57 protein-coding genes, 2 pseudogenes and 1 riboswitch (1 of these 60 running past the window's edge) are annotated in these 54,971 nt (G+C 71.5%); of the genes and pseudogenes, 28 read left to right on the forward strand and 31 right to left on the reverse strand.

Annotated elements, in window-relative coordinates; genetic code table 11:
• The coding region (locus ABZ725_RS45895) for an IS5 family transposase (protein WP_358808326.1) at nucleotides 1–722 on the forward strand (722 nt) is incomplete at its 5' end.
• A 42-nt stretch (nucleotides 723–764) separates the two neighbouring features.
• Here the strand turns inward: ABZ725_RS45895 and ABZ725_RS45900 are convergent.
• Nucleotides 765–887, reverse strand: a pseudogene (locus ABZ725_RS45900) (transposase); the annotation flags it as partial.
• 52 nt (nucleotides 888–939) lie between these two features.
• Between ABZ725_RS45900 and ABZ725_RS45905 the strand changes: the two are divergent.
• The 8 genes and pseudogenes from ABZ725_RS45905 to ABZ725_RS45940 all read left to right on the forward strand — a co-directional run bounded on the left by ABZ725_RS45905 (nucleotide 940) and on the right by ABZ725_RS45940 (nucleotide 6,705).
• The gene (locus ABZ725_RS45905; RefSeq protein WP_358808327.1) at nucleotides 940–1,749 is read left to right on the forward strand and encodes a hypothetical protein; all 810 of its coding nucleotides are present in this window, start codon (nucleotides 940–942) and stop codon (nucleotides 1,747–1,749) included.
• Nucleotides 1,746–2,270, forward strand: coding sequence for a hypothetical protein (locus ABZ725_RS45910; RefSeq protein ID WP_358808328.1), 525 nt, complete (start codon nucleotides 1,746–1,748; stop codon nucleotides 2,268–2,270). The genes ABZ725_RS45905 and ABZ725_RS45910 overlap by 4 nt, the downstream gene beginning before the upstream one ends.
• An 86-nt stretch (nucleotides 2,271–2,356) precedes the next feature.
• Nucleotides 2,357–2,554: a hypothetical protein gene (locus tag ABZ725_RS45915; protein WP_358808329.1), complete on the forward strand. Its 198-nt coding sequence runs from the start codon at nucleotides 2,357–2,359 to the stop codon at nucleotides 2,552–2,554.
• A 38-nt stretch (nucleotides 2,555–2,592) separates the two neighbouring features.
• The gene (locus tag ABZ725_RS45920; RefSeq protein WP_358808330.1) at nucleotides 2,593–3,567 is read left to right on the forward strand and encodes a hypothetical protein; all 975 of its coding nucleotides are present in this window, start codon (nucleotides 2,593–2,595) and stop codon (nucleotides 3,565–3,567) included.
• A 287-nt stretch (nucleotides 3,568–3,854) separates the two neighbouring features.
• Nucleotides 3,855–4,142: pseudogene (locus ABZ725_RS45925) on the forward strand (aldo/keto reductase); the annotation flags it as partial.
• 118 nt (nucleotides 4,143–4,260) lie between these two features.
• Nucleotides 4,261–4,785 carry a hypothetical protein gene (locus ABZ725_RS45930; RefSeq protein WP_358808431.1) on the forward strand — a complete coding sequence of 175 codons (525 nt, stop codon included), beginning with the start codon at nucleotides 4,261–4,263 and terminating at the stop codon, nucleotides 4,783–4,785.
• A 105-nt stretch (nucleotides 4,786–4,890) separates the two neighbouring features.
• Nucleotides 4,891–5,139, forward strand: a complete 249-nt coding sequence (locus tag ABZ725_RS45935) for a hypothetical protein (protein ID WP_358808331.1) — start codon at nucleotides 4,891–4,893, stop codon at nucleotides 5,137–5,139.
• A 258-nt stretch (nucleotides 5,140–5,397) separates the two neighbouring features.
• Complete coding sequence (locus tag ABZ725_RS45940) at nucleotides 5,398–6,705, forward strand: M1 family metallopeptidase (protein ID WP_358808432.1); 1,308 nt, start codon at nucleotides 5,398–5,400, stop codon at nucleotides 6,703–6,705.
• 40 nt (nucleotides 6,706–6,745) lie between these two features.
• Here the strand turns inward: ABZ725_RS45940 and ABZ725_RS45945 are convergent, their stop codons facing one another.
• From ABZ725_RS45945 to ABZ725_RS45970, 6 genes are all read right to left on the reverse strand, one after another.
• Nucleotides 6,746–7,600: an SGNH/GDSL hydrolase family protein gene (locus ABZ725_RS45945; protein WP_358808332.1), complete on the reverse strand. Its 855-nt coding sequence runs from the start codon at nucleotides 7,598–7,600 to the stop codon at nucleotides 6,746–6,748.
• Nucleotides 7,601–7,702: 102 nt separating this feature from the next.
• Nucleotides 7,703–8,716 (reverse strand): hemolysin family protein, encoded by a 1,014-nt coding sequence (locus ABZ725_RS45950; protein WP_358808333.1) that lies wholly within the window; start codon nucleotides 8,714–8,716, stop codon nucleotides 7,703–7,705.
• Nucleotides 8,713–10,050 (reverse strand): hemolysin family protein, encoded by a 1,338-nt coding sequence (locus ABZ725_RS45955; RefSeq protein ID WP_358808334.1) that lies wholly within the window; start codon nucleotides 10,048–10,050, stop codon nucleotides 8,713–8,715. The genes ABZ725_RS45950 and ABZ725_RS45955 overlap by 4 nt, the downstream gene beginning before the upstream one ends.
• 198 nt (nucleotides 10,051–10,248) lie before the next feature.
• A complete protein-coding gene (locus ABZ725_RS45960; protein WP_358808335.1) occupies nucleotides 10,249–10,686 on the reverse strand; it encodes a GNAT family N-acetyltransferase in 438 nt (145 codons plus the stop codon).
• A 117-nt stretch (nucleotides 10,687–10,803) separates the two neighbouring features.
• Nucleotides 10,804–13,395 carry an ABC transporter permease gene (locus ABZ725_RS45965; protein ID WP_358808336.1) on the reverse strand — a complete coding sequence of 864 codons (2,592 nt, stop codon included), beginning with the start codon at nucleotides 13,393–13,395 and terminating at the stop codon, nucleotides 10,804–10,806.
• A gap of 4 nt (nucleotides 13,396–13,399) precedes the next feature.
• Nucleotides 13,400–14,176, reverse strand: a complete 777-nt coding sequence (locus ABZ725_RS45970) for an ABC transporter ATP-binding protein (protein WP_358808337.1) — start codon at nucleotides 14,174–14,176, stop codon at nucleotides 13,400–13,402.
• A gap of 120 nt (nucleotides 14,177–14,296) precedes the next feature.
• Here ABZ725_RS45970 and ABZ725_RS45975 point away from each other — a divergent pair, with 120 nt between their 5' ends.
• Both ABZ725_RS45975 and ABZ725_RS45980 read left to right on the forward strand, forming a co-directional pair.
• A complete protein-coding gene (locus ABZ725_RS45975) occupies nucleotides 14,297–14,539 on the forward strand; it encodes a toxin-antitoxin system HicB family antitoxin (RefSeq protein ID WP_351910595.1) in 243 nt (80 codons plus the stop codon).
• 4 nt (nucleotides 14,540–14,543) lie between these two features.
• Nucleotides 14,544–14,918 (forward strand): fic family toxin-antitoxin system, toxin component, encoded by a 375-nt coding sequence (locus ABZ725_RS45980; RefSeq protein ID WP_351910593.1) that lies wholly within the window; start codon nucleotides 14,544–14,546, stop codon nucleotides 14,916–14,918.
• Nucleotides 14,919–14,939: 21 nt separating this feature from the next.
• On the opposite strand, the gene ABZ725_RS45985 is transcribed toward ABZ725_RS45980, so the two are convergent.
• Both ABZ725_RS45985 and ABZ725_RS45990 read right to left on the reverse strand, forming a co-directional pair.
• Nucleotides 14,940–15,635: a class I SAM-dependent methyltransferase gene (locus tag ABZ725_RS45985; RefSeq protein ID WP_358808338.1), complete on the reverse strand. Its 696-nt coding sequence runs from the start codon at nucleotides 15,633–15,635 to the stop codon at nucleotides 14,940–14,942.
• Between the two features lie 117 nt (nucleotides 15,636–15,752).
• The gene (locus ABZ725_RS45990; RefSeq protein ID WP_351910589.1) at nucleotides 15,753–16,439 is read right to left on the reverse strand and encodes an alpha/beta fold hydrolase; all 687 of its coding nucleotides are present in this window, start codon (nucleotides 16,437–16,439) and stop codon (nucleotides 15,753–15,755) included.
• A 216-nt stretch (nucleotides 16,440–16,655) separates the two neighbouring features.
• Between ABZ725_RS45990 and ABZ725_RS45995 the strand changes: the two genes are divergently transcribed.
• Nucleotides 16,656–18,794, forward strand: a complete 2,139-nt coding sequence (locus ABZ725_RS45995; RefSeq protein ID WP_358808339.1) for a helix-turn-helix transcriptional regulator — start codon at nucleotides 16,656–16,658, stop codon at nucleotides 18,792–18,794.
• 138 nt (nucleotides 18,795–18,932) lie between these two features.
• On the opposite strand, the gene bioD is transcribed toward ABZ725_RS45995, so the two are convergent.
• From bioD to bioB, 3 genes are read right to left on the reverse strand one after another with little or no spacing between them, the layout of a single operon-like run.
• Nucleotides 18,933–19,649 carry a dethiobiotin synthase gene (gene bioD / locus ABZ725_RS46000; protein WP_358808433.1) on the reverse strand — a complete coding sequence of 239 codons (717 nt, stop codon included), beginning with the start codon at nucleotides 19,647–19,649 and terminating at the stop codon, nucleotides 18,933–18,935.
• Nucleotides 19,650–19,651: 2 nt separating this feature from the next.
• Nucleotides 19,652–20,941, reverse strand: a complete 1,290-nt coding sequence (locus tag ABZ725_RS46005) for an adenosylmethionine--8-amino-7-oxononanoate transaminase (protein ID WP_351910585.1) — start codon at nucleotides 20,939–20,941, stop codon at nucleotides 19,652–19,654.
• Nucleotides 20,934–22,154: a biotin synthase BioB gene (gene bioB, locus ABZ725_RS46010; protein ID WP_358808340.1), complete on the reverse strand. Its 1,221-nt coding sequence runs from the start codon at nucleotides 22,152–22,154 to the stop codon at nucleotides 20,934–20,936. Before bioB ends, ABZ725_RS46005 begins: the two co-directional genes overlap by 8 nt.
• Before the next feature lie 148 nt (nucleotides 22,155–22,302).
• Between bioB and ABZ725_RS46015 the strand changes: the two genes are divergently transcribed.
• The gene (locus tag ABZ725_RS46015; protein WP_358808341.1) at nucleotides 22,303–23,430 is read left to right on the forward strand and encodes an 8-amino-7-oxononanoate synthase; all 1,128 of its coding nucleotides are present in this window, start codon (nucleotides 22,303–22,305) and stop codon (nucleotides 23,428–23,430) included.
• Nucleotides 23,431–23,510: 80 nt separating this feature from the next.
• Here the strand turns inward: ABZ725_RS46015 and ABZ725_RS46020 are convergent, their stop codons facing one another.
• Together ABZ725_RS46020 and ABZ725_RS46025 are read right to left on the reverse strand one after the other, a co-directional pair.
• Nucleotides 23,511–23,744 carry a DUF397 domain-containing protein gene (locus ABZ725_RS46020; RefSeq protein ID WP_358808342.1) on the reverse strand — a complete coding sequence of 78 codons (234 nt, stop codon included), beginning with the start codon at nucleotides 23,742–23,744 and terminating at the stop codon, nucleotides 23,511–23,513.
• Nucleotides 23,745–23,753: 9 nt separating this feature from the next.
• A complete protein-coding gene (locus ABZ725_RS46025; RefSeq protein WP_358808343.1) occupies nucleotides 23,754–24,614 on the reverse strand; it encodes a helix-turn-helix transcriptional regulator in 861 nt (286 codons plus the stop codon).
• Between the two features lie 213 nt (nucleotides 24,615–24,827).
• Between ABZ725_RS46025 and ABZ725_RS46030 the strand changes: the two genes are divergently transcribed.
• Nucleotides 24,828–25,319: an ATP-binding protein gene (locus ABZ725_RS46030; RefSeq protein ID WP_358808344.1), complete on the forward strand. Its 492-nt coding sequence runs from the start codon at nucleotides 24,828–24,830 to the stop codon at nucleotides 25,317–25,319.
• Nucleotides 25,320–25,371: 52 nt separating this feature from the next.
• On the opposite strand, the gene ABZ725_RS46035 is transcribed toward ABZ725_RS46030, so the two are convergent.
• The 3 genes from ABZ725_RS46035 to ABZ725_RS46045 all read right to left on the reverse strand — a co-directional run bounded on the left by ABZ725_RS46035 (nucleotide 25,372) and on the right by ABZ725_RS46045 (nucleotide 27,372).
• A complete protein-coding gene (locus ABZ725_RS46035; RefSeq protein WP_358808345.1) occupies nucleotides 25,372–25,845 on the reverse strand; it encodes a C40 family peptidase in 474 nt (157 codons plus the stop codon).
• A 3-nt stretch (nucleotides 25,846–25,848) separates the two neighbouring features.
• Nucleotides 25,849–26,044: riboswitch (cyclic di-AMP (ydaO/yuaA leader) on the reverse strand.
• A gap of 379 nt (nucleotides 26,045–26,423) precedes the next feature.
• Nucleotides 26,424–26,729, reverse strand: coding sequence for a hypothetical protein (locus ABZ725_RS46040; RefSeq protein ID WP_358808346.1), 306 nt, complete (start codon nucleotides 26,727–26,729; stop codon nucleotides 26,424–26,426).
• Nucleotides 26,730–26,736: 7 nt separating this feature from the next.
• Nucleotides 26,737–27,372 (reverse strand): ATP-dependent Clp protease proteolytic subunit, encoded by a 636-nt coding sequence (locus ABZ725_RS46045; RefSeq protein WP_358808347.1) that lies wholly within the window; start codon nucleotides 27,370–27,372, stop codon nucleotides 26,737–26,739.
• A 123-nt stretch (nucleotides 27,373–27,495) separates the two neighbouring features.
• On the opposite strand from ABZ725_RS46045, the gene ABZ725_RS46050 reads away from it, so the two are divergent.
• From ABZ725_RS46050 to ABZ725_RS46085, 8 genes are all read left to right on the forward strand, one after another.
• Nucleotides 27,496–27,774 (forward strand): type II toxin-antitoxin system Phd/YefM family antitoxin, encoded by a 279-nt coding sequence (locus ABZ725_RS46050; RefSeq protein WP_358808348.1) that lies wholly within the window; start codon nucleotides 27,496–27,498, stop codon nucleotides 27,772–27,774.
• 228 nt (nucleotides 27,775–28,002) lie between these two features.
• The gene (locus tag ABZ725_RS46055; RefSeq protein ID WP_168506700.1) at nucleotides 28,003–28,305 is read left to right on the forward strand and encodes an urease subunit gamma; all 303 of its coding nucleotides are present in this window, start codon (nucleotides 28,003–28,005) and stop codon (nucleotides 28,303–28,305) included.
• A gap of 10 nt (nucleotides 28,306–28,315) precedes the next feature.
• A complete protein-coding gene (locus ABZ725_RS46060; RefSeq protein WP_358808349.1) occupies nucleotides 28,316–28,627 on the forward strand; it encodes an urease subunit beta in 312 nt (103 codons plus the stop codon).
• Entirely contained in the window at nucleotides 28,620–30,341 is a 1,722-nt protein-coding gene (locus ABZ725_RS46065; protein WP_358808350.1) for an urease subunit alpha, read from the forward strand. Before ABZ725_RS46060 ends, ABZ725_RS46065 begins: the two co-directional genes overlap by 8 nt.
• A gap of 28 nt (nucleotides 30,342–30,369) precedes the next feature.
• Complete coding sequence (locus ABZ725_RS46070; protein ID WP_358808351.1) at nucleotides 30,370–31,044, forward strand: urease accessory UreF family protein; 675 nt, start codon at nucleotides 30,370–30,372, stop codon at nucleotides 31,042–31,044.
• 127 nt (nucleotides 31,045–31,171) lie between these two features.
• Nucleotides 31,172–31,849: an urease accessory protein UreG gene (gene ureG / locus ABZ725_RS46075; protein ID WP_358808352.1), complete on the forward strand. Its 678-nt coding sequence runs from the start codon at nucleotides 31,172–31,174 to the stop codon at nucleotides 31,847–31,849.
• A 1-nt stretch (nucleotide 31,850) separates the two neighbouring features.
• Complete coding sequence (locus ABZ725_RS46080; protein ID WP_358808353.1) at nucleotides 31,851–32,609, forward strand: urease accessory protein UreD; 759 nt, start codon at nucleotides 31,851–31,853, stop codon at nucleotides 32,607–32,609.
• Between the two features lie 129 nt (nucleotides 32,610–32,738).
• Nucleotides 32,739–34,340: an alpha/beta hydrolase gene (locus tag ABZ725_RS46085; RefSeq protein WP_358808354.1), complete on the forward strand. Its 1,602-nt coding sequence runs from the start codon at nucleotides 32,739–32,741 to the stop codon at nucleotides 34,338–34,340.
• Between the two features lie 77 nt (nucleotides 34,341–34,417).
• Here the strand turns inward: ABZ725_RS46085 and ABZ725_RS46090 are convergent, their stop codons facing one another.
• The 6 genes from ABZ725_RS46090 to ABZ725_RS46115 all read right to left on the reverse strand — a co-directional run bounded on the left by ABZ725_RS46090 (nucleotide 34,418) and on the right by ABZ725_RS46115 (nucleotide 41,910).
• Nucleotides 34,418–35,167 (reverse strand): lysophospholipid acyltransferase family protein, encoded by a 750-nt coding sequence (locus ABZ725_RS46090; RefSeq protein WP_358808355.1) that lies wholly within the window; start codon nucleotides 35,165–35,167, stop codon nucleotides 34,418–34,420.
• A gap of 149 nt (nucleotides 35,168–35,316) precedes the next feature.
• Nucleotides 35,317–36,570: a SpoIIE family protein phosphatase gene (locus ABZ725_RS46095; protein WP_358808356.1), complete on the reverse strand. Its 1,254-nt coding sequence runs from the start codon at nucleotides 36,568–36,570 to the stop codon at nucleotides 35,317–35,319.
• Between the two features lie 67 nt (nucleotides 36,571–36,637).
• Nucleotides 36,638–39,085, reverse strand: coding sequence for a SpoIIE family protein phosphatase (locus ABZ725_RS46100; RefSeq protein WP_358808357.1), 2,448 nt, complete (start codon nucleotides 39,083–39,085; stop codon nucleotides 36,638–36,640).
• 146 nt (nucleotides 39,086–39,231) lie between these two features.
• A complete protein-coding gene (rocD, locus tag ABZ725_RS46105; RefSeq protein ID WP_358808358.1) occupies nucleotides 39,232–40,485 on the reverse strand; it encodes an ornithine--oxo-acid transaminase in 1,254 nt (417 codons plus the stop codon).
• Nucleotides 40,482–41,294 carry a dimethylargininase gene (ddaH, locus tag ABZ725_RS46110; protein WP_358808359.1) on the reverse strand — a complete coding sequence of 271 codons (813 nt, stop codon included), beginning with the start codon at nucleotides 41,292–41,294 and terminating at the stop codon, nucleotides 40,482–40,484. Before ddaH ends, rocD begins: the two co-directional genes overlap by 4 nt.
• 124 nt (nucleotides 41,295–41,418) lie before the next feature.
• Complete coding sequence (locus ABZ725_RS46115; protein ID WP_351910542.1) at nucleotides 41,419–41,910, reverse strand: Lrp/AsnC family transcriptional regulator; 492 nt, start codon at nucleotides 41,908–41,910, stop codon at nucleotides 41,419–41,421.
• Between the two features lie 78 nt (nucleotides 41,911–41,988).
• On the opposite strand from ABZ725_RS46115, the gene ABZ725_RS46120 reads away from it, so the two are divergent.
• The 4 genes from ABZ725_RS46120 to ABZ725_RS46135 are packed head-to-tail and all read left to right on the forward strand — an operon-like array spanning nucleotide 41,989 to nucleotide 46,046.
• A complete protein-coding gene (locus tag ABZ725_RS46120; RefSeq protein WP_351910540.1) occupies nucleotides 41,989–42,738 on the forward strand; it encodes a LytTR family transcriptional regulator DNA-binding domain-containing protein in 750 nt (249 codons plus the stop codon).
• 5 nt (nucleotides 42,739–42,743) lie between these two features.
• On the forward strand, nucleotides 42,744–43,106 hold the full coding sequence (locus ABZ725_RS46125; protein WP_351910538.1) for a hypothetical protein: 363 nt from the start codon (nucleotides 42,744–42,746) through the stop codon (nucleotides 43,104–43,106).
• A 10-nt stretch (nucleotides 43,107–43,116) separates the two neighbouring features.
• The gene (locus tag ABZ725_RS46130) at nucleotides 43,117–44,847 is read left to right on the forward strand and encodes a cation acetate symporter (protein WP_358808360.1); all 1,731 of its coding nucleotides are present in this window, start codon (nucleotides 43,117–43,119) and stop codon (nucleotides 44,845–44,847) included.
• Complete coding sequence (locus ABZ725_RS46135; RefSeq protein ID WP_351910534.1) at nucleotides 44,844–46,046, forward strand: histidine kinase; 1,203 nt, start codon at nucleotides 44,844–44,846, stop codon at nucleotides 46,044–46,046. Before ABZ725_RS46130 ends, ABZ725_RS46135 begins: the two co-directional genes overlap by 4 nt.
• 11 nt (nucleotides 46,047–46,057) lie before the next feature.
• Here ABZ725_RS46135 and ABZ725_RS46140 read toward each other — a convergent pair whose 3' ends face one another.
• From ABZ725_RS46140 to ABZ725_RS46160, 5 genes are all read right to left on the reverse strand, one after another.
• Entirely contained in the window at nucleotides 46,058–46,231 is a 174-nt protein-coding gene (locus ABZ725_RS46140; protein ID WP_351910532.1) for a hypothetical protein, read from the reverse strand.
• A 60-nt stretch (nucleotides 46,232–46,291) separates the two neighbouring features.
• The gene (locus ABZ725_RS46145) at nucleotides 46,292–47,242 is read right to left on the reverse strand and encodes a cytochrome c oxidase assembly protein (RefSeq protein ID WP_358808361.1); all 951 of its coding nucleotides are present in this window, start codon (nucleotides 47,240–47,242) and stop codon (nucleotides 46,292–46,294) included.
• Nucleotides 47,243–47,402: 160 nt separating this feature from the next.
• Entirely contained in the window at nucleotides 47,403–48,428 is a 1,026-nt protein-coding gene (locus ABZ725_RS46150; RefSeq protein WP_358808362.1) for a 6-phosphofructokinase, read from the reverse strand.
• Nucleotides 48,429–48,621: 193 nt separating this feature from the next.
• Nucleotides 48,622–49,350 (reverse strand): glutamine amidotransferase, encoded by a 729-nt coding sequence (locus ABZ725_RS46155; protein ID WP_358808363.1) that lies wholly within the window; start codon nucleotides 49,348–49,350, stop codon nucleotides 48,622–48,624.
• Nucleotides 49,351–49,370: 20 nt separating this feature from the next.
• Nucleotides 49,371–50,609, reverse strand: a complete 1,239-nt coding sequence (locus ABZ725_RS46160) for a MurT ligase domain-containing protein (protein WP_351910524.1) — start codon at nucleotides 50,607–50,609, stop codon at nucleotides 49,371–49,373.
• A 158-nt stretch (nucleotides 50,610–50,767) separates the two neighbouring features.
• Between ABZ725_RS46160 and def the strand changes: the two genes are divergently transcribed.
• Nucleotides 50,768–51,322 (forward strand): peptide deformylase, encoded by a 555-nt coding sequence (gene def, locus ABZ725_RS46165; RefSeq protein WP_358808364.1) that lies wholly within the window; start codon nucleotides 50,768–50,770, stop codon nucleotides 51,320–51,322.
• 113 nt (nucleotides 51,323–51,435) lie between these two features.
• Here the strand turns inward: def and ABZ725_RS46170 are convergent, their stop codons facing one another.
• Nucleotides 51,436–52,077, reverse strand: a complete 642-nt coding sequence (locus tag ABZ725_RS46170; protein ID WP_351910520.1) for a TetR family transcriptional regulator — start codon at nucleotides 52,075–52,077, stop codon at nucleotides 51,436–51,438.
• Between the two features lie 178 nt (nucleotides 52,078–52,255).
• Here ABZ725_RS46170 and ABZ725_RS46175 point away from each other — a divergent pair, with 178 nt between their 5' ends.
• Entirely contained in the window at nucleotides 52,256–53,482 is a 1,227-nt protein-coding gene (locus tag ABZ725_RS46175) for an acyl-CoA dehydrogenase family protein (RefSeq protein ID WP_358808365.1), read from the forward strand.
• 96 nt (nucleotides 53,483–53,578) lie between these two features.
• Here the strand turns inward: ABZ725_RS46175 and ABZ725_RS46180 are convergent, their stop codons facing one another.
• Nucleotides 53,579–53,815 (reverse strand): DUF6213 family protein, encoded by a 237-nt coding sequence (locus ABZ725_RS46180; protein WP_054240463.1) that lies wholly within the window; start codon nucleotides 53,813–53,815, stop codon nucleotides 53,579–53,581.
• 25 nt (nucleotides 53,816–53,840) lie between these two features.
• On the reverse strand, nucleotides 53,841–54,971 hold the 3' portion of the coding sequence (locus ABZ725_RS46185; protein ID WP_358808366.1) for an NADP-dependent succinic semialdehyde dehydrogenase. Its footprint extends 255 nt past the window's final position; 1,131 of the gene's 1,386 nt are visible here — the last part of the coding sequence; its start codon lies off the right edge, out of view — the gene reads right to left on this strand; the stop codon is at nucleotides 53,841–53,843.

The following is a 54,971-nucleotide window of genomic DNA, read 5'->3' on the forward strand; positions in this document are numbered from 1 at the left end:
CCGAGCTCGACCTGCGCGAGATCATGAACGCGATCTTGTACGTGGACCGAACCGGGGTGCAGTGGCGCTACCTGCCGCACGACTTCCCCCACTGGAACTCCGTCTACGGCTATTTCGCCAAGTGGCAGAAGGACGGCATCCTCGCCCAGCTCAGCGGCCTGTTACGGGAGTTGGTCCGCGAGCAGGGGGGCCGCAACACTGAGCCCTCGGCCTGCGTGATCGACGCACAGAGCGTGAAGACCTCCACCAGCGTCCCCGCCGCGAGCCAGGGCACGGACAACGCCAAGAAGATCGTGGGCCGCAAGCGGAGCATCGTGACCGACACACTCGGCCTCCTGCTCGCGGTCCTGGTCACCGCGGCCAGCGTCCAGGACTCCAACGCCGGCACCCGCCTGCTCGACCAGGTCGCCGCCGACCACCCCACGATCCGCAAGACCTGGGTGGACGGCGGCTACCGCAAGCACTTCGTCGAGCACGCCGCCACCCTCGGCATCGACATGGAGATCAGCGCCCGCACCCCCGGGACCAGGGGATTCACCCCGTTACCCAAACGCTGGGCCGTTGAGCGCACCTATGGCTGGCTGATGCTCCACCGCCGCCTGGCCCGCGACTACGAGACCCTCCCGGCCCGCTCCGAAGCCATGATCCACCTCGCCATGACCGACCTCATGGCCCGCCGCCTCACCGGCGAAGCCACCATCTCCTGGCGCGACCCGGCATAACAGGATCAAGTACACATCCAGGGGTAAAACAATGGGAGAAAACGACCTCTTAGCCAGGCCCCGGTAGCGGGATCTGCGCAGGCCGTGGGCGAGGACGCCTTGGGAGAAGACGCCTTCGACCCCGGCACGGATCTTGTAGCGGGCCTTCCACTCGTCGGACTTCTGAAGAACATCGCCGGCCACCGGCTGCGCCCCCGCCTTCTACGATCAGGCACTGGTGGCGGTCGGCGCGCCCGAGCACACGTACCCGGACTCGGAGAGGTACGACGAGAACCTGAAGGTCGGGGAGCTGGCCACGACGGTCGCCTCGCGCCGGGACGAGATCACGAAGGCGCTCAACAAGGACTTCCGCGACAAGGACAGCTGCACTGACTTCAAGCTGATGGTCGGATCGTTCGGTCGGCACGCCGCGATAAAGGACGTGTCCGACCTCGACATGATCTTCATCCTTCCGTCCAGGATCCGGTCGAGCTACGACGGGGACACCGGCCCGCGGAGGATTCTCGAGAGGGTTCGCGACGACCTCAAGGCGCGGTACAAGAACACGGAGATCCGCGTCGACCAGTGCGTCGTCCGGGTGCGGTTCACGTCCAACGCCTTCAAGTTCGAGGTCCAGCCGGCATTCGAGAACGCCGATGGCAGCTTCGACTACCCGGACACGAAGGCTGAGGGCTGGAAGGTCACCAAGCCGCGCGAGGAGATCGCCGCGACCAAGGAGTGCAACGACCGCATCTCGACGAACGTGCGCCACTTCGCCCGGATGGCACGGGCATGGAAGAACGCGAACGGCGTAAACATGGGCGGCCTGCTCATCGACACCCTCGTCTACAACTTCTTCGACCAGACCGACGACTACGACGCAGCGGGCACAGGCTCGTTCGACCTCATGGCCCGCGACTTCTTCGAATTCCTCAAAGATCAAGCAGAGGAGGAGTACTACCTGGCGCTGGGCAGCCGGCAGCGGGTCACGTCAAGGCACAGTTCCAGCCGAAGGCGAAGAAGGCGTACAACCGATGCCTCGAGGTGATCGCGGACGAAGGCAAGGCGTCCGCCAACAAGAAGTGGCGCGAGGTCTTCGGCACGTCGGTGCCGCTGGCACAGAGCGCGAGCGAGTCGTCCCGGTCGTTCAGGGACACCGAGGAGTTCATCGAGGACGAATTCCCGGTCGACGTGTCCGAGACCGTGTCCCTCGATTGCGAGGTCACGCAGGCCGGATGGCGTCCGACCTGGCTCCGTGCGATGTGTCGCGGCGGGATCCTGCTCAAGGCCGACAAGAGCTTGAGGTTCGTGGTCACCAGCTGCTCGGTCGGGGAGCCCTGCACGCTGAAGTGGAAGGTGCTCAATCGTGGTCCGGAAGCCGAGCGACGGGACAAGATTCGCGGCCAGATCGTCGACTCGAGCAAGCGGGGAGTCCGCATCGAGCACTCGGACTTCAAGGGCGAGCACGTCGTCGAGTGCTACGTCCTCAAGGACGGGGTCGTCGTCGCTCGGGACCGGATCGACGTGCCGGTCAGCAACACGAGCGTCAAGACGGCGAACGTCTCGTAGGGAACGGATCCTCGGAGCGCGACGAGGCCCCGCCGAATCTGCCGGGGTCTCGTCGTATCAGGCGCATCCGCCCGTAGGGTTGAAGCATGAGCAGTTCTCTCGCTGCCGTGTCCGAGTCCCGGCTCAACGCTGAGATGGCCTTCGCGGGCAAGCGGTACGGCGTTCGCTGCGCTGCTGAGCTGCGTTCCGAGGATCCGAGCAGGTTCGCAGAGCAGATCGTCGGCCTGCTCCGCGACGAAGCAGATGCTGCGGCGGAGTTCCGGCGGCTTCGAGACCTCGGCTGAGGCTGGTTCTCCGTCGGATGCTTCCGGAGAATGGTTCCGTGGAACGGCGGATTGACTTCTGGCGCGAGCGGCAGATGCTCTGTGGGCGCTGCGATCATCGGTGGCGCGTCGATCTGGACTGGATCGATCGGTGGAAGCAGGTGAAGGAGACCTGCCCCGGCTGCGACATGACCTGCGAGCACGAGGATTCGCCTCGGGTGACGCTCGACTCCGGCGACCCGGCGCTCGACGACGACAGGGTCGCGCAGTTCTCCTGGTACCACACGAGCACGCAGCCGGACTGGCCGACGCGGGACTTCGACCCGGCAGCCGTCTTGACTCCCGAGACCCGCAGGATGATGGGCGGAGAGCAGCGGGTTTCCGCGTGGGCCGCGCGCCAGCGGGCGAAGGCTCTCCACGTCGGCACGTACGAGGCCGCTGTCCACAATATGCTGCGTCGGATCCGCGACCAGGCCGACCAGCGCAGCCAGTTCTATCTGTATCGGGTCCGTCTGAAGCCATCCGTCGTGGTGCGGGAAGGGTGGCTCGTCGACCCCAGCAACTTTGTCGGCGACGTCGTGCTCGACGAGGTCTGCCCGCCAGGCGTCGACGTCGCCCGCTACCTGAACTACCACGAGGATCCGGGAGGGCTCTCGCTCGCGCTGGGGAGGGACGCGATCGCCGGTGTTCGGCGGATCGCTGTTCCGCTCCCCGACACCTGGGGTGGCGGCTGGGTGCGTGATGCCGTCGCGGCTGTCGAGGGCGTGAGCGGCACCGCCGTCCCGGCGACCGGCAAGCCGGCCCGGTTCAGGCGGCCGTCATCGTCGCGAGCCGTCCTGGGCCGAGAGCTCGGTGCGTCCCTGGCTGGCAGACTGCCGGTCAACCTCCAGGTCCAGTTCGCGTCGGCCGCGGCGTTCGCGGAGGGAGGGGATCCAGAGCAGTGGGCGCGACGGACCAGCGGCCTGTTCGATCTGATCGACGATCCGACTCGCGTGCTGGCTGCCCTCGACCGGCAAGATCCCCGGGAGGTCTGAGAACGGCATGTCCGCTCCTCAGGGGCAGGAAGCCCGGAGGTCGCGTCGGTCTGCCAGGTTGGCGTCGCCCTGCGTCGGGAGAGCGGTACTGCCCCGCGACCGGGGGATCTGTCAGGCACTCCCAGTCTCCGGGATCGGCGCGCTGGATTGGTCTGGGCGTCCACGGCTCTCAGCCGTCTCGATGCCTCTGACGCTCCGTTCGAAAGGGAAAGACCATGACCATCCTCGAAGAGACCTACACGCTGTCCGACGGGCACTCGATCCCGAAACTGGGCCTGGGCACCTGGATGATCGAGGACGACGTCGTCGCGCAGGCCGTCCGAGACGCAGTCTCCCTCAGCTACCGGCACGTCGACACGGCGGAGGGCTACGGCAACGAGCGCGGCGTCGGCGAGGGCGTGCGGACCTCCGGCGTGCCGCGCGAGGAGCTGTTCGTGACCACGAAGCTGGAGGCCGACTTCAAGACCTGCGACGAGGCGAAGACGGCGATCCAGGAGTCGCTGGACCTACTCGGCATCGCCTGGATCGACCTGATGATCATCCACAGCCCATGGCCCTGGGCCGAGTTCCACGGCGAGGACCGGCACTTCGCCGGAAACCTCGAGGCGTGTCGGGCGCTGAAGGAGGCCCGAGCGGCCGGGGCAGATCCGACCGATCGGGGTCTCGAACTTCGAGCCGCAGGACCTGCGGAACATCCTCGAGCACGGCACCGTGGAGCCCGCAGTGAACCAGGTCCTCGCCCAAGTCGGGAACACTTCGTTCGAGACGTTCGACTTCTGCCGGAAGCACGGCATCGTCGTCGAGGCGTACTCGCCGATGGGCCACGGCGAGCTGCTGGGCGACACGACCGTGGTCGCGATTTTCGATCTTCCAGTGCCCTCTGATCCAGGCGGCGATCTGGGCGCCGGTCGCCGTGCCGGGCGGCAGGCTGGTGATCAGGTAGGCGCGTTCGATGGTGAGCTTGCCGGTGGTGAAGTCCTTTCTCCAGCGGACGATTTGGAGGGCCTGGCGGGCGTCGGGGTAGTCGAGGTGGGCGAAGGCGGCGGTCTTCAGCCGTCTGATCTCCAGGCGGTGGTGGGCTCGGGTGGCCCGACCGCCACTGTGTTCTCCACTCGCTCCGACCCCCGCACGACGGACTACGTGGGGGGCCGCTTCGGCTGGCGGGTTCCGGCGAATCGGAAGCCGAGCAACACATGTCGTGGCAGGACCGAGCCGTGAAGCGCTCCGACCGCGCGCGCGTCTCGTTCTCCTGGAACCCTTGAGACGGCCGCCTGCCGAGCACCTCGTTCGACGGCGTAGGAGCCGTAGCTCGGAACACTCCGGATGGCCGAGGTGTCACCCGTCCTAGCCGGCGCCGTCTGGCCAGTCGTAGACCGCCTCAGCCACATCCTTGCCGCCGGGGCCGGGCACACCAATGCGGCGTTCACCAAGCGGAAGTACGTGCACGTGGACGTCGAGGACATGAGGGCTGCAGCGACCGCGTGGGACACCTTCCACGGAGGCGGCATACCGAGCGGTAGGGAGAAAGATGTGAGAAACGATCTCTCCCGCACTCCAGTAATAGGCCTATGAGCTGCATTGATGTGGAAGCTCGTAGAATCTGCCACGGATTCTACTGGCGATTAGTGCAGGCCAGCGCCACAGTCCCGTTCGGCGGAACCTACGAGACCGGCGTCACCCCACCGGGTCCCGGGCACCCGTTACTGCGTCCAATGACGGTGTGATGTGGCAGTATCCGCTGGCATGTCACCGTCATCCATAGGGTTACCCAGGTCCGGTCGTCGTCTGTTCATCGTGTTGTTCATGCTGTTCACGGCACTGGGCGGCGGTATGAGTGATGCGGGCGCGGCGCCCGGACAGGGATTGTCCACGGCCGCCGCGACGCCCGATCGCGCTCGTTACGACGTGGTCCTGCGATCCGACGCCGACGGCAGCCACTGGACGGGGCGGCAGCGGGTGTCGTTCCGGAACGGGTCCGATCAGCCTCTGCGCGAGGTGTACCTACGTCTGTGGGGCAACGGCGAGGACAAGTGCGGCACGCCCGCTGCGCCTTCGCCCATCACGGTGACGAAGGTACGCGGTGGCACACCGGACCCTCTCGGTGTGAACTGCACGGCTCTGCGTGTAGCACTGCCGAGGCCGCTCGCGCGCAATATGCGGACGTCCATCGCCTTCGACGTCTCGATCACCGTGCCGGACCGTAACGCCCGCTTCGGCCACGACGGCGCCTACCGCTTCCTCGGCAACGCGCTTCCGGTGCTCGCCGTGCATGACGCGAAGGGCTGGCATCTCGACCCTTACGTGTCGGTCGGCGAGAGCTTCTACGCCCTGACCGGCGACTTCCGTGTCCGACTCGACCACCCGTCGTCCCTGAAGGTGCCGACGACCGGCCACACCCGAACGTTCCCCGGTCGCGCCGGCCGTACGGTCACGCTCGGCGTCGCGGAGCGAGTGCGGGACTTCGCGTGGGCGGCGGGCCCGTTTCGCACGGCGACCGACACCACGGCCGGGGGTGTGCTCGTGAAGTCGTACTGGGCGCCCGACACCCCTGCCACGGGCGTGCGCGCCAACCGCGTGGATGCGGTCGCCGCGATCGACCGGTTCGGCCGGGAGTTCGGCCGCTACCCGTACGACGAGATCGACCTCGTGATGACCAGCGGGTTCGGCGGCGGCATGGAGTATCCCGGCCTCGTCCTCCTCGGCACCACCGAAGAAGGCGGCGCTGCCGTCCACGAGGTGGCGCACCAGTGGTGGTACGGCGTCGTCGGCAACGACGAGTACTCCGCACCGTGGCTGGACGAAAGCTTCGCTCAGTACGCCAACGCCCGCTTCTACGGCTGGGACACCCGTGACTGCTGGTCGGACGTCTACTGGCCCGACGACGACATCTCGCTGACCGGCTCCATGGCCTACTGGTCGCAACACCCCGGCACATATCACCTGGTCTACACAGCCGGGCCCTGCGCCCTGGCCGATCTGGAACGCACGCTCGGTTCCGGCACCATGGCGCGACTGCTCAAGGGGTACGCCCAGGATCACTGGTACGGCGTCTCCACCACCGCTGACTTCAAGAAGGCCGCCCAGTCCATGACGGACCAGGACCTGGCCCCCTTCTGGGAGGCACACCACATCTGGTGACGGAGTGCTGCCTGCTCGCGCGGCGTAAGGCGCCTCCGGGTCAGGGCTCCACCCGTCGCCAGTCCGTCACCGGGCCGGGGTCTGTGCGGTCCGCAGGGGTGACCCAGAAGGCTCTGCCGAGCTCAGCGCTGAACTGGGCGCCTGTCCGGCCGTCGCCCGAGGAGCGGCCGGTCAGGCGGCGGCCTATCCAGGGCAGCAGGTACTGCCGGGTGAACCGGGCGTCCGCGACGCGCCGGGCGGTCCAGCCCGGGGGCGGCGTCGCCGGCATCGGGGTGCGCCACTCGGTGTCCTCGGCGTCGTGGCCGAGGGTCTGCCAGACGGCCTCGGCGACCCGGCGGTGGCCCTCCGCCGTCAGGTGCAGCCGGTCGACGTCCCACATCCGCGGATCGCCGAGCGACTCGGCGCCGTACAGGTCGACGACGAGCGCGCCGTGCCGCTCCGCCAGCTCCTCCACGCACCCGAACAGCTCCTCCATGCGAGGCCGGAACCGCTCCAGGACGGGCCCCTGCCGACCCGGGCTGCGCATCAGCACCAGCTGTTTGCAGGACGGGGCCAGCTGCTCCACGGCCTCCGTCAGCAGGTCCTTCACCCGGACCATGTCGCACTTGGGGCGCAGGGTGTCGTTGAGTCCGCCGACCAGCGTGATCACGTCGGCGCCCATGGCGGCGGCGACCGGCACCTGTTCCTCGACGATCTGCGAGATCAGCTTGCCGCGCACCGCCAGGTTCGCGTACCGGAAACCGGGGGTGCGGGCGGCCATCCGGCCTGCGAGGAGGTCGGCCCAGCCGCGGTAGGAGCCGTCGGACAGCAGGTCCGACATGCCCTCGGTGAAGGAGTCGCCGACCGCGACCAGGCTGGTGTGCGTCGGGTTCGTGTGCGTGGAGTTCGTCTGCATGGCGACACAGATGGTAGCCCGAGTCCCATACCCGACGGTCGGTCGGCCTCCGCCCCGGCAGCGGACTCCGCCCCGGCGGAGAGCCCCCGCCGGGGCGGCGGGCTACGCCCGCCGGCCGAACAGCTCCTGCAGGACGTCCTCCATGGTCACCACTCCGGCCAGTCGGCCGTCGGAGCCGAGCACGGCCGCCAGGTGCGTCCGGCTGCCGCGCATCGCGGTGAGGACGTCGTCCAGCGGCGTCGCCTCCCGCACGCGCGCGATGGGCCGCATGTCCCGCACCGGGAACGGCATGTCCCGCGGCGAGGCGTCCAGCGCGTCCTTCACATGCAGGTAGCCGACGATCCGGCGGCCGTCGTCCACCACGGGGAAGCGGGAGAACCCGGACTCGGCCGCCAGCTGCTCCAGCTCCTCAGGAGTGACGCCCACGCGCGCGTAGACGACCTGTTCCAGCGGCAGGACGACGTCCCGCACCGGGCGGCGGCCCAGCTCCAGGGCGTCGTGCAGCCGCTCCTGGGCGCGGTCGTCGATGAGGCCGGCCTCGCCGGCGTCCCGGACGATCTGCGCGAGCTCGGCGTCCGAGAAGGTGGCCGTGACCTCGTCCTTGGTCTCGATCCGCATGAGTTTCAGCAGCCCGTTCGCGAAGGCGTTGACCGTGAAGATCACCGGGCGCAGTCCCCGGGCCAGCGTGACCAGCGGCGGGCCCAGCAGCAGGGCGCTGCGCACCGGCTCCGCGAGCGCGATGTTCTTCGGGACCATCTCGCCGAGCAGCATGTGCAGATAGGTGGCGAGGACCAGCGCGATGACGAAGGAGACCGCGTGGCCGGCGCCCTCGGGCACGCCCACCGCGTGGAACACCGGCTCCAGCAGGTGTGCGATGGCCGGTTCGGCGACCACGCCGAGGATCAGCGTGCACAGGGTGATGCCGAGCTGTGCGGCCGCCATCAGCGCGGACACATGCTGCAGACCCCACAGCACGCTGTCGGCGCGCCGGTCGCCGCGCTCGGCGTGCGGCTCGATCTGGGAGCGGCGCACGGAGATCAGCGCGAACTCGGCGCCGACGAAGAACGCGTTGACGACGAGGGTCGCCAGTGCGACGAGCAACTGGACGGCGATCAACGGTCCGCCCCTTCCACGTGGTTGTCGGAGGTGGGCGGCGCGTGCAGCAGCACGCGCGCGGCGCGGCGGCCGGAGGCGTCGACGACGTCCATCCGCCACCCGCCCACCTCGACGGTGTCGCCCGCGGCCGGTATCCGGCCCAGCTCGGTGGCGACCAGGCCGGCGAGCGTCTCGTACGGCCCCTCGGGGGCGTGCAGGCCCACGCGCGCGAGCTGGTCGGTGCGGGCGGCGCCGTCGGCCGAGTACAGGGCGCGGCCGTCGTCGTCCGTGCCCGCGGGCGCCAGGTCGGGCGTCTCGTGCGGGTCGTGCTCGTCGCGGACCTCGCCGACGACCTCCTCGACGATGTCCTCCAGCGTCGCCACGCCCGCGGTGCCGCCGTACTCGTCGATGATCACGGCCATGGTCCGCTTGCCGGACAGCCGGTCGAGCAGCCGGTCCACGGTGAGCGACTCGGGTACGAGGAGCGGTTCGCGCAGGATCTCCGAGACGGGCACGCGCGCGCGTCGCTCGGCGGGGATCGCCAGCGCGTCCTTGATGTGCGCGGTGCCGACCACCGAGTCGAGGTTGCCGCGGTACACGGGGAAGCGGGACAGGCCGCTCGCCCGGGTCGCGTTCGCCACGTCCTCACAGGTCGCCGAGGCGTCCAGGGCCATGACCTGCACGCGCGGGGTCATCACGTTCTCCGCGGTCAGATCGGCCAGGTTCAGGGTGCGCACGAACAGCTCGGCGGTGTCCGCCTCCAGGGCGCCCGCCTTCGCGGAGTGCCGGGCCAGCGCCGCGAGCTCCTGCGGGCCGCGCGCCGCCGCGAGCTCCTCGGTGGGCTCCACGCCGAAGCGGCGCACGATGTGGTTGGCGGTGCTGTTGAGATGGCTGATGAACGGGCGGAAGGCGGCGCTGAACCAGCGCTGCGCGTTGCCCACGCCCTTGGCCACCGTGAGCGGGGAGGAGATCGCCCAGTTCTTGGGCACGAGCTCGCCGACGACCATCAGGAACACGGTCGACAGGGCCGTGCCCAGCACCAGCGCGACGGAACGGGACGTGCTGCTCGACAGACCGAGCGACTCCAGCGGCCCGGCGATCAGCTTGGCGATCGACGGCTCGGACAGCATGCCGACCACCAGATTAGTGACGGTGATGCCGAGCTGGGCGCCGGAGAGCTGGAAGGTCAGGTTCCGTACCGCCTTGAGGGCCCCGGACGCGCCGCGCTCGCCGCGCTCCACCGCCCGTTCCAGTTCGCTGCGCTCGACCGTGGTCAACGAGAACTCGGCGGCGACGAAGGCGCCGCACGCGAACGACAGCAGGATCGCCACCAGGAGCAGCAGTACTTCGGTCATCGGGTCACCTCCGTCCCAGGATCGGGCAGGGCGGGAAGGAGCGCGCGATGTCGCGTACGGGTACTGGGAGGCTCGCCCATGGGCGGACGCTCACACCTTTCATGAAGTCATGGAGGGGCTGTGTGGATGATCCACACAGCCCCCCAATGGTAAAGGATCGGCAAAAGTGCCGTCGACCGGCTCCGGGCCGGTCGGTGATCAGTCGGTGAGCGGCTTCACCCAGCGCCGCCACTTCTCCTCCGGCGCGTACCCCGCCGCGCGCCAGGCATGGTGCGCCGTCTCGTTGCGGGTGAGCACCATCGCGTCGCCGCGGCGCCCGCCCAGCCGCACGAACCGCTCCTCCGCGGCGGCCAGCAGCGCCGACCCGATGCCCTGGCGGCGGCGCTCCGGGTGCACCGCCAGCCGGTACAGATGACACCGCCACCCGTCGAACCCGGCGATCACCGTCCCGACCAGCTCACCGCCGTGCTCGCCGTCGCGCTCGGCCAGGATCAGCGCCTCGGGGTCCCGGGCGACGAGCCGCTCCACTCCGCCGCGGTCGTCGCTGATGCTCGTGCCCTCGGCGGCGGTCTTCCAGAAGGCGAGGACGGTGTCCAGGTCGTCGGGCGTCGCGGCCCGTATCCGCAGATCAGACATGCGGCGATCCCATCACGGACGGCGCGCCCGGACCCGGGATTCCACCATCCGGACGACCACCGGCCGCGCGGCCCGGCGACGACCGGAACGGACGCGTCACGGACCCTCCGGGCTTCCTCACTCGTGCGCGATGGCCGCCAGCACGTTCATCCGGGACGCCCGCAGCGCCGGCAGCAGCGCCGCGACGACGCCGACGACCGCGGAGCCCACGACGACCCCGACGAGCGTGCCCCACGGCACGGCGAGGGCCTTCATGCCCTGCAACGCCAGCACCTGCTGTATGCACACGCCCCACACCAGGCCGAGCGCCAGCCCCAGCACCGCGCCGAACACCGCGATCACCACCGACTCCAGCCGGATCATCCGGCGCAACTGCCGCCGGGCCAGCCCGATGGCGCGCAGCAGCCCGATCTCCCGGGTCCGCTCCACCACCGACAGCGCCAGGGTGTTGACCACGCCGAGCACCGCGATGACGATCGCGAGTCCGAGCAGCGCGTACACCAGGTACAGCAGGACGGCGATCTGGTCGTGCACCAGTTTCTTGTAGTCGGCCTGGTCACGGGCCTGCACCTGCGGATACGCGTCGAGCGTCCGGTCGAGCCGGGGGCGCAGCCGGTCGGCCGTCGTGCCGGAGGCCGCGTTCACGTACAGCGCGGAGTCCTGACCGCCCGGCACGTACTTCTCGACGGTCGCGATCCCGAAGAACATCCCGCCCTGGGTGCCGAAGCCGTCGGCCGAGTCCTGGTCGGAGAGCGCGCCGACCTTCAGCGACGTCGTCCGGCCGCCGGGAAACTCCACCGGGAGCACACTGCCGAGCCCGACCCCGTGGTCCTTCGCGAAGTCGACGTCCATGCCCATGGCGCCCGCGGCCAGCGCCGCCGCCGTGTCGCCCTCGGCGTACGTGACGTGCGCGACGTCGTCGACCTGGTCGTCGTAGCCGGTGGCGGTCGTCTCGACGCGCTTGCCGTCGGGCAGCCGTACGGCGATCGGCGCGAACCGTTGGCGGACGACGAGGCCGACGCCCTCGGTGTCGCGCACCGCATTCGTGACCTCCGCGGAGAACGGGGTGAAGTTGGCGTTCTGGACGACGAAGTCGGCGCCCAGCGTTTTGTCGATCTGCTCGTCGAACGACTTGGACATCGAGGCGCTGGCCACCGACATCCCGCCCACCAGGGCGAGGCCCACCATCAACGCGGCCGCCGTGGCGCCCGTACGGCGCGGGTTGCGCAGGGCGTTGCGCTGGCTCATCCGGCCGACCGGCCCGAACAACGCGGGGAACGCGCCGCCGAGGACGCGGATCACCGGGCGGACCAGGATCGGGCCCGCGATGACGGTGGCGATGAGCGTGAGCACCACGCCCAGGCCCAGCAGGGAGGCCGCGGACGCCGTCTTCGACGAACTCACGCAGCCGACGAGGGCGGCCGCGCCGAGCGCCCCGACGACCGTGCCCACCACGGCGCGCACCCTCAGCGGCCGGCCCACCCCGGCGATGTCCGCGTCCGCGAGGGCCGCCATCGGCGACACGGTCGCCGCGCGCCGGGCCGGGAGGTAGGCCGCCACGAAGGTGACGCCGACGCCCACGACGTAGGACGCCACCGGGGTCCCCCAGCCGACGACCATCTCCGTGGTCTTCAGGTTCATGCCGAACGCGCTCATCAGCTTGATCAGCCCGGCCGCGAGACCGATGCCGGCGGCGAGACCCAGCGTGGAGCCGACCAGCCCGAGCAGCACGGCCTCGGTGAGCACCGAGCGGCGCACCTGGCGGCGGTCGGCGCCCAGGGCACGCAGCAGCCCCAGCTCACGGGTGCGCTGGGCGATCAGCATCGAGAACGTGTTGACGATCAGGAAGACGCCGACCAGCACGGCGATCCCGGCGAAGCCGAGCATCACGTACTTGATCACGTCGAGGAACCCGCCCAGGGCCTCCGCCGACGACTTCGCCTGCTCGTCGGCCGTCTTCACCTCGTACCCGCCGGAGGACCCGCCGGAGGACGTGCCGGAGCCGAGGGCGGCGGCGACGCGCTGCTTGAGCACGGCGTCGCTCACCCCCTGCGCCGCGTCGACGGAGATGGCCGTGGCCTTCTCCGCCGAACCCAGGAGCTGGGCGGCGGCGGTCCTGGGGTCCAGGAAGACCAGGGCCGCGCCCGGGTTGGTGGTGGTGAAGGTCGCGATGCCGACGATCTCCACCTTGAACGAGCCCGGCTGGGCCATCACGGTGAGGGCGTCGCCGATCTTCACATGCTTCTTGTCGGCGGTGTCGGCGTCGAGCATGGCCTCGCCGGCGCTGCGCGGGGCGTGGCCGGAGGTCAGCTTCACCGGGCTGCGGTCGGTGACGTACCAGTCCGTGGCGATGGTGGGCGCACCCGTGGTCGGCCCGACGGACTTGTTCTCGCCGTCGACGACCGTGATGTTCTCCACGCTCACGTCCGCGTGGGCCGACGCGACCCCGTCCACCCGGGCCAGTTGCCCGGCGAGGGAGGCGGGGAGGGTCTGGACCGCGCCGGACGGCACGGACGAGCTCAGGTCGTCCCTGGGCTCGACCGTCACGTCCGCCGACGTGGACGCGAAGAGCCGGTCGAAGGTGCGCGTCACCGTGTCCGAGAAGATCAGGCTGCCCGCGACGAACGCCACCGACAGGACGACCGCGAGCGCGGACAGCAGCAGCCGCCCCTTGTGGGCGAGGAAACTCCTGAGCGTGGCTTTCAGCACCGGGTCAGTTCTCCTCGGGGGCCGTGCCGTCGACCGGTGCGCGGGTGACGTCGAAACGCTTCATGCGTTCGAGTACCGCCTCTGGCGTAGGGCGCTCGATCTCGTCCACTATCCGGCCGTCCGCCAGAAAGAGGACCAGATCGGAGTGGGCGGCGGCCCCCGGGTCGTGGGTGACCATGACCACCGTCTGGCCCAGGTTGTCGACGGCCTCGCGCAGGAACGCGAGGACCTCGAGCCCGGCGCGCGAGTCCAGGTTGCCGGTCGGCTCGTCCGCGAAGATCAGCTCGGGGCGGGAGGCGAGCGCCCGGGCGCAGGCCACGCGCTGCTGCTGGCCGCCGGACAGCTGCGACGGCCGGTGCTTGAGCCGGTCCCGCAGGCCCAGGGTGTCGATCACCTGGTCGAGCCACTTCTGGTCGGGCTTCTGACCTGCGATGTCCATCGGCAGGGTGATGTTCTCGGCCGCGTTCAGCGTCGGGATCAGGTTGAACGACTGGAACATGAACCCGATCCGGTCCCGTCGCAGCCGGGTCAGCTCCCGGTCCTTCAGCCCCGTGATCTCCGTGTCGCCGAGCCACACCTGACCGGCCGAGACGCTGTCGAGACCGGCCAGACAGTGCATCAGCGTGGACTTCCCGGAGCCCGAGGGCCCCATGACCGCCGTGAAGCGGCCGCGCGCGATGCTCACATCCACCGAGTCCAGGGCCAGCACCGTGGTCTCGCCGGAGCCGTACGCCTTGGTCAGGCCATGGGCGCGGGCCGCGATCCCGTCGGGTGTGGACAAGGCTGCCTCCTCCGTCGCGTCGACGTGCCGAGAGTAGTGTGATCCGGCCCACAGGCGGTATCACTTTTCGATTGCGGCGCGCCCTTGCCGCTGCTAGCACCTCGGCGCTAGCGTCGAGGTATGGCGAAGACCCAGCTGAACGTACGCGTCGACGAGGGCACGGCCCAGGTCGCCCGTGAGCGCGCCACGGCCCGTGGCATGAGCGTCAACCGCTATATAGAAGAACTGGTCAGACAGGACGCCGGGGAAATCGGACACACGTTCGTCGAGGCGGCCAGTGACTTCATGAAGCAGTACGAGACGGTCTTCGTCGAGGAGTTCGGCGCGGAACGCGAGGGCAGCATGCGCGAAGGTCGCCGCTGATCCCTTGAGCGACCTTCGTATCGACCTCGCCTGGCTGCTCATGCTCGCCGAACAGAACACACCCGGAGACCCTCAGGTCACCGACTGGGGCGCGCTGGTCGCGGCGGTGGCACGCCACCAGGCCGAGATATTCGACGTCCCCGTATACGACGACCCGCAGGCCCGCGCCGCCTCGCTGCTCCAACTGCTCATCCACGTCCCGGCGTTGGAGCGCTCCAACGCCCTGTTCGCCTGCGCTGTCGCATACGCCTATCTCGTCGCCAGCGGCCTGAAGATCACCACCTCGCCCGAACAGGTCCGCGACCTGGCCCGGCTGGTGAAGACCGGGGAGGCGTCGGTGGCCGACATCGCGCGCGAACTGCGCCGGTGGAGCGTGTGAACCGCGCCCGGCCGTGAGCCCTCAGTCGGCCGCCTCGGACGGCCGCCGGGCGGTCCCCGTCACACAGTAGGAGAACGGCAGCCGCGGCCCCTTCTCCGGCAGCAGCATCCGCCGGTACGGGCCCGGTTCGAACCCGGCCTCGCGCAGCGCGCCGACCGCGTCCCTGCTGAGCCGGCAGCCGCCCGCCAGATACGGCCACACCGTGCGGTCCAGCGCACGCTGGGTGAACCGCATCGCCCGCCCGCCACCCGGGCCGTGTTCGAGGAACCGCACCTCGCCCCCGGGCCGCAGCACCCGCCGCAGCTCGGCCAGCGCACGCGGCACGTCCCGCACGCTGCACAGCACCAGACAGACCACCGCGGCGTCGAACGCCTCGCTCTTGACCGGCAGCGCCTCCGCCACTCCCGGCACGACGTCGACGGGCACCTCGGCGCGCAGAGCCGCCTCCAGCGCCAACTGCCGCATCAGACGGTCCGGTTCGATCGCGACGACCTCCGAGACGGCGGCCGGGTAGTGCGCGAAGTTCAGTCCATTGCCCGCGCCGATCTCGATGACCCGCCCGGAGAGCCCGGCGAGCAGCCGGTCCCGCACCCCGGAGAGGCCCGCCCGGGTCTCCGCGGCCGCACCGAGCCGGGCGTAGCAACGGGCGAAGAGGGGATGGCAGACGGGGTCACCGGGTACCTTGCCGGACCCGGAGCCGGTGGAACGTAGCGGCATGGCGACCTCCCGGGCAGAACGGGCCTACCGGGATTCTCCCCCGCGCAGGCCCGTCGCACCCTCCGTCGCACACTCCGCCGGCCGTGCCGGCCCCGCAGGGCCCGCCCCGGCCGCGCCTCACTGGATGAAGTCGCGCACCTGCTCGTAGACGCCGTAGTCGTTGTTCATGTCGTTGTGCGAGATGCACCCGACACCGACGTTCGTGGCCCCGCTCAGCAGCGCCGAGGAGTCCGGATCGATGGCCGCGTCGCAGTTCGACCAGTAGGTCGCGTAGTTCACGCTGCCGGGCGTCTCGTCACCGGAGTTGAGCGAGGTGAGGAACGAGCTTCCGGTGACCATCTCGGCGCAGGAGGTGTAGAGCCAACTGCACCACGAGGCCACCGACGTCCCGTGGTTGGTGCCCGCGACGGAGACGAAGTCGTCCACGTAGGCGGTCCCGCCGAGGTTCTTGAGGTAGTAGCGGGAGCTGAGCGCCCCCATGGAGTGGACGACCACGTCGACCTTGCTCGCGCCGGTTCTCGCCAGCACGTTCTTGATCTCGGTGTTCAGCTGGGCGGCGGTGGTGGCGTTGGACTGGGACCAGCTGTACGTCCACGCGTCCAGCTCGGCGGCCGTGTAGCCGTCGGCCTTGAAGTCGGCGACCCAGTCGTCCCAGCTGCTGGAGGAACTGCTGAGACCGTGCACGAAGACGATCGGGTCATGGGTCGCGGCTCGGGCTGTGGGGGCCGAGAACGACAGTGACAGAAGGAGCGAAGAGGCCACGGCCGAGACAGCCGCGGCGATGCGACGCTTGGAGCGCTGCATGATGCCTCCTGAAACGTATGGGGTTGCCAGGAGTGTCCGGCGGGTCTACGCGCGCCGCATCGGTGAAATCGCCGGTCTTTACGGCTCAATTAACTCGCCAGTAACGTCAGTCGTGTGGTGACACCGGTGAACCCCCCACGTCTTGACCGCACTTCGCCACCGAGGCCCCCGGACGCGTTCCGGCGCCCGGTCGCCGCGCTGCCCGAAGGCGTCCGCGTGCGCGTGCTGCGCCTTGTGCACGGCGACCCGCGCGCCGCCGTCGAACTCGCGGCGCGGCTGACCGACCGTCAGACGGTCGGCCTCGACCCGCTGCCGGCCGAACCCGTCGACCTCGCCCCCGAGATCCTGCGCGCCCACCGCCGGGAGGTCCGGGCCCTGCCCGACGACACCCGGCTGCTGCTCCTGCTGGCGGCCGCCGACCAGTACCCGGTGGCCACCCACGCCTTCCTGCGGGCCGTCGCCGCCGCCCGCCTCGACACCCGGCCCCTGGAGGCGGCCGAGGCGGCGGGCATCGCCTACGCCACGGCCGGAGGGGTCGGCTTCCGGGACGCCTGGACCCGGATCGCCGCCTACGAGACGGCCGTCCCCGCCGACCGGCGCGACGCGCACCGGCTGCTCGCCCGCGTCCTGCACGGCCCGGCGGAGACGCCCCGGCGGTCCTGGCACCGCAGTGCGGGCGCGCTCGGCCCCAGCGGGCGGCTCGCCGCGGAGTTGACGGCGGCCGCCGCCCAGGCCCGCGCCGCCGACGACCCGGCGCTGTCGGGCGCCCTCGCCGAACGGGCCGCCGCGCTCTGCACGGACCCCCGCGAACAGTCCCGCCGCCACGCCGAGGCGGCGGCCGACGCCTGGCACTCCGGCGACGGCGACCGGTCCCGCGCCCTGGCGGCCCGCACCGACGCAGACGCCCTCACCGGCCTCCTCGCCCTACGGACCGGGCACGCGGGGGAGGCGTTCGACGCGCTGCTGGCAGGGGCGACACGGGCGGCGCAGACGCAGGACGCGGGCGGCGCCGATGCCGCCGCCGCCCGGGTCCTGGCCCGGGCGGCCGAACCCGCGGCCCCCGTCGGCCACCTCCTCGCCCGCGCCGCGGAAGCCGCCGTCTACACCGGTGACCTGCGTCGATGTCGTGAGGCGGCGATCCTCGCCCGGCAGTCGGGCATCGACCCACCGGGTGTGCTGGGCGCGATGGCGGCGGCCGTCGACGGGCGCTACGAGGACGCGCGCGACCTGCTGGAGGCGACCGCCGGGCGGTGCGGACCGGGCGGTGACCCCACCCTCCTCGTGCACGCGGGCATCGCCGCCCTCATGCTCGGCGACCACACCCGCGCCGCCACCGCCACCGTCCGCGCGGCCGCCGCCGCCCGCGCCCGGGGCGTCACCCCCGCCGTGTCCCAGGCCCTGGAGTTCCGGGCCTACGCCGACTTCTGGACCGGTCGCCCGCGCGCCGCCGAGGCGGCCGCGCTGGACGCCCTGCGCCAGGCGTACGCCACCGGACAGGACAACGGGGCCTGCCATCTGCAGGCGGCCCTGGCGATGTTCGCCGCGCTCACCGGCGAGGCCGAGCTGTGCCGGGAGCGGGCTGCGGCCGCCCGCTCGTACGCCGTCGCCCACGGCCTGGGGCTGCCCGCCGCGCTGGCGCAGTGGGCGCTGGCCTTCCTCGACCTGGGCTTCGGCCGCTACGACGCCGCCGCGACCCGGCTCCGCGCGCTGGCCAACTCCGGCCCCGGCCACGGCCACCGGGCCATCCGCCATCTGGCCACCCCGCACTACGTCGAGGCCGCCGCCCGCACCGGCGACACCCGCATCGCCCGCGCCGCGCACGCCGACTACGACCGCTGGGCCCGCGCCGTCGACAGCCCCGACGACCTGGCCCTCAGCGCCCGCTGCCGGGCCCTGCTCACCCCGGGCGAAGACTCCCTCGCCCACTACCGCACCGCCCTCGACCTGCACGCCGACGGCACGCGTGCCTTCGAACGCGCCCGCACGGAACTGCTGTTCGGCAGCGCACTGCGCAGACTGCGTCGGCGCACGGAGGCCCGCGACCGGCTGCACAGCGCCCTGGAGGCGTTCGAGTCGTTCGACGCCCCGCACTGCGTCGAGGGCGCCCGCGCCGAGCTCCGCGCGCTCGGCGCCCCCGCCGCCTCCACCCGCGCCGGCGAACGCCCGACGACCCATCTGACCGCCCAGCAGCTCCTGGTCGCGCGCCTCGCCGCCGACGGCGCCACGAACCGCGAGATCGCCGCCCGCCTGGCCCTGAGCCCCCGCACCATCGACCACCACCTGCGAGGCGTCTTCACCCGCCTGGGCATCCGCTCCCGCATCGAACTCGTACGCCTGCTGGCCGAGGGGGACTGAGCGCTCCGCTGACCGTGTCGATATGCGGCTCCGCCGCGGGGCCGCGATGTGCCGTCGTTCCGCTGCCGCGCCCGCGCGGCGGAGCCGCAGATGTCAGCGCCCCGCGCCCCTTCTGGGCGCTGCCGACTTCGCCCGGCCCTAACGCGTCGCCCTCGCGCGGAACGCTTCCGCCTCCCACGTTCCGTCCAGCCGCGGCGCCAGCCAACTCGGGGCCGCGGTGCGGAAGTCGGCGGGCGGGAGGGCGCCGACCCCCGTGGGCAGCGCCCCCAGCAGCGGCGCTCCGGCCACCTCCGGCAGGTCCGCGACATTGCAACGGGACGCCAGGTCGGGGGAGTCGGGCCAGCCGCCGATGACGACACCGAACAACTCCACGCCCCGCGACCGCAGTTCACGGGCCGTCAGTTCCGTCGTGTTCAGCGTGCCCAGCCCCGCCGAAGCCACGAGCAGCACCGGCGCCCGCAGCGACTGCGCCGCGTCGGCCAGCGTCCCGCCCGTCTCGTCGAACCGCACGAGCAGCCCGCCGGCCCCCTCGACGAGCACCAGGTCGTGCTCCGCGGCCAGCTTCTGGGCCGCCTCCGCCACCTCGTACGGACGCACCGGCGCCAGGCCCGCCCGCCGGGCCGCCGTCGCCGGAGCCAACGGCTCGGGATAGCGGGCGAGTTCGGCCGTGGTGAGCGCGCCCGCGAGCCGCGCGACCTCCTCGGCGTCCCCGGGCTCGTCCGGCCGTACGCCGGTCTGCGCGGGCTTCAGCACCGCCACCGACCGGCCCGCCGCCAGCGCCGACGCGGCGACCGCGGCCGTCGCGACGGTCTTGCCGACCTCCGTGCCCGTTCCCGTGATCACCAGGATCGGCATGCTCATCCCTCCCGCGCCGCGGCGCACACCGCGCGCGCGATCCGTGCCACATCCGCGTCACCGGTGACATACGGCGGCATCGTGTATACGAGATCGCGGAACGGCCGCAGCCAGACGCCCTCGCGCACGGCGGCCTCCGTGGCCGCCTTCATGTCCACTTCATGGTCGAGCTGGACGACCCCGATCGCGCCCAGGACCCGGACGTCCCGCACCCCGGGGAGCTCCAGGGCGGGCGCCAGGCCGTCCCGCAGGCCCGCCTCGATCCGCTTGACCTCGGCGAGCCAGTCCTGCCCGAGCAGCAGCTCGATCGAGGCGCAGGCGACGGCCGCGGCGAGCGGGTTGCCCATGAACGTCGGGCCGTGCGCCAGCACCGGCACCTCGCCCCGCGAGATCCCGTCGGCCACCCGGGACGTGCACAGGGCCGCCGCCATGGTGAGATAGCCGCCGGTCAGCGCCTTGCCGACGCACATCACGTCCGGCGTCACCGCGGCGTGCTCCGCCGCGAACAGCGCGCCCGTGCGGCCGAACCCGGTCGCGATCTCGTCGAACACCAGCAGCACGTCGTGCGCGTCGCACGCCTCGCGCAGCACCCGCAGATAGGCGGGGGAGTGGAACCGCATCCCGCCGGCGCCCTGCACCACCGGCTCCACGATGACCGCGGCCAGCTCGTCGGCGTGCCGCTCGATCGCCGCCCGCAGCAGATCGGCGTACGCCTCCTCGTACTCGACCGGAGGCGGGTCCACGAAGACCTGCCGGGGCAGCACCCCGGTCCACAGGTCGTGCATCCCGCCCTCGGGGTCGCACACGGACATCGGCTGCCAGGTGTCGCCGTGGTAGCCGCCGCGCCAGGTCAGCAGCCGCTGCTTGGCCGGGCGGCCCAGCGAACGCCAGTACTGCAGGCACATCTTCACTGCGACCTCGACCGACACCGACCCCGAGTCGGCCAGGAAGACATGCTCCAGACCCTCGGGCGACATGTCGACAAGGAGCTTCGCCAGCCGTACGGCGGGCTCGTGGGTGAGCCCGCCGAACATCACATGACTCATCCGGCCCAACTGCTCGCGCACGGCCTCGTCGAGCACCGGGTGGCGGTAGCCGTGGATCGCCGACCACCACGACGACATGCCGTCGACCAGCTCGCCCGAGCCGTCCGCCAACCGCAGCCGGACCCCGCTCGCCGACTCCACGACGAGCGGGTCCACCCGGCCGGGCATCGGCCCGTACGGATGCCAGACGTGCCGCCGGTCGAGCTCCAGCAGCTCGGGGACGTCGAACGAGGGCAGCTCAGGCATTGGGCGCGAGGTCGGTGCCGGCGCCCCGACGGCGTACGGCGACCAGGTCCGTACGGGGCTCGCTCGCGGCCGGCGCGGCAGCGGCCGTCCCGCAGACACCGCCGCCCTCGTGCGATCCGCAGCCGCCCCCTTCGTGCGACCCGCACCCGCCGCCGGCGTGCGACCCGCAGCCGCCGCCCTCGTGGGACCCGCAGCTCGCGTCCGCCGCCACCCGGTGCTCCGGCAGCGTGACCTGCGCGGAGCCCTCCACCTCGAACCCGGCGTCCGCGATCATCTCCAGGTCGGCCTTGCCGGCCTGGCCCTCGGTCGTGAGGTAGTCGCCCAGGAAGATCGAGTTGGCCAGGTGCAGGGCGAGCGGCTGCATCGTGCGCAGATGGACCTCGCGGCCGCCCGCGATGCGCACCTCGACGTCCGGGCACACGAACCGCACCATCGCCAGGATCCGCAGACACCGCTGCGGGGTGAGGTTCCACTCCTTGGCCAGCGGGGTGCCGTCGACCGGGATGAGGAAGTTGACCGGCACCGAGTCCGGGTCCAGCTCGCGCAGCGAGAAGACGACGTCCACCAGGTCCTCGTCCGACTCGCCCATGCCGGCGATCAGACCCGAGCACGCCGACAGCCCGGCCGCGTGCGCCTTCTGGACCGTGTCCACCCGATCGGCGTAGGTGTGGGTGGTGGTGATCTCGCCGTAGGTCGACTCGGAGGTGTTCAGGTTGTGGTTGTAGGCGTCGGCGCCCGCCTCGCGCAGCCGCTCGGCCTGGCCGTCGGAGAGCAGCCCCAGACAGGCGCACACCTCGACGCCCTCGTTCTGGTCCTTGATCGCCTTGATGGTGCCCGCGACCCGGTCCACGTCCCGGTCCGTCGGCCCGCGCCCGGACGCCACCAGACAGACCCGCTTGGCCCCGCCCGCGAGTCCCGCCGCCGCGGCCTTGGAGGCCTCGTCGGGCTTGAGCCAGGTGTACTTGAGGATCCCGGCCGTCGAGCCGAGCCGCTGGGAGCAGTAGGAGCAGTCCTCGGGGCACAGCCCCGACTTGAGGTTGACGAGGTAGTTGAGCTTCACCCGGCGCCCGAACCACTGCCGGCGCACCCGGCCGGCCGCGGCCACCACGTCCAGCACGTCGTCGTCGGAAGTGGCCAGCACGGCCAGCGCTTCCTCGCGGGTCGGCAGCTCGCGCCGAAGCCCCTTGTCCACCAGCGTGTTCAGCAGGTCCATGAGAGCCGATCCTGTCCTACGGACCTCCTCCGGGCCAAGGTAGGGATCGCACAACACACCCGGTTCGACGTGTGGGTATTGCCACACCGTGGGTGGGCGGCCGGGCCGCTAGGGTCTGTCCGCTACCTACAAAATCCCCGGAGGACCCATGGCGTTCGGCTGGATCGACGAGCAGGCGGAGCTGCGCCGCCGGGCCGGACTCGTACGGACGTTGCGGCCCCGCCCGGCCGACTCGCCGCTCCTCGATCTCGCGAGCAACGACTACCTGGGCCTGGCCCGCCATCCCGAGGTCGTCGAGGGGGCCGCGGCGGCCGCCCGGGCCTGGGGCGGCGGCTCGACCGGCTCCCGGCTCGTCACCGGCACCACGGAGCTGCACGGCGAGCTGGAGCGGGAGCTCGCGGAGCACTGCGGGTTCGAGGCGGCGCTGGTCTTCTCCTCCGGGTACGCGGCCAACCTCGCCGCGGTCACCGTGCTGGCCCCGCACGGCTCGCTGATCGTCTCCGACGCGGGCAACCACGCCTCGCTCATCGACGGCTGCCGGCTGGCCCGCGGCGCCACCCAGGTCGTCGGGCACGCCGACCCGGACGCGGTGCGCAAGGCCCTCGCCACCCACGAGGGACCGGCCGTGGCCGTCTCCGACACCGTCTTCTCGGTCGACGGCGACGCCGCCCCGCTGGCCGCCCTCGCGGCCGTCTGCCGGGAGCACGGCGCCGGACTGGTCGTCGACGACGCCCACGGCCTCGGCGTGCTCGGGGACGGCGGACAGGGCGCTCCCTACGCGGCGGGTCTCGCGGGCGCCGACGACGTCGTCGTCACGGTCACGCTGTCCAAGTCGCTCGGCAGCCAGGGCGGCGCCGTGCTGGGTCCCGCGCGCGTGATCGACCACCTGGTGAACGCGGCCCGCACGTTCATCTTCGACACGGGACTGGTGCCGGCGGCGGCGGGCGCGGCCCTGGCGGCGCTCCGGCTGCTGCGCAGGGAGCCGCAGCGGGCGCCACGCGCACGTGCGGTGGCGGGCGAGCTGCACGCGCGCCTGACGGCCGCGGGCCTGGAAGCGGTGCGTCCGGACGCCGCGGTCGTCTCCGTGCGTGCACCGTCCCCGGAGGAGGCCGTGCAGTGGGCGGCGGACTGCCGGTCGGCAGGCCTGGCCGTCGGTTGCTTCCGACCTCCCTCCGTGCCCGACGGCATCTCACGCCTCAGGCTGACCGCCCGGGCGAATCTCTCCGGGGCCGAGCTGGAACGCGCTGTACGGGTGATCGGCGAGACGCGACCATGAGTCGGCGTGACACGGCCGTGGGTCGCCGCTGACTGGTGGGTCGGTCACCGCTGACTGGTGCGCCGACTACTGCGGTGCGGTCAGTGCAACGCGGCTGTGAAACCCGTCCAGCTCTCGGGGGAGAAGAGCAGGGCGGGTCCGGCCGGGTCCTTGGAGTCGCGTACGGCGAGCAGACCGGCCCAGGGGCCTGCGGCCGGCCGGGCCGTCTCGACGCAGTTGTTCGCTCCCGTGCTGTAGCTGCTGCGCAGCCACCGCACATCCGGGAGACGGTCGGGATCGGTGCTGGAAGGTACGTTCCGCGGTACTGCGGACATGGTGCCTCCTTACGCGCCGCCTGCTATCGCGGCGATGTATTCCGATGAGTCCCCGGGCGAAAGGGCATACGCCCGAAGGGCGTTGAAGGCCTCGGTGTAGGCCTCGAGGTGTTCTTTCCGTTCGAGATAGAGGCTACTCGTCAAGTGGTCGAGAACAACCACATCCAGATCAGAAGTGCGCGAAAATGAGAAGATAACGAAAGGCCCGGTTACGCCGATATGCGCCCCGGCGGCGAACGGAAGAACCTGCAGCCGCACTTGGGGCAGTCGGGCGGCCTCCACGAGCCGACCGAGCTGCTGCGCCATCACCTCGGGCCCGCCCACCTCCCGCCGCAGCACCGCCTCGTCCAGCACCGCGCTCAGCTCCAGCGGCGGCTGCGCGCGCAGCACGTCCTGCCGGGCCAGTCGCACCTCGACCAGTGTGTCGAGCTGGTCCTCCGTGACGCCCTCCACCGCGGCCCTGGTCACCGCACGGGCGTACTCGGGCGTCTGCAGCAGCCCCGGTACCACACTCGTCTCCAGTGTGCGCATCGCGCTCGCCTGGGACTCCAGGCTGATGAAGTCCCGGTAGGTGGGCGGCAGCACCCCGCGGTAGGCGTGCCACCAGTGGTCCCGGCCGCCGCTGCCGTCGGTGCCGGCCAATGCCAGCATCAGCTCCCGCAGTTGCGGATCGGCCACCCCGTAGGCGTCGAGGAGTAACCGCACATCGGCCGGTTTTGACCCACTGGTGCCTGTCTCGATACGGCTCACCTTGGACTGGTGCCAGCCCACGAGCCGGGCGGCCTCACCACTGGTGAGGCCCGCCTGGGCGCGCAGATTGCGCAGTTCGGCGCCCAGCTTCCGGCGGCGCACCGCGGGTCCGTGCTGCATGGGCTCCTCCTTACTCCTTACGGGCCGTCCAAATACGCTCTGCCGTCGCAGAGTTCACCGCATTGAGCGACAGATATATGCATATCTTGGTGGATCGCCACCCGTGACCGGTGCGGTAATGGCAGTCTGGCGAAGAAGCACCAGTCCGGGACCGTACTCGAACCATCCGCTCCGTGTCGGACCCCGGTCCCGTGGGAAAGGGACGACGTCGCCATGGCAGATCACCTGGAAGCATCCGTCACTCTGCCGAGCGATCCCGCCTCGGTCTCCACAGCCCGCGGTTTCGTGGCCGGCACCCTCGGAGAATGGGGTCTGCCGGCGGACACGGAGGCGGCCGACACCATCCGGCTGATCGTCTCGGAACTCACCACCAACGCCGTACAGCACACCTTCGGGCAGTCACCCACCTTCAGGGTGGACCTCGTCCTCGACCGTGACGAACACTTGCGCATCGGTGTCACCGACAGCCACCCGCGCTTCCCCAAACGACTGCCGGCCGCCGTCCAGCAGGACAACGGCCGAGGCATGGTGATCATTCGCTGGCTGACCGCGGAGTGCGGCGGCAGGCTCAGAGTGCGGCCCACCCGGGAGGGCGGCAAGACGGTCACCGTCGAGCTCCCGTGGACGGCCGCGGCGACGGAACCGGTGGCCGGAGCCCTGGCGGCCCAGGCGGCCCCGGCGGAGGGCGAGACCCCGGGGCGATGACGGCGCGTCAGGACGCCGGCACCGCCCCGGGAGGCTCAGCGGGCCCGATGGCTCAACGGACCCGGCCGTACCAGACGCTCTTGGTCCAGATCTTCTGCAGCTTCACCACGTCTCCGGTCTTCGGCGAGTGCCAGATCTTGCCGTTACCCGCGTAGATCCCGACGTGGTACACGTTCGAACCCGAGTGGAAGAAGACCAGGTCGCCTGCCTTGCGGCTCGACGCCGAGATGTGCTTGGTCTTGTTGTACTGCTGGGCCGCCGTACGGGGCAGGCTCTTGCCCGCCTTCTTGTACGAGTACAGCGTCAGCCCCGAGCAGTCGAACCTCTTCGGCCCGATCGCCCCGTACTTGTACGGTGCACCCTTCTTGGAGGCCGCGATCTGGAGCGCCTTCGTCGCCGGTGTGGCGGCCGCGGCGTCCGAGGCGAGCCCCGGGACCACGACCGTGCCGCCCACGGCGGCGATGGCGAACGCCGAGGCCGTACCGGCCCGGGCCATGAGCGACGGGACACGATTGAGCGCAGTCATGCGCAACCCTTCGTCAGCCGCCTGTGAAGGATGACCTGTCGGATTCGGGCTGACAAAGTTGCCCGGCCGCGACTGCGGCTTCACCCCAAGGGCTGCTCGACCCGGCCATGGCGTGACCGTTCCGGCGACCCGTCGTGCTTGGGTCCTCCACTCCTGCCGATGCACTTCTGTCGACCGGGCATCCGGGCGGCGGCAGGACTCGGCGTCCGCCCGGACCGCCCCGCCGCTTGTGGCGGGGGCTTGTCGTCAGTCAGGGATCTTGGCTCACTCATGTCCGAAAATCCCAACGGAACCGGGGATTTGTGGGGTTACTCACCACTCACCCGTTCAGGTGGACACCCTGATGGTCGATCAGGTGTCAAGGATGCCAAAGGGCCCCGGACCAGCACCGGAGCCTTTTCCTCCGCCCGAAAAGAGCGCTTTCGCGCAACTTCGGCGAGCGGGAAAAGAAGTGGTCGCTACGCCGAACGGAGGTAACCCGTCTGGTCCGTTTCAACTCCGGTCCGGACGCCGCGTTCGGGGCGCGCGCCGCCCGGACCGGAGCGCGGTCCGCGTCGGCCGTCGGGTCGAGGGCCGGGTCAACTGTCGGAGAGCGGAGGCACCGTGACGCGCGCCGTTCGACGCTCCCCGTCCAGGACGCGCAGCGCCCGCGCGAGCGTCGGCGCGTGGAACTCGCTCTCGCCCCGCTGGTGCATCAGCGTCAGCGCGTCGCGCAGTGCGGTCGCCTTGGCCACCAGCGCCTGGGCCGCGCGCAGTCCGCGGTAGGTGTCCCCGTGGTGGGCGGGGTTGATCCGGCCGAGCAGGTCGACCACGTCCAGATAACCGTCGATCAACTCGGCCTCGGCGCGCGTCAGGGCGGGCAGCGGCGGCAGTTCGGGAACCATCGGCGACTCACCTCCCGCCCTGTGTGCCGGCCGAGGCCTTGCGGCTGGGGATGATCCCGTCCACCAGGCCGTACTCCAGGGCCTCCTGGGCGGTGAGGGTCCTGTCCCGCTCGATGTCCGCGGTCACCTGCTCCGGCGTCCGCCCGGTGTGCCGTGCGAGCATCTCCTCCAGGCTCGCCCGGGTGCGGGCCAGTTCCTCCGCCTGGATCGCGAGATCGTCGGCCTGGCCCTCGACGGGCCCGGGCAGCGACGGCTGGCGGATCGTCATCCGCGCCCCCGGCAGCGCGAACCTCTTGCCCGGCGTGCCGGCCGCGAGCAGCACCGCGGCGGACGAGTCCGCCCGGCCCAGGCAGGTCGTCTCCACATCGCAGGCGACGAAGCGGATCGTGTCGTAGAGGGCCGTCATCGCGCTGAACGAGCCGCCGGGGGAGTTGATGTACAGCGCGATGTCCCGGTCGGGGTCCTTGTGCTCCAGGTACATGAACTGGGCCGTCACGTCGTTCGCCGAGATGTCGTCGATCGGCGTCCCGAGAAAGACGATCCGCTCCTCCAGCAGCTTCGAGTACGGATCCATCGTCCGGTGCCCGAAGCTCGTGCGCTCGGTGAACTCGGGCAGGACATGGCGGGCGGACGGTCGGTTCATCGTGCCCCCTCCTTCGATGTCTGACGGTGTCCGTCGGTATCTGTCGGTGTCTGTCGGTGTCTGTCGACGTCTGCCGACGTCTGTAAAAAATGTACAGGACGTACGTGACGTTACAATGGGGTCATGGCCTACGAGATTCCGGTGACGCAAGCCAGGGCTGAGCTCGCCGACCTGATCAACCGCGTGGTGTACGGCGGTGAGCGCGTCGTCGTGACACGGCACGGCAAGCCCCTCGTCGCCCTCGTCTCCGCTTCCGACCTGGAGCGACTCGACGATCTGGACCGGCCCGCCGAGGAGCCGGTGATCAGCTCGGTCTCCGCCGTCCGCGAGGTCGCGTCCGCTCCTCGCGAACAGCAGCGGTTCGGGATCGCCGCGGAACACCGGGGCCCGAACCCGAGGTGACACCCGAGGCGGCAACCGGCGCGGCCCCAGAGGCGACCTCCGGGACGGCCTTCGGGACGGCATCCGAGGCGGCCTTCGGGACGGCCCTCGTGCCGTATACATCACAGCTCGGTTAACTTGTTCGAAATGCGGTCCAACTAGCCTGCCCGTCCATGCCACCAGGGGCTTTTCCCCGTGGCCGCGGCAACCGGGCCCCGCACGGTCCGGAGCGAGGATGTGAGGTGGGACGTGCAACTGACCCCGCACGAGCAGGAGAGGCTGCTGATCCACGTGGCGGCCGACGTCGCCGAGAAGCGCCGGGCCCGTGGACTCAAGCTCAACCACCCGGAGGCCGTGGCCCTCATCACGTCGCACATCCTCGAAGGCGCGCGTGACGGCCGTACGGTCGCCGAGCTGATGTCCTCCGGCCGCAAGATCCTCACCCGCGACGACGTCATGGACGGCATCCCCGAGATGATCCACGACGTGCAGGTCGAGGCCACCTTCCCGGACGGCACCAAGCTCGTCACCGTCCATGACCCGATCGTCTGAGGGGGCCGCGATGATTCCCGGAGAGATCCTGTTCGCGGACGAGCCGGTCGTCTACAACGAGGGCCGTGAGGTCACCCGGCTCACCGTGCTCAACGCCGCCGACCGGCCGGTCCAGGTCGGCTCCCACTACCACTTCGCCGAGGCCAACCCGGGCCTGGAGTTCGACCGCGCCGCCGCGCGCGGCAAACGGCTGAACGTCGCCGCCGGCACCGCCGTGCGCTTCGAGCCCGGGCTCCCCGTCGACGTCGAACTCGTCCCCCTCGCCGGCGCCCGTGTCGTGCCCGGTCTGCGCGGGGAGACCGGAGGTGCCCTCGATGCCTGAGATCTCGCGTGCCGCGTACGCCGACCTGTTCGGCCCGACGACCGGCGACCGCATCCGGCTCGCCGACACCGACCTGCTGATCGAGATCGAGGAGGACCGCTGCGGCGGCCCCGGTCTGGCCGGCGAGGAGGCGGTCTTCGGCGGCGGCAAGGTCATCCGTGAGTCGATGGGACAGTCCCGCGCTACGCGCGCAGACGGCACGCCCGACACCGTCATCACGGGCGCGGTCGTCGTCGACCACTGGGGTGTGGTGAAGGCCGACGTCGGCATCCGCGACGGGCGGATCACCGGCATCGGCAAGGCGGGCAACCCCGACACGATGGACGGCGTCCACCCGGACCTGGTGATCGGCCCGGAGACCGAGATCATCGCCGGCAACGGGCGGATCCTGACGGCTGGCGCGGTCGACGCGCACGTCCACTTCATCTGCCCCCAGATCGCCGACGAGGCGCTGTCCGCGGGCGTCACGACGCTGGTCGGCGGCGGCACCGGGCCCGCCGAGGGCTCGAAGGCGACCACCGTGACGCCCGGCCCGTGGCACCTCGCCCGGATGCTGGAGGCGATGGAGCAGTACCCGCTGAACATCGGCTTCCTCGGCAAGGGCAACACCGTCTCGCACGAGGCGATGCTGTCGCAGATCCGGGGCGGGGCGCTGGGCCTGAAGCTGCACGAGGACTGGGGCTCGACCCCGGCCGTCATCGACGCCTCGCTGACCGTCGCCGACCGGACGGGCATCCAGGTCGCCATCCACACGGACACCCTCAACGAGGCCGGGTTCGTGGGCGACACGCTCGGCGCGATCGCAGGACGCGGCATCCACGCGTACCACACCGAGGGCGCGGGCGGCGGACACGCGCCGGACATCATGACCGTCGTCTCCGAGCCGCATGTGCTGCCGAGCTCGACCAACCCGACGCGGCCGTACACGGTGAACACCGCCGAGGAACACCTCGACATGCTGATGGTGTGCCACCACCTCAACCCGGCGGTCCCGGAGGACCTCGCCTTCGCCGAGTCCCGGATCCGCCCCTCGACGATCGGGGCGGAGGACATACTCCACGACCTCGGCGCGATCTCGATCATCTCCTCCGACGCCCAGGCCATGGGCCGGGTCGGTGAGGTCATCCTGCGGACCTGGCAGACCGCGCACGTGATGAAGCGGCGCAGGGGCGCGCTGCCGGGCGACGGCCGGGCGGACAACCACCGCGTACGCCGCTACATCGCCAAGTACACGATCAACCCGGCGCTCGCACAGGGGCTGGCCCGCGAGATCGGCTCGATCGAGGGCGGCAAGCTCGCCGACCTGGTGCTGTGGGAGCCGGCGTTCTTCGGCGTCAAGCCGCACCTCGTCATCAAGGGCGGACAGATCGCCTACGCGCAGATGGGCGACGCCAACGCGTCGATCCCGACCCCGCAGCCGATCCTGCCGCGCCCGATGTTCGGCGCGATCGGCCGCGCCCCGGCCGCCAACTCGTTCAACTTCGTGGCACCGCTGGCGATCGAGGACGGGCTGCCGGAGCGGCTGCAGCTGGGCAAGAGGTTCGTCGCCATCGAGTCCACGCGCGCGGTGACCAAGGCGGACATGCGGGAGAACGACGCCCGGCCGCGCGTCCAGGTCGACCCCGACAGCTTCGCCGTGCACATCGACGGCGAACTGGTCGAGGCGACTCCGGCGGCCGAACTCCCCATGGCCCAGCGCTACTTCCTGTTCTGAGGGTTGTGACGGCTGTGAAGGCATCGATGTGACAAGGGCAGCACTTCTCGTCCTGGCCGACGGCCGCTTCCCCGCCGGAGGGCATGCGCACTCCGGCGGGGCGGAGGCGGCGGTGAAGGCGGGCCGGATCACCGGCGCGGTCGACCTGGCGGCCTTCTGCCGGGGGCGGTTGCACACGGCGGGACTGGTGGCGGCGGCGCTGGCCGCGGCGGCGGCCGCCGGGGCGGACCCGGCGGAGCTGGACGCGGCGGCGGACGCCCGCACGCCGTCCCCGGCGCTGCGGGCGGCCGCACGGAAACTGGGCCGGCAGCTGATGCGGGCCGCCCGGGCGACCTGGCCGAGCGCCGAACTCGACGCCGTGGCACGGGAGTTCCCCAAAGGGGCGCATCAGCCGGTGGTGTTGGGGCTGACGGCGCGGGCGGCCGGCCTCGGCGCTGAGGACGCGGCGTACTGCGCGGTCTACGAGAGCGTGAGCGGACCGGCCACGGCCGTGGTGCGGTTGCTGAGCCTCGACCCGTTCGAGGCGACCGCGGTACTGGCCCGGCTGGCGCCGGAGCTGGACCGGGTGGTCGACCGGGCGGTGTCCGCGGGGGCGGCCGTCCCGGCCGCCGGGGTCGATGCTCTGCCTGCGGCGTCGGCGCCCTTGCTGGAGATCGGCGCGGAGGTGCACGCCGCCTGGCCGGTGCGGCTGTTCGCCTCGTGAGTTTTCTCGCCCCCGCCGCCCCTTCCCTTCCCGACCCTGGGGGCTCTGCCCCCAGACCCCCGTTCGGCCCCGAAAGGGCCTCGTCCTCAAACGCCGGACGGGCTGAAAGAGTTAGGAGCCGTTAGCCATGCATCTCGACCACACCCACGACGGTCCCGCCGCCGTCAGCGCCGACGCCCGTCGTCCCGACGGCAGTCGCCGTGCTCTGCGGATCGGGCTCGGTGGGCCCGTCGGGTCCGGGAAGACCGCGACCGTGGCCGCGCTCTGCCGCGCGCTGCGGGACGAGCTGTCGCTCGCCGTCGTCACGAACGACATCTACACACGGGAGGACGCCGAGTTCCTGCTGCGGGAGGCCGTGCTGCCGCCCGAGCGGATCACGGCCGTCGAGACGGGCGCCTGCCCGCACACCGCGATCCGGGACGACATCTCCGCGAACCTCGAAGCGGTGGAGGACCTGGAGGACGAGGTCGGGCCGCTGGACCTGATCCTCGTCGAGTCCGGCGGGGACAACCTCACCGCCACCTTCTCCAAGGGGCTCGTCGACGCGCAGATCTTCGTGATCGACGTCGCCGGCGGGGACGACATCCCGCGCAAGGGCGGCCCCGGCGTCACCACCGCCGATCTGCTCGTCGTCAACAAGACCGACCTCGCGCCGTACGTCGGCTCCGACCTCGCCCGGATGGCCGCCGACGCCAAGGCCCAGCGTGCCGAACTGCCGGTCGTCTTCCAGTCGTTGCGGAGCGAGGGCGGGGTCGCGGACGTCGCCGCGTGGGTGCGGGCGCAGTTCGCCGGCTGGACGGCGTGACATGAGCGGCGTGCACGCCACCGCGCGGATCGGGGCGAGGCGCGACGGGCGTGGGGGGACCGCCCTCCCGGTGCTCGAGAGCGACGGGCCGCTCGCGCTGCGGCGCACCCGGGGAACGGACGGCGAGGCACGGGTCATGCTCGTCGGGGCGATGAGCGGACCCCTCGGCGGTGACCGGTTCGCCGTCGAGGCGGACGTCGAGAGCGGCGCCCGGCTGCGGGTGGGCTCGGCCGCCGCCACCATCGCGCTCCCCGGTCAGATGAAGGAGGAGGCCCACTACGACGTACGCCTCACCGTCGCCGACGGCGGCGAACTGCACTGGCTGCCCGAGCCGTTGATCTCGGCGCAGGGCAGCGACCTGTTCCTCACCACCCGGGCGGACCTGGCCGCCGGCGCCCGGCTGGTGCTGCGCGAGGAGCAGGTCCTCGGGCGGGTGGGGGAGGAGCCCGGCAGGCTCACCGGCCGGCTGGTCGTGCGGGTCGCCGGGCGGGTCGTGCTCGACCAGGAACTGGCCTGCGGACCGGGCGCGCCCGGCGGCTGGGACGGGCCGGCGGTGCTCGCGGGACACCGTGCCGTGGGACAAGTCGTCGTCGTGCGGCCGGAATTCGCCGAACAGCCGGTGACCGCCCAGGTCTTCGGGGAGCACGCCTGCGTCATGCCGTTGGCCGGGCCCGCCGCCCTCGTCACGGCTGTCGCGGCCGACGGGCTGCGGTTGCGGCGCGTACTGGACGAAACGCTCATCGCGCTCGATATCCGGTGAGCGGTATCCCCCTCTCCGGTTATCGGATTGGCAAAGAAGGTCAACGACACCTGTTCTCAGGCGGCTCACAGCCGAAAGGATCCCCCTGCTGACATGACCAGGCAGTAACCAGGCAGGGGGAGGGCCCACTTGAGGGACATACGACCGAACAAGCGCACCGCCGCGCTCGGCTCGGCAGGCGTACTCGTCACCGCCGCGCTGATCGCCGGCGCCGTCGCGGCGCCCACGGCGAGCGCGACCAGCGGCCGTTCGGGACAGGACCGCGAGGCTCGGGGCGCCGCCATCGCCGCCGAGCGCGCCGCGAAGGCGGGCATCGACTGGCAGGACTGCCCGGCCGACTGGGGCCTGGAGAAGCCGATCCAGTGCGGCTGGGTCACCGTGCCGCTCGACTACGCCAAGCCCAACGGCAGGCAGATCAAGCTCGCCGTCGACCGCATCGGCAACACGGGCACGCCCGCGGAGCGCCAGGGCGCGCTCGTCTACAACCCCGGCGGCCCCGGCGGCTCCGGGCTGCGCTTCCCGCGCCGGGTCGTCACCAAGGCCCCCGTCTGGGCCAACGTGGCCAAGGCCTACGACTTCGTGGGCTTCGACCCGCGCGGTGTCGGCCACTCCGCGCCCATCTCCTGCGCCGACCCGCAGGAGTTCGTCAAGGCGCCCAAGGCCGACCCCGTCCCGGACAGCGAGGCCGACAAGCTCGCCCAGCGCAAGCTCGCCCGTGAGTACGCGCAAGGGTGCGCCGAGCGCACCGGCAAGGCCGTGCTCGCGCAGATGACCACGCCGAACACCGTTCGCGACCTGGACGTCATCCGCGCCGCCCTCGGTGAGCAGAAGCTCAACTTCCTGGGCGTCTCCTACGGCACCTACCTCGGTGCCGTCTACGGCACCATGTTCCCGGGCCACCTGCGCCGCATGATCGTCGACAGCGTGGTCAACCCCTCCCGCCAGAAGATCTGGTACGAGGCCAACCTCGACCAGGACGTCGCCTTCGAGGGCCGGTGGAAGGACTGGCAGGACTGGATCGCCGCCAACGACGCGACCTTCCACCTCGGCACCACCCGCGCCGCCGTCCAGGCCAAGTGGCTCGAACTGCGCGCCACCGCGAAGAAGAACCCCATCGGCGGGGTCGTCGGCCCGGCCGAGCTGATCGGCTTCTTCCAGAGCGCCCCGTACTACGACTCCTCGTGGATCCCGGTCGCCACCGTCTTCAGCCGGTACTTCGCCGGGGACACCCAGGCCCTCGTCGACGCGGCCGCTCCCGACCTGAGCGACACGGCCGGCAACATCGCCTCGGAGAACGGCAACGCCGTCTACACGGCCGTCGAGTGCACCGACGCCAAGTGGCCCACCAGCTGGAAGAAGTGGGACCGGGACAACACCGCGCTCCACAAGGACTACCCGTTCATGACCTGGGCCAACGCATGGCTCAACCTGCCCTGCGCCACCTGGCCGGTCCAGCAGCAGACTCCGGTGAACGTCAAGACGGCCAAGGGTCTGCCGCCGGTGCTGATCGTGCAGTCCGAGCGGGACGCGGCCACCCCCTACGAGGGCGCCGTCGAACTGCACCAGCGCTTCAAGGGCTCCCGCCTGATCACCGAGAAGGACGCCGGCTCCCACGGCGTGACCAGCCTGGTCAACACCTGCATCAACACCCGGGTGGACGCCTACCTCCTCACCGGCAAGCTGGACGCCGAGGACGTGACCTGCACACCGCACGCCACGCCGAAGCCGTAGTCACGGCCGCGGACGGGTAGCACAGCGGAGGGGCGGCCGGATCGATCCGGCCGCCCCTCAAGCATTCTGACGGTTCGTCACCGCGACGGCAGTCGCGGGAACCTGCGTTCCTTCTCCGGCTTCTCGGCCGCCTTGGCCGCTGCCTTGGCCGCGGTCTCCTCCGCCTTGGCGACGGCCGCGTACTGGTCCACGTACTCCTGCTCGGACAGGGTCAGGATCGCGTACATGATCTCGTCGGTGATCGCGCGCAGCACCGCCTTCTCGTTCTCCATGCCGAGGTAGCGGGAGAAGTCGAGGGGCTTGCCGAAGCGGATCACCACGGGGTGCAGGGTCGGGATCACCTTGCCGGGCGGCTGTGCCTCGAAGGTGCCGATCATCGCGCAGGGGATCACCGGCACCTGGGCCTTGAGGGCCATCACCGCGACGCCGACCTTGCCCTTGTAGAGCCGGCCGTCGTGCGAGCGGGTGCCCTCCGGGTAGATGCCGAGCAGTTCGTCCTTGCTCAGCACCCCGAGGCCCTCGCGGATCGCGGCCTGGCCCGCGTCCTTGCCGGAGCGGTCGACCGGGATCTGACCCGCGCTGTGGAAGAAGGCCGCGGTCAGCCGGCCCTTGAGGCCGGGACCCGTGAAGTACTCGGCCTTCGCGAGGAACGTGATGCGGCGCTTGAGGATCGCGGGCATCAGGAAGTGGTCCGAGAACGAGAGATGGTTGCCCGCGACGATGGCCGCTCCCGTGTCCGGCACATGCTCCAGGCCCTCTATTCGGGGTCGGAAGAGCAGTCTCAGCAGCGGTCCCAACACCACGTATTTCAGGAGGTAGTAGAACAAGGGAGTCGCTCCTCAAGTCCGGCGGATCGGCTCTTCGCCGTGTTCCAGCAGGTCAACCGGCATGGTGTGGGGTGTCAGTGTAGGGGCAGGCGGCGACGGCCGAAACCGTGCCGACGCGGCCCCACGACGGCTCCCGGCCGTCGCCGCCGTCACAGCCGTACGACGACGAGGGCCGTGTCGTCGGTTGCGCCGCCGGGCGGCAGAAGCTCCAACAGGACGGCGTCGGCCAGGGTTTCGGGGTTGTCCTCCCGGTGCCGGGCGAGGGCGTCGGCGAGGCGGCCCACGCCCGTGTCGATGTCCTCGTGCCGCCGTTCCACCAGTCCGTCGGTGTACAGGGCGAGGGTGGCGCCGTCGGCGAAGGCGGTGCGCGCCTGCGGGCGGGGGACCGGGGTGGGGCGGGCGTCCAGCGGGGGGTCGGTGGCCCGGTCGAGGAACTCCACGCGGCCGTCGGCGTGCACCAGGACGGGCGGGGGATGCCCGGCGCTGCTGTAGGTGATGGTGTGGTGGTCGAAGTCGATGAACGTGGTGACCGCGGTGGCCGACTCGGCGCCGTCCACGACATGTGCGTACCGCCCGAGGACGTTCAGCGCCTCGGCCGGGCCCGCGGCCACCCGGGAGGCCGCGCTGAGCGCGCTGCGCAGCTGGCCCATCACCCCGGCGGCCTCCAGACCGTGTCCGACGACGTCGCCGACCGAGACGCCGATGCGGTTGCCGCCGACGAGGTCGACCAGGTCGTACCAGTCCCCGCACACATTGAGCGCGCCGACCGCCGGCCGGTAGCGCACGGCCGCCCGGTGGTGGCCCACCTGGCGGCGGGCGGGCAGCATCGCCTCCTGCAGGGCGAGGGCCACCTCGCGCTCCCGGGCGTGGGCCAGCCGCAGCCGCTCGTTGAGCTCCTGGAGCTCACGGGCGCGGGTGTACAGCTCGGCCTCCAGGACGCGCCCCCGGCTGCCCGCTGGCGATCCGTTCCCGCCCGCCCCGCGGCCGCCGCGGGCCCGGATCAGCTCGGTGATCTCCTCGACGCGGTGCACCAGCAGCACCACCGAACCGTCGGGGCCGTACACCGGCGCGTTGACCGGGCTCCAGTAGCGCTCCTCCCACTCGCCGGGCTGCTCGGCCGACTCGACGTCGTAGCGCTGCAGCGCCATGGTGTCCCGGTCGCCGGTGGCCAGGACCCGCCGCAGCGAGGCCTCCAGGTTGCGCATGCCGCTCGCGGCCTTGTCGTCGGGGTTGTCGGGGAAGACGTCGAAGAGGTGCCGGCCGATCATCTGCTCGCGCTTGCGGCCCGACACGCGCAGGAACTCCTCGTTGGCGTCCGCGTACCGCAGCTCGGGCGTCAACAGCGCCACCATGCCCGGCAGGGCCTGGAACACCGCCGCGTAGTCGATCGCCGTGTCGTTCATGGCTAGCGCCCCATCTGCCGGTTTTGCCATATTTTCTCACGTGAGGTGATGTGAGGGGGCTCGCCTGTCACACGCCGGGGTCCGCGAGCGACTGCTCGGCCCAGATGACCTTCCCCTCGCCGAGGAAACGGGTGCCCCACCGCTGGGTGACCTGGGAGACCAGCAGCAGCCCGCGGCCGCCCTCGTCGGTGGCGCGCGGATGGCGCAGATGGGGTGCGGTGGCGCCGCCGTCGAAGACCTCGCAGACCAGCGTGCGCCCGCGGATCAACCGGAGCCGGATCGGCCCGGTGGCATAGCGGATGGCATTGGTGACCAGCTCGCTGACGACCAGCTCGGTGGTGAACGACAGCTCGGCGAGTCCCCATTCCGCCAGTCGCAGGCTCGCGGTCTTGCGGGCCTCGGCGACCGCCGCGGGATCGGCGGGCAGCTCCCAGTCGGCGACCCGGTCGGCGGCCAGCCGGTGGGTCCGGGCCATCAGCAGGGCCACATCGTCGTGCGGACGGTCCGGGACGAGGGCGTCGATGACCGCCCGGCAGCTCAGCTCCAGCGTGTCCGCCGACCGCTCCAGGGCCCGCCGCAGCCGTGCCCGGTCGGTGTCCAGCGCCCAGTTCTCGCCCTGGGCCAGCAGCCCGTCCGTGTGCAGCGCGAGCGTGCTGCCCTCCGGCAGGGTCACCTCCGTCGACTCGAACGGCGGCCCGCCCGAGCCGAGCGGCGACGTCCGGGGCAGTTCGACGAAGTGCACGGTGCCGTCGGGCAGGACCACGGCCGGGGCGGGCTGCCCGGCGGCGGCCATCGTGCACCGCCCGTCGACGGGGTCGTAGACGACGTACACGCACGCGGACCCGACGGCCTGCGTCCCGTCGGTCCGGGGCTGCGCCTCCTGGGCCACCCCCTCCTCGTGGTCCATCCGGGCGACCAGGTCGTCGAGGTGCGCGAGGATCTCCTCGGGCGGCAGGTCCAGGGCGGCGAGGGTACGCACCGCGGTGCGCACCCGGCCCATGGCCGCGGCGGCATCGATGCCGTGCCCGGGCACCTCGCCGACCACCAGGGCCACCCGGGCCCCGGACAGCGGGATCAGGTCGTACCAGTCCCCGCCGAGGCCGGTCAGCTCGTCGGCCGGCCGGTAGCAGGCGGCCACCTCGACGGCGTCCTGTTCGGGCAGCCGGCGGGGGAGCAGGCTGCGCTGCAGCACCAGAGCCGCGTCGCGCTCGCGGGTGTACCGGCGGGCGTTGTCCACGCAGACGGCCGCCCGTGAGACGAGGTCCTCGGCCAGGGCCAGATCGTCCTCGTCGAAGGGCTCGCGCCGGTCGCCGCGCAGGAACGTGGTGACGCCCAGGGTGGCGCCGCGCGCCCGGACCGGCACGATCAGGGCGCTGGGCCGCTCGGACCCGGCGGGCGGGTCCGCCACCCACTCCATGCCGAGAGCGTCCGGCGGGTCGAGCCGCTCGACCCGCCAGGGCCGCCCGCCGACCAGAGCGCGCACCGGAGGCGAACCGGCCCGGTAGGCGACCGCAGGGGTGCCGGTCGGCGCCTCGGGCCCGTCGGCCGTCCGCCGGCCCGCCCTGCGCAGCGTGACGGAGCCCTCGGGGCCGTCCGCCGCCTGCCCGGGCGCGGGCTCCGCGCCCCGCAGCACCGGCTCCAGCAGGTCCACGGTGACGACGTCGGCGAACTCCGGCACCGCCACGTCCGCCAGCTCCTGCGCGGTCCGCGCGATGTCCAGGCTGCGGCCGATGTGCCGGCCGGCCCGGTCGAGCAGGGCGAGCCGCTGCCGGGCGCGATGCCGTTCGGTCATGTCCACGACCGTGTAGTAGACGCCCATCGGGCTGCCGTGGTCGTCGTCCAGCCGGGTGAACGACAGCATGTGCGCCGTCTCCCGGTGCGGCGCGGCCTGAACGTGCCCCAGGTGCTCGTACCCGACGACCGTCTCGCCGCTCTCCAGCACCTGCTGCATCTGCGCCTCGACGGCCTCGGAGTCGAGCCCCGGCTGCACATCGGCCAGCCGCAGCCCCAGCCGGTGCTCGGGCGGGCCGCCGCCGAACCGGGAGAGGGCCGCGTTCGACCACACATAGCGCAGGTCGGTGTCCACGATCGCTATGCCGATCGGGGAGCCGGCGACCATCTGCTCCAGCATCGACCGGCTCATGTTCCAGCCGGGGGCGTCGCCCATCTCGTTCATCAGCACCAGCCAGCGCGCCGGGCCGCCGGGCTCGTGCGCCGAGGTGATCCGGGCCATGACCGGGATCGCCCGGCCGTCCATCCGGCGGGCCGACAGCAGTCCCGCCCAGCCGCCCTCCCGACGGCACCGCTCGAGGACGTCCGGCAGCCGCGCGGCGTCCGCGTGGGTGAGCAGCCCGGCCAGGGACCGGCCCACGGCCTCGGTGGCCGGATACCCCAGCAACCGCTCGGCGTCCCTGGTCCAGCTCGTGACCGCGCCCCCTGCGTCGAGCAGCAGGGGCGCGGTGTCCGCCACGTCGAACCGCCGGCGGGCAACGTCGTCCTCGTCGTGTGTGCCCACGGTCGACCTCTCTGTCGCTGAGAGTGGTCTACCACCTCCTGACCCAATCTTCACCCTGCCTGCACGACAGCGGCTGAGCCACCCGGGAGTCCGGCCGGGGCGACCGACCGCCGTACCCGGCCGGATCCGGGGTGACGGCGGGTCCGTCAGGCCCCCTGGGCCAACACCCTCTCCAACGCGGCCAGCGCCGCGCCCAGTTCCTCGCCGGTGATGGTCAGCGGCGGCGCCAGCCGGATCGTCGAGCCATGGGTGTCCTTGACCAGGACGCCCTCCCGCATCAGCCGCTCGCTCACCTCCCGGCCGGTGCCGACGGCCGGGTCGACGTCCACGCCCGCCCACAGTCCGCGCGCCCGGAAGCCGACGACGCCCTTGCCGACCAGCCCGGTCAGCCCGTCCCGCAGGACGACGCCCAGCTCGGCCGCCCGGCGCTGGAACTCGCCCGTCTCCAGCAGCTCCACCACCGCCGTGCCGACCGCGGCGGCCAGCGGATTGCCGCCGAACGTCGACCCGTGCTCGCCCGGCCGCAGCACGGACAGCACCTCGCGCCGGGCCACCACCGCCGACACCGGCACGATCCCGCCGCCCAGCGCCTTGCCGAGCAGCAGCACATCGGGCACGACCCCTTCGTGCTCCAGGGCCAGCGTCCGCCCGGTGCGCCCGAGCCCGGACTGGATCTCGTCCGCCACGAAGAGACAGTCCGCCCGCCGGGTCAGCTCCCGCACCCCGGCGAGATAGCCGTCGTCGGGGATGACGACGCCCGCCTCGCCCTGGATCGGTTCGATCAGCACGGCGGCCGTGGTCTCGTCGACGGCCCGCTCCAGCGCGGCCAGGTCGTTGTACGGGACGACCCGGAAGCCCGGCGTGAACGGCCCGAAGCCGGCCCGGGCCGTCTCGTCCGTCGAGAAGCTCACGATGGTCGTCGTACGGCCGTGGAAGTTGTCGGCCGCGACCACGATCGTCGCCCGGTCGGCCGGGACGCCCTTCACCTCGTACGCCCACTTGCGGGCCACCTTGACCGCGCTCTCGACCGCCTCCGCGCCGGTGTTCATCGGCAGGACCATGTCCAGGCCGGTCAACTCCGCGAGCCGCTCGGCGAACTCGGCGAGGCGGTCGTTGTGGAAGGCGCGGGAGGTCAGCGTGAGCCGGTCCAGCTGGCGGTGGGCCGCCTCGATCAGCAGGGGGTGGCGGTGGCCGAAGTTGAGGGCCGAGTAGCCGGCCAGCATGTCGAGATAGCGGCGGCCCTCGACGTCCTCCACCCAGGCGCCCTCGGCGCGCGCGACGACCACGGGCAGCGGATGGTAGTTGTGCGCGAGGACCGGACCCTCGGCGCGGATCAGCTCGTCGGACGAGCGCGCGGAGTCGGCGGCGGACGAACGCGGGGGGACGACGGGCGCGGTCATGAGCGGATCTCCTGGGTGCAGCACTTGATGCCGCCGCCGGCTTTGTGGAACTCCGACAGGTCGACGGGGACAGGAAGGTAGCCGTGCTCGCCGAGCCGGGCGGCGAGCGCCTCGGCCTGCGGCGCGATGAAGACATGGCGGCCGTCGGAGACGGAGTTCAGCCCGAACGCCAGCGCGTCGTCCCGGGTCGCCAGCACGGCGTCCGGGAACAGCCGGGCCAGCACCTCGCGGCTGCCGGGCGAGAACGCCTCCGGGAAGTACGCGATGTTCTCCTCGTCCAGCACGAACAGCGCCGTGTCCAGGTGGTAGAAGTGCGGGTCGACCAGGGTCAGGCTGATCACCGGATGGCCGAAGAACTCCTGCGCCTCGCGGTGCGCGTCCCGGGTGGTCCGGAACCCGGTGCCGGCCAGCATGTACCGGCCCGTCCACACCAGATCGCCCTCGCCCTCGCAGACGGACTCGGGCCGGTACACCTCGTACCCGGCCGCCTTGAACCAGGTGTCGTAGTGCACGGACTCACCACGCCGCTCGGGCGCGTGGAACAGGGAGCCGAAGACCCGGCCGCCGACGACGACCGCCGAGTTCGCGGCGAAGACCATGTCGGGCAGACCGGGCGCCGGCTCCACGGTGTCCACGGTGTGGCCGTGGGCCTCATAGGCGCTGATCAGCGCCTGCCACTGACCCCGGGCGAGATCGATGTCGACCGGGGTGTCGGGATGCATCCAGGGATTGATCGCGTACTGCACGGCGAAGTGTCTGGGTTCGCAGACGAGAAAGCGCCGAGAGCGCCGCACACGGGAATCGGGCACAGAGGGGTTCCTCCGCTTCCAACGGTGTCGACTGAGGGTTGACACCACGGTACGAAGCGGGAGATACGCTCGACAAGGAACAAGAGCTGCGTGTCCACGCAGCAATCCTGCGTCTTTCCCCGTCTCAACGCACGTCTGGTGCGGCCTGTGTCGCTCCCGCCTCCGGACTCTCCGGCAGCAGATGCGACAGCACCATCACGCTGATCGTCTTCCGGATGAACGGCTCGGCCCGGATCCGCTCCAGCACGTTCTCGAAGTGCTCCACGTCCCGCGCCCGCACGTGCAGCAGCGCGTCCGCCCCGCCCGTCACCGTCATCGCCGCGGTGATCTCCGGATGGTTGCGCACCACCTCCGCCAGCCGCCTGGGGGGCGCGGCGCCCTCGCAGTACACCTCCACGTACGCCTCCGTGCGCCAGCCCAGCGCCGACGGCTGCACGGTGGCCGTGAACCCCGTGATCACCCCGGTCTCCCGCAACCGGTCCACCCGGCGCTTCACGGCCGTCGAGGACAGGCCCACGGCCGTGCCGATCTCGGCGAAGCTCGTCCGGGCGTTCGCCATCAGAGCAGTGATGATCTTCCGGTCCAGCTCGTCGAAAGGGGCGGTCGCGCTGTTCATGCGGGCACTGTATCCAGCGCACAGGTCCACACCCCGGTACATGTCCAGTGGTGCCGATCGCCCCTACACTCCACCTTCATGCTGCGCGCCCTCGCCGTCGACGACGAACGCCCCTCGCTGGAAGAGCTGCTCTACCTGCTCACCGCGGATCCGCGGATCGGCAGCGTGGAGGGCGCCGGCGACGCGACCGAGGCGCTGCGCCGCATCAACCGCGCCCTGGAGTCCGGCCCCGCGGGCCCCGAGGCCATCGACGTCGTCTTCCTCGACATCCAGATGCCCGGCCTCGACGGCCTCGACCTGGCCCGGCTCCTCACCGGCTTCGCCAGACCCCCGCTGGTCGTCTTCGTCACCGCCCACGAGGACTTCGCCGTCCAGGCCTTCGACCTGAAGGCCGTCGACTACGTCCTCAAACCCGTCCGCAAGGAACGCCTCGCCGAGGCCGTCCGGCGCGCCGCCGAACTGCGCGGCACCGCCCCGCGCATCCCCGTGCACGAGCCCGACCCGGACCACATACCCGTCGAACTCGGCGGAGTGACCCGCTTCGTCGCCGTCGACGACATCACCCACGTCGAGGCCCGGGGCGACTACGCGCGTCTGCACACCGACCGCGGCAGCCACCTCGTCCGCATCCCCCTGTCCACCCTGGAGGAGCGCTGGCGCGCCCGCGGCTTCGTCCGCATCCACCGCCGCCACCTCGTCGCCCTGCGCCACATAGGCGAACTCCGCCTGGACGCGGGCACGGTGAGCGTCCTGGTCGGCGGCGAGGAGCTCCAGGTCAGCCGCCGCCACGCCCGCGAACTGCGGGACCTGCTGATGAGGAGGACGTAAGCCCGATGCCTCAGGACCCCGTCGAGCGGCGCGTCGTCGTCTCCGGTCCCGCCCGCCGTACCCGCCGCCGCGCCTCCGGCTACTACCGCCCGCGCACCGAGATCGACGAGCAGACCACCCTCGGTCACACCTACGTCCGCTCCCTCATGCGCTCCCAACTGCGCGCCGCCCTCACGGTGTTCGCCGTCCTCGCGCTCCTCGTCGGCCCGCTGCCGCTGCTCTTCGCGGCGATGCCCGACGCCCACCGCCTCGAATGGGCGGTCCTCGGCTTCTGCCTCTACGCCCCGCTCGTCCTGCTCGCCCGCTGGTACGTGCGCCGCGCCGAACGCAACGAGCGGGACTTCGTGCGGCTGGTCGAGGACCGATGAAGGACGCACGATGAACTCGACGTTCGCCGTCCCCGCCGTCGCCCTCGTCGTCGTCGCGACCGTCCTCGTCGGCGCCTTCGGCCTGCGCATCTCCCGCACCACCTCCGACTTCTACGTCGCCTCCCGCACCGTCGGCCCCCGCCTCAACGCGGCCGCCATCAGCGGCGAGTACCTCTCCGCCGCCTCCTTCCTCGGCATCGCGGGGCTGGTCCTGGTCCAGGGCCCGGACATGCTCTGGTACCCGGTCGGCTACACCGCCGGCTATCTGGTCCTGCTGCTCTTCGTCGCCGCGCCGCTGCGCCGCTCCGGCGCCTACACGCTCCCCGACTTCGCCGAGGCCCGGCTGGCCTCCCAGTCGGTCCGGCGGCTCGCGGGCGCGTTCGTCGTCGGCGTGGGCTGGCTCTACCTGCTGCCCCAACTCCAGGGCGCGGGCCTGACGTTGACCGTCCTGACGGGCGCCCCCGACTCGCTCGGCGGGCTGATCGTCGCCGTGGTCGTCACGGCGACCGTCGCCGCGGGCGGCATGCGCAGCATCACCTTCGTACAGGCCTTCCAGTACTGGCTCAAGCTCACCGCGCTCCTCGTCCCCGCCCTCTTCCTGCTCCTCGCCTGGCAGGGCGACGGAGCCCCCCAGAACGCCTTCGACGAACCGGCCTCCTTCCGCGAACAGCGGGTCGTCCGGGTCGAGGACACCCTGGACCTCAGGCTGCGGAGCCCCCTGACCGTGACGGTGGACGGCCGTGTCGACGGGCGTCCGCACAAGGACGCCGTCCTTCGCCTGCCGGCCGGCGCCCACCGCATCGAGCGCGGCACCCGCCTCACCTTCGCCGAGGGCGCCGCCGTACCCGTCGCCGAGCGCGGCAACAACGGCGGGATGTCCACCTCGCTGGCCGTCGGCCGCGAGGAGCGCCCCCTGTACGCCACATACGGACTGATCCTCGCCACGTTCCTCGGCACCATGGGCCTGCCGCACGTCGTCGTGCGCTTCTACACCAGCCCGCACGGAGTGGCCGCCCGCCGCACCACGGTCGCCGTCCTCGCACTCATCGGCGCCTTCTACCTGCTGCCGCCCGTCTACGGCGCGCTGGGCCGCATCTACGCCCCCGAGCTCGCCCTCGGCGGCGACGCCGACGCGGCCGTCCTGCTGCTGCCCGACCGGGTGATCGGCGGCCTCGGCGGCGACCTGCTGGGCGCGCTGGTCGCCGGGGGAGCGTTCGCCGCGTTCCTGTCCACGGCTTCGGGGCTGACGATGGCCGTGGCGGGCGTGCTCACCCAGGACGTCCTGCCGACCCGCGGCGTACGGCACTTCCGGCTCGGCACCGGCCTCGCCATGGCCGTGCCCCTCGCCGCGAGCCTCCTGGTGGGCGGGCTGCCGGTGGCCGACGCCGTCGGACTGGCGTTCGCCGTGTCGGCGTCCTCCTTCTGCCCGCTGCTCGTCCTCGGCATCTGGTGGCGCCGGCTGACCCCGCCCGGCGCGGCCGCCGGGATGCTGGTGGGCGGCGGATCGGCGTTCCTCGCCGTCGCCGCCACCATGGCCGGCTTCCCCGGCACGGGCGGACTGCACGCCCTGCTCGCCTGGCCGGCGCTGTGGTCCGTGCCGCTCGGCTTCCTCACCATGATCCTGGTGTCCCTGGCCACCCCGGGCCGGGTCCCGGCCGGAACGGCGGCGATCCTGGCCCGCTTCCACCTCCCGGAGGAACTGCGCACGGAGGAGCTGCGGGCCGCGGAGGCGAAGGCATGAGCGACTTCCTGGCGGGCGTCTGCATCGCGATCCTCCCCTTCGTCGCCGCGGGCTTCTGGCTGGGCCGCCGCACCGCCCGCCCGGAGAGCCTGGGCGGCCTCGGCACCCCGGTCGAGCACGCCACCTTCCAGACCCTGCACACCGCCTCCCTCGCCGCGCCCCCGCTGCGGGCCGGCCTCACGGAGGAGACGGCCCGCAGATCGGCCCGCAGACTGCGCACCCTGCTCGGCACGGACGCCCTGTGCCTGACCGACGAGAAGGAGGTGCTGGCCTGGGACGGAGTGGGCGGACACCACCGCACGGAGATCATGGAGCGGCTCGCCGGGCCCCTGGAGAGCGGCCGGGGCGAGGCCTTCCCGCTCAGCTGCGAGCACGCCGACTGTCCCGTCCGCTGGGCGGTGCTCGCCCCGCTCACCGTCGACGACCGGGTGCACGGCGCCCTCGTCGCCTGCGCGCCCCGCGAGTCCGCGGTACTGGTCCGGGCGGCCGGCGAGGTGGCCCGCTGGGTGAGCGTCCAGCTGGAGCTGGCGGACCTCGACCAGTCCCGGACGAAGCTGATCGAGGCGGAGATCAAGGCCCTGCGCGCCCAGATCTCCCCGCACTTCATCTTCAACTCGCTCGCGGTGATCGCGTCGTTCGTGCGCACCGACCCCGAGCGGGCCCGCGAACTGCTCCTGGAGTTCGCCGACTTCACCCGCTACTCGTTCCGCCGGCACGGCGACTTCACCACCCTGGCCGACGAACTCCACGCCATCGACCACTACCTGGCCCTGGTCCGGGCCCGCTTCGGCGACCGCCTCGCCGTCACCCTCCAGATAGCCCCCGAGGTCCTCCCGGTGGCCCTGCCCTTCCTCTGTCTGCAGCCCCTCGTGGAGAACGCCGTCAAACACGGACTGGAGGGCAAGGCCGACAAATGCCATATCCAGATCACCGCGCAGGACGCCGGCGCCGAGGCCCTCGTCGTCATCGAGGACGACGGCGCCGGCATGGACCCGGTCGCGCTGCGCCGCATCCTGGCCGGCGAGGTCAGCCCCTCCGGCGGCATAGGGCTGTCCAACGTGGACGACCGGCTGCGCCAGGTCTACGGCGACGACTACGGCCTGGTCATCGAGACCGCCCTCGGAGCGGGCATGAAGATCACCGCCCGGCTGCCGAAGTACCAGCCGGGCGTGCACTCGGCGGCCCGCCTCACCCCCTAGCCCTCAGGCTCTCAGTTGGTCGTCCGCAGCACGATGAGTGCGAGGGTGATCAGCCCCAGCACGACCCAGCCGAACCACAGCCAGCCGTTGCTGCCGAGCGCCACCGTGTAGGCGGTCACCATGACGAGTCCGCCGACGGTGAGCACCCCCATGGTCTTCGTCGAACTGTCCGTGGTACCGGCCATCGCGACACCCTCCTCAGGCCGCCCTCCCACAGGGCGGTCCCCCTCCATGGTGCCCCGGGTTCAGCGCCCGCGTGCGTCGAGCGACGCAAGATAGGCGTTGTACGCCTCCAGCTCCTGGTCCCCGTCCCGGTCGGCGGCCCGGTCCTTGCGCTTGGCCTGCCGCTGCTCGGAGCCGTACCACTGGAACAGCAGGGCGATCAGCACCAGCACGGACGGGACCTCGCTGAACGCCCAGGCGATGCCGCCGGCCGCGTTCTGGTCGGAGAGCGCGTCGATGCCGAGCGAGGCGGGCGGGTTCTTGAACGTCTCGACCATCGGCTGCGAGGCCATCATCAGCGCGATGCCGAAGAACGCGTGGAACGGCATGCCCGCGAACAGCTCCAGCATCCGCATCAGATAGCCCGGCCGGGTCGGCCCCGGATCCACGCCGATGATCGGCCAGAAGAACACCACGCCGACCGCGAGGAAGTGCACCATCATCGCGACGTGCCCCGTCCTGGAGCCCATCAGGAAGTCGAACAGCGGCGTGAAGTACAGCGCGTAGAGACTCGCGATGAACAGCGGAATCGTGAACGCGGGATGGGTGATGATCCGCATGTAACGGCTGTGCAGCAGCATCAGCAGCAGCTCACGCGGCCCCTTGCGGCCCCGGCCGGCGGCCGGCAGCGCGCGCAGCGCGAGCGTCATGGGGGCGCCGAGCAGGATCAGGATCGGCGACAGCATGCTGATCACCATGTGCTGCACCATGTGCACGCTGAACATGACCATCCCGTAGTCGTTCAGCGCGGTGCACATCACGAGCATGATGGTGAGCACCCCGACGACGAACGAGACGGTCCGCGCCACCGGCCACGCGTCCCCGCGCCGCCGCAGCCGCAGCACCCCCCACCCGTACAGCCCGAGCCCCACCAGACAGGCGACGAGAAAGAACGGATCCGCCGACCACTGAAGACCTCGCCCCAGCGTGAACGGCGGCAGATCCATGGTCATGCCGTGCCCGCCGTGATCCATTGTGGGCAGCTCCTGATTCGTGGGGGGTTGTACGTTTCCGACCGCCCACCAGAGTAGAACCGCCCCCGGCCGCACTTGCGACCGGGGGCATGGATACCAACCTGAGGGGCGCGGGGAACTGCGCGACAAGCCACGACGGCGCCGCACCCGCCAAAGCCGGCTAAAGCACGCACTCCGCTTCCGCGTACCGATCCGCCGGCACGGTCTTCAGCGTCTCCACGGCCGCGGCCAACGGCACCATCACGATGTCGGTGCCCCGAAGAGCCGTCATGTTCCCGAACTCCCCGCGATGCACCGCCTCCACCGCATGCCAGCCGAACCGGGTCGCCAGCACCCGGTCGTACGCGGTCGGCGTACCGCCCCGCTGCACATGCCCCAGGATGACCGGCCGGGCTTCCTTCCCGAGCCGGTCCTCCAGCTCGATGGAGAGCTGACGGGCGATCCCGGCGAACCGCTCGTGCCCGTAGATGTCCTTCGCGCCCTCGTCGAAGGCCATCGAGCCGGCCTTCGGCTTGGCCCCCTCCGCGGCGACGACGATCGCGAACCGCTTGCCCGCCTCGAACCGCTCGCCGACCCGACGGGCCAGCTCCTCGATGTCGAAGGGCCGTTCCGGTACGACGATGGCGTGGGCGCCGGCCGCCATGCCGGACTGCAGCGCTATCCAGCCGGTGTGCCGCCCCATGACCTCGACGACGAGCACCCGCTGGTGGGACTCGGCGGTGGTCTTCAGCCGGTCCAGCGCCTCGGTCGCGACACCGACCGCCGTGTCGAAGCCGAAGGTGACGTCCGTGACGGCGATGTCGTTGTCGATGGTCTTCGGCACGCCGACGATGGGCAGCCCCGCGTCGGACATCAGCCGGGCCGCCTTGAGCGTGCCCTCACCGCCGATCGGGATGATCGCGTCGAGGCCGAGCTCCGCGACATGGCCCCGGGCGCGCTCGACGCCGTCCCGCAGATGCGAGGGCTGGACCCGGGAGGAGCCGAGGATCGTGCCGCCGCGGGCGAGGATGCCGCTCACCGCGTCGAGGTCGAGCTTGAGGTAGTCGCACTCCAGGAGGCCCTTCCAGCCGTCCCGGAAGCCGATGACCTCGTCGCCGTGGTCGGCGACGGCACGGTGCACGACGGACCGGATGACGGCGTTCAGGCCGGGGCAGTCGCCGCCGGACGTGAGGACACCAATGCGCATAGCCCGCAACAACCTTCTCCACGTGGGCCGGACCCGGACCACACTGTCCGGCTCGAATCCCCGCCACCCTAACCGCAGGAGGGGGCGGGGCCGAAGCACACGTCCGCCTGCTGGACGTGCCTGCTCACCTGTGCGGATGTACCGTCAGACGGGCTGCTGACGGCACTCTGAAAATCAGGTGAACGACACCCGGTCAGGCAGGCTGCTGCGCCGCCGCGATCCGCTCGCCCCGGAGCGCCTCGTACCAGCGGTCGTCGCTCGGCGGGAGCGCGTTCACATCGAGCGCCAGCTTCAGCAGCAGGTCCGCGATCAGCGGGTTCCTGGCCAGCACCGGCCCGTGCATGTACGTGCCGAACACGGTGTCGTTGTAGGCGCCCTCGGTACCGTCGCCCGTGCCGTTGCCCTTGCCGATCTGGACGCGGGCGAGGGGGCGGGCGGTCGGGCCGAGGTGGGTGATGCCCTGATGGTTCTCGAAGCCGGTCAGCTGCGGCAGACCGAGCCGCGGGTCGATGTCCGCGAGGACGTCGCCGACGCACCGCTCGCCTTCGCCGCGCACCGTGGTGACGTCCAGCAGACCGAGACCGGGCTCGCGCTGGCCCAGGTCGTTGACGAACTCGTGACCCAGGATCTGGTAGCCGGCGCAGACCGCGAACACGATCGCGCCGTTGTTCACCGCCTGGTACAGATGCGCGTCCCGCCGCAGCCGCTCCGCCGCCAGCCGCTGCGGCCGGTCCTCGCCGCCGCCGATGAAGTAGATGTCGCCGGAGGTCGGGATCGGCTGATCGCTGCGCACGTCGAGACGGGCCACGTCGAGGCCGCGCTGCCGCGCCCGGCGCTCCACGACCAGGACGTTGCCCTGGTCGCCGTAGGTGCTGAGCAGGTCCGGGTAGACCCACACGATCCGTAGCTGGTTGTCGCTCATGAAGTGGTCGTCCTTCGGGGTCAGTTGCCGACGCGGCGGCGCAGGTCCTGGAACGCGGTGTAGTTCGCGATGACCTCGATCCGGCCCGGCGGCGCCTGCTGCACGGCCTGGTCGAGGTTGTCGCACACCTGGAAGTGCTGATTGGCGACCTCCAGGCGCACCGCCAGGTCCAGCTTCCGGTCGCCGAGGACGAAGATCGGGTGGCCGGTCAGCCGCGTGTAGTCGACGTCCCACAGCCAGGAGGTGTCGGTGCCGTCGGCGCCGCGCGCGTTCACCGCGAGGATCACCGGAGTGGGCGGCGGATCGATCAGGCTGAACGTCTCGAGCCAGCCCGCCGGGTTCTTCGCCAGCAGCAGCCGCAGGTCACGGCCCTGGAACTGGACGACGTCATAGCGTCCGGCGACGGCCTGCACCTGGTACATCCGCTCCAGCGCCACCTGCGGCGGCACCCCGAAGACGGCGGCGACGGCGGCCGAGGAGGCGGCGTTGGCCTTGTTGGCACGACCGGGCAGCTGCAGATGGATCGGCCAGGCGGAGCCGTGCGGGTCGAGCACGTGGTCCCCGGACAGCGTCCAGCTCGGCCGCGGCCGCCGGAAGCCGCACTCACCGCAGAACCAGTCGTCGCCGGGCCGCTGCATGACGCCGCCGCAGGACGGGCACGACCAGGCGTCGTCCTTCCACATCTGGCCGGCGGCCACCCAGATCACGTTGGGCGAGGAGGAGGCGGCCCACACGATCAGCGGGTCGTCGGCGTTCGCGACGATGACGGCCTTCGAACCGGCGAGCCCCTCACGCCAGTTCTCCGCGAGCATGCGCGTCTCGGCGGCCCGGTCCAGCTGGTCGCGGGAGAGGTTGAGCAGCGCGATGCACTTGGGGGCGGTGTCCCGGGCCACGCCCGCGAGGTACTTCTCGTCGACCTCGATGACGCCGTACTTCGAGTCCGAACCGCCCGCGAGGGCCGAGGTGATGCCGGCCGGCATGTTGGCGCCGAGCGCGTTGGACACGACCGGCCCGGCGGCCCGCAGCGCCTCGGCGATGAGCCTGGTGGTCGTCGTCTTCCCGTTCGTCGCCGAGACGAGGATGACGTCCAGGTTCTGGGCGAGCCGGGCGAGGAGGTCGGGGTCGAGTTTGAGCGCCACCCGGCCGCCGATCACCGAACCGCTGCCGCGCCCCGCGGCGCGAGATGCCGCTGCGACCGCCTTGCCCGCGGTCACGGCGATCTTGGCCCGCGGCGTGAGCGGGTCCGAGTTGCCTGCCATCAGTTCTCGATCCTCCTTGCGTACGCGCCGCGCCTCTGCCGTACGGCAACGTGGTAGGTGGTCAGCCTATCGAGATCCATTCGCACTCCCGAATCCCGGCACCACCACCCGCCCGCGGACGGCATGCGCGTGTCAGAAAGGACCGTACCCTTGCCGCCATGCGACACGGCTCCATCCCGGGCGCCCACGGGCGCGTCCGGCCCCTCACCCTGCTCGGCGATCCCGTCCTGCACGCCCGTTGCGAGGACGTCACCGACTTCGGCCCGGAACTCGCCCGTCTCGTGGAGGACATGTTCGCCACGATGTACGCGGCCCAGGGCGTGGGCCTCGCCGCGAACCAGGTGGGCGAGCGGCTGAAAGTCTTCGTCTACGACTGCCCGGACGACGACGACGTCCGTCACCTGGGCCATGTGGTGAACCCCCGCCTGGTGGAGACGGACGGCATCGTCCTGCGCGGCCCGGAGGGCTGTCTCTCCCTGCCGGGCCTGGAGGCGGGAACGGAGCGCTACGACGAGGCGGTGGTCGAGGGCTTCACGGTGACGGGCGAGCCGATCACGGTACGAGGCACGGGTTTCTTTGCCAGATGCTTGCAACACGAGTGCGACCACCTGGAGGGGCTGGTCTACGCGGACAGGGTGACCGGCTGGCGCCGGAGACGACTGATGCATCAAGTGACCCGAGCTTCTTGGCACAGGGCGGGGTCGCTGACCTAGGGGCGCGGGCTGTATCAACTTGCGGCTCCGCCGCGATGGGGGTCCCCCGCTCGAGCACAGCCGAGAGTGGGGGAGCGACCAGCCACGACGGACCCGCGGCCGAAATCCAACCGTCAGAACCCCGGACCGCCGACCTTGTCCCCCGCCGCCGCCAGGCGACCCCACAACAGGTCGGCAAGGCTCCGCACCAGCTCGGCCCGCGTGCAGGGCCGCTCGCCCAGCCACCAGTCACCGGCCGCGTGCATCATCCCGACGATCCCATGCCCCCACACCCGGGCGAGCTGCTGACTCCCGGGCCCGAGATCCAGCCGCTCCTCGATGACCTGGGCCAACTCCTCGCCCATCCGCCGAAGCAGCGGAGCTGAGTGCTTGCCGACGTCGAACCCCTGCTCCCCGGGCGACCCGTCGGCCGGATGCATCAGGAACCGGTACACCTGGGGCCGGGCCTCGATGGCGGCGAGGTAGGTGTCGAGCGTGGCCTCGACCCGCTCCCGGCGCTCGGCGGGAGCGTCCAGCGCCGCCCGCAGCGAGTCCAGCAGGGCGTCCGTGTGCCGCTTGGCAAGGGCGGCGTAAAGCCCGCCCTTGTCGCCGAAGTGGCGATAGAGGATGGGCTTGGTGATGCCGGCCTCGGCGGCGATGGCGTTCATCGAGGCCTGTGGGCCGTCGCGCAGCACCACCCGGTCGGCGGCCTCCAGCAGTTCGCGCCGTCGGCGGTCGGCGGACCGTTGCTGCTCGGTCCGCTGCGTGGTGTCCATGTGCTCTCCCCACCCGTGCTGATTCGGTGACGCCTGCGCAAACTAACACCTGACAGCAGCCTGACATCGAACGGGCCGGAGGGCTCCGGGCCTGCCATCAGGAGTTGACTTTTCCTACCAGCGGGTAACAGACTCCGGGTTACCGCTAGTAACATGCACGTTCCGCCCTGGAGGGGACATGGCCGAGTTCACCATGGAGCTCAACGACGAACAGAAGGAGGTCCGGGACTGGCTGCACGGCTTCGCGGCCGACGTCATCCGCCCCGCGGCCGCCGAATGGGACGAGCGTGAGGAGACTCCCTGGCCGGTCATCCAGGAGGCCGCGAAGGTCGGCATCTACTCCCTCGACTTCTACGCCCAGCAGTACTTCGACCCCACCGGCCTCGGCATCCCGATGGCCATGGAGGAGCTGTTCTGGGGCGACGCGGGCATCGCCCTCTCCATCGTGGGCACCGGCCTGGCCGCCGTGGGCGTGCTCGCCAACGGGACCGAGGAGCAGATCGGCACCTGGATCCCGCAGATGTACGGCGACGCCAATGACGTCAAGGTGGCCGCGTTCTGCTCCTCCGAGCCCGACGCCGGCTCCGACGTCGCCTCCATGCGCACACGGGCCGTGTACGACGAGGCCAAGGACGAGTGGGTGATCAACGGCACGAAGACCTGGGCGACCAACGGCGGCATCGCCAACGTCCATGTGGTCGTCGCGGTCGTGGACGCCGAGCTCGGCTCCAAGGGGCACGCCTCCTTCATCGTCCCGGCGGGCACCCCGGGGCTCGCCCAGGGCCAGAAGTTCAAGAAGCACGGCATCCGCGCCTCGCACACCGCCGAGGTGGTCCTCGACAACGTGCGCGTCCCGGGCGCCTGCCTCCTCGGCGGCAAGGAGAAGCTGGACGAGCGCCTCGCCCGGGCGCGCGAGCGGGCGAAGTCGGGCGGCGAGCGGGTGAAGAACGCGGCGATGGCGACCTTCGAGGCCTCGCGCCCCGCGGTCGCCGCCATGGCCGTCGGCACGGCCCGCGCCGCCTACGAGGTGGCCCTCGACTACGCGATGACGCGTGAGCAGTTCGGCCGGCCGATCATCGACAACCAGGGCGTCGCCTTCCAGCTCGCGGACATGCGCACCCAGATCGACGCCGCGCGGCTGCTGACCTGGCGGGCCTCCTGGATGGCGATCAGCGGGAAGCCGTTCACCGCGGCCGAGGGCTCGATGTCGAAGCTGTTCGCCAGCGAGACCGCGAAGAAGGTCACCGCGCAGGCGATCCAGATCCTCGGCGGCAACGGCTACACCCGGGAGTACCCGGTGGAGCGGATGCACCGCGACGCCGCGATCTACACCATCTTCGAGGGCACGAGCGAGATCCAGCGGTTGGTGATCGCGAGGACGCTCTCGGGGATGCCCATTCGGTAGTGCGCGGTCTGCGGGTGCGTGGGGGGCTTGTCGCGCAGTTCCCCGCGCCCCCTGGGCGCAGGCACCGGACGTCCCTCAGGGGCGCGGGGCACTGCGCTACGGCGCCCCACCGCTGCTGTGTGCGATACACGCCACGTCAATGCGATCAGCCAGCTTCGCCAGCTCGATCGTCAGCGCGGCGACGGTGTCCTCGTCGAGGCCGTCGGCCCCGGCCTCGACCAGATGCAGCCACCGCCCGCCCAACGTGCGGAGCAGCTTGCTCACGTCGGCCGCGGACACCTGCAAGGTCCCGCGGTCGTCGACGATCAGAGGCAGAGTCACTTCGCGGTTCACACCCGGGATCGTAGCCGCGCGGCGCTCACACACCGTGCCAAACCGTGGTGATGTTGCAGAACTCTCGGATTCCGTGCCCGGACAGCTCACGGCCGTATCCGGACCGCTTCACCCCGCCGAACGGGAACCCCGGATGGGACGCGGTCATCCCGTTGACGAACACCCCGCCGGCCTCCAGATCCCGGACGAACCGGTCCACCTCCGCGTCCTCGCGCGTCCACACGTTGGAGCTCAGGCCGAACGGCGAGTCGTTGGCGATGAGCACCGCCTCGTCCAGGTCGCCCGCCCGGTACAGCGTCGCGACCGGCCCGAACGCCTCCTCCCGGTGGATGCGCATCTCGCGGGTGACGCCGGCGAGGACGGTCGGCGGGTAGTACCAGCCGGGCCCGTCGGGCCGCTCGCCCCCGCACAGCACGTCGGCGCCGGAGCGCCGCGCGTCGTCCACCAGCTCCTCCAGGTCGGCCCGCCCCTGTTCGCTCGCCAGCGGCCCGACCTCCGTCTCCTCCTGCAGCGGGTCGCCGACCTTCAGCGCCGCCATGCCCGCCACGAACCGGGCGGCGAACGCGTCGTACACGTCCGTGTGAACGATGAACCGTTTGGCGGCGATGCACGACTGCCCGTTGTTCTGCACGCGCGCGGTCACCGCGATCTGCGCCGCCCGGTCGACGTCCGCCGACGGCATGACCACGTACGGGTCGCTGCCGCCCAGCTCCAGCACGGTCTTCTTGACCATCTCGCCGGCCGTGGAGGCGACCGCCCGCCCGGCCGGCTCGCTCCCGGTCAGCGTCGCCGCCTTGACGCGCTCGTCGCGCAGGATGTCGTCCACCGCCCCGGAACCGACGAGCAGGGTCTGGAAGCAGCCCTCGGCGAAGCCGGCCCGGTGGAACAGGTCCTCCAGGTACAGGGCGGTCTGCGGAACGTTCGAGGCGTGCTTGAGCAGGCCCACATTGCCCGCCATCAGCGCCGGCGCGGCGAACCGGACCACCTGCCAGAGCGGGAAGTTCCACGGCATCACCGCGAGCACCGGACCGAGCGGCCGGTACCGGACCAGGACGCGGGCGGCGCCGGAGTCCTTCACATCGGCGGCGGCCGGCTCCTCGTCGGCGAGGAGCTCCGCCGCGTGCTCGGCGTACCAGCGCATCGCCCTGGCGCACTT

This window comes from Streptomyces sp. NPDC006872, from assembly GCF_040635845.1.
GTDB lineage: Bacteria > Actinomycetota > Actinomycetes > Streptomycetales > Streptomycetaceae > Streptomyces.

Bases quoted from the DNA above. Each gene is read 5' to 3' on its own strand.
- ABZ725_RS46130 (WP_358808360.1), top strand. From the start codon at position 43,117: ATGAACTCGACGTTCGCCGTCCCCGCCGTCGCCCTCGTCGTCGTCGCG.
- ABZ725_RS46175 (WP_358808365.1), top strand. From the start codon at position 52,256: ATGGCCGAGTTCACCATGGAGCTCAACGACGAACAGAAGGAGGTCCGG.
- ABZ725_RS45975 (WP_351910595.1), top strand. From the start codon at position 14,297: ATGGCGAAGACCCAGCTGAACGTACGCGTCGACGAGGGCACGGCCCAG.
- ABZ725_RS45940 (WP_358808432.1), top strand. From the start codon at position 5,398: ATGAGTGATGCGGGCGCGGCGCCCGGACAGGGATTGTCCACGGCCGCC.
- ABZ725_RS46115 (WP_351910542.1), bottom strand. From the start codon at position 41,910: ATGAACAGCGCGACCGCCCCTTTCGACGAGCTGGACCGGAAGATCATC.
- ABZ725_RS46035 (WP_358808345.1), bottom strand. From the start codon at position 25,845: ATGACTGCGCTCAATCGTGTCCCGTCGCTCATGGCCCGGGCCGGTACG.
- ABZ725_RS46015 (WP_358808341.1), top strand. From the start codon at position 22,303: ATGGCGTTCGGCTGGATCGACGAGCAGGCGGAGCTGCGCCGCCGGGCC.
- ABZ725_RS46020 (WP_358808342.1), bottom strand. From the start codon at position 23,744: ATGTCCGCAGTACCGCGGAACGTACCTTCCAGCACCGATCCCGACCGT.
- ABZ725_RS45935 (WP_358808331.1), top strand. From the start codon at position 4,891: ATGGCCGAGGTGTCACCCGTCCTAGCCGGCGCCGTCTGGCCAGTCGTA.
- ABZ725_RS46135 (WP_351910534.1), top strand. From the start codon at position 44,844: ATGAGCGACTTCCTGGCGGGCGTCTGCATCGCGATCCTCCCCTTCGTC.
- ABZ725_RS46140 (WP_351910532.1), bottom strand. From the start codon at position 46,231: ATGGCCGGTACCACGGACAGTTCGACGAAGACCATGGGGGTGCTCACC.
- ABZ725_RS46065 (WP_358808350.1), top strand. From the start codon at position 28,620: ATGCCTGAGATCTCGCGTGCCGCGTACGCCGACCTGTTCGGCCCGACG.
- ABZ725_RS46160 (WP_351910524.1), bottom strand. From the start codon at position 50,609: ATGGCAGGCAACTCGGACCCGCTCACGCCGCGGGCCAAGATCGCCGTG.
- ABZ725_RS46125 (WP_351910538.1), top strand. From the start codon at position 42,744: ATGCCTCAGGACCCCGTCGAGCGGCGCGTCGTCGTCTCCGGTCCCGCC.
- ABZ725_RS45985 (WP_358808338.1), bottom strand. From the start codon at position 15,635: ATGCCGCTACGTTCCACCGGCTCCGGGTCCGGCAAGGTACCCGGTGAC.
- ABZ725_RS46005 (WP_351910585.1), bottom strand. From the start codon at position 20,941: ATGCCTGAGCTGCCCTCGTTCGACGTCCCCGAGCTGCTGGAGCTCGAC.
- ABZ725_RS45955 (WP_358808334.1), bottom strand. From the start codon at position 10,050: ATGACCGAAGTACTGCTGCTCCTGGTGGCGATCCTGCTGTCGTTCGCG.
- bioB (WP_358808340.1), bottom strand. From the start codon at position 22,154: ATGGACCTGCTGAACACGCTGGTGGACAAGGGGCTTCGGCGCGAGCTG.
- rocD (WP_358808358.1), bottom strand. From the start codon at position 40,485: ATGACCGCGCCCGTCGTCCCCCCGCGTTCGTCCGCCGCCGACTCCGCG.
- ABZ725_RS46040 (WP_358808346.1), bottom strand. From the start codon at position 26,729: ATGGTTCCCGAACTGCCGCCGCTGCCCGCCCTGACGCGCGCCGAGGCC.
- ABZ725_RS46080 (WP_358808353.1), top strand. From the start codon at position 31,851: ATGAGCGGCGTGCACGCCACCGCGCGGATCGGGGCGAGGCGCGACGGG.
- ABZ725_RS46120 (WP_351910540.1), top strand. From the start codon at position 41,989: ATGCTGCGCGCCCTCGCCGTCGACGACGAACGCCCCTCGCTGGAAGAG.
- ureG (WP_358808352.1), top strand. From the start codon at position 31,172: ATGCATCTCGACCACACCCACGACGGTCCCGCCGCCGTCAGCGCCGAC.
- ABZ725_RS45960 (WP_358808335.1), bottom strand. From the start codon at position 10,686: ATGTCTGATCTGCGGATACGGGCCGCGACGCCCGACGACCTGGACACC.
- ABZ725_RS46150 (WP_358808362.1), bottom strand. From the start codon at position 48,428: ATGCGCATTGGTGTCCTCACGTCCGGCGGCGACTGCCCCGGCCTGAAC.
- ABZ725_RS46045 (WP_358808347.1), bottom strand. From the start codon at position 27,372: ATGAACCGACCGTCCGCCCGCCATGTCCTGCCCGAGTTCACCGAGCGC.
- ABZ725_RS46060 (WP_358808349.1), top strand. From the start codon at position 28,316: ATGATTCCCGGAGAGATCCTGTTCGCGGACGAGCCGGTCGTCTACAAC.
- ABZ725_RS45990 (WP_351910589.1), bottom strand. From the start codon at position 16,439: ATGCAGCGCTCCAAGCGTCGCATCGCCGCGGCTGTCTCGGCCGTGGCC.
- ABZ725_RS46030 (WP_358808344.1), top strand. From the start codon at position 24,828: ATGGCAGATCACCTGGAAGCATCCGTCACTCTGCCGAGCGATCCCGCC.
- def (WP_358808364.1), top strand. From the start codon at position 50,768: ATGCGACACGGCTCCATCCCGGGCGCCCACGGGCGCGTCCGGCCCCTC.
- ABZ725_RS46170 (WP_351910520.1), bottom strand. From the start codon at position 52,077: ATGGACACCACGCAGCGGACCGAGCAGCAACGGTCCGCCGACCGCCGA.
- ABZ725_RS45915 (WP_358808329.1), top strand. From the start codon at position 2,357: ATGAGCAGTTCTCTCGCTGCCGTGTCCGAGTCCCGGCTCAACGCTGAG.
- bioD (WP_358808433.1), bottom strand. From the start codon at position 19,649: ATGCCGATCCTGGTGATCACGGGAACGGGCACGGAGGTCGGCAAGACC.
- ABZ725_RS46050 (WP_358808348.1), top strand. From the start codon at position 27,496: ATGGCCTACGAGATTCCGGTGACGCAAGCCAGGGCTGAGCTCGCCGAC.
- ABZ725_RS46095 (WP_358808356.1), bottom strand. From the start codon at position 36,570: ATGAACGACACGGCGATCGACTACGCGGCGGTGTTCCAGGCCCTGCCG.
- ABZ725_RS46155 (WP_358808363.1), bottom strand. From the start codon at position 49,350: ATGAGCGACAACCAGCTACGGATCGTGTGGGTCTACCCGGACCTGCTC.
- ABZ725_RS46145 (WP_358808361.1), bottom strand. From the start codon at position 47,242: ATGGATCACGGCGGGCACGGCATGACCATGGATCTGCCGCCGTTCACG.
- ABZ725_RS45945 (WP_358808332.1), bottom strand. From the start codon at position 7,600: ATGCAGACGAACTCCACGCACACGAACCCGACGCACACCAGCCTGGTC.
- ABZ725_RS46025 (WP_358808343.1), bottom strand. From the start codon at position 24,614: ATGCAGCACGGACCCGCGGTGCGCCGCCGGAAGCTGGGCGCCGAACTG.